This is a genomic window from Streptomyces sp. NPDC087859, assembly GCF_044742595.1.
Taxonomy (GTDB): domain Bacteria; phylum Actinomycetota; class Actinomycetes; order Streptomycetales; family Streptomycetaceae; genus Streptomyces; species Streptomyces canus_F.
Genome location: NZ_JBIUUU010000015.1, coordinates 227,097 through 284,767, shown reverse-complemented (window position 1 = coordinate 284,767; position 57,671 = coordinate 227,097). Strand labels below are relative to the sequence as shown.

Sequence of the window (57,671 nt, the reverse complement as noted above, 5' to 3'; positions counted from 1 at the left end):
GGGCCCCGTTCACGCCGCCGGCTCCGGCTCCCGGTGCGCCGTTCCAGCCGCCCGCGCCGTCGGGCGAGGGGCCGGGTGCGGTGCCCGGGCTTCCGGCGGGGAGCGGGTTCGAGCCGCAGCCTCCGCAGGCCGCGCAGCCACCGCAGCCCGCTCAGCCCGAGTCGCCGGCTCCGGACGCCGGGTCGCCGACGGCCGTGCCGAACATTCCGGGGTTCCAGTCCCAGTGGGGTGCTCCGGCGGCACCGCCCGCGTCGTCCCCGTCGAGCTTCGCCCTGCCCACGCCGGTGACGCCGCCGGCCGCCGCGGACTCCGACTCCGCCCCGGCAGCGCCGCCCGCCGCGCCTCCGACGAGCTTCACCCTCCCCGCGCCCACGGCTCCGCCTGCCCCCGCGGCGGCGGACGAGGAGCTGGAGTCCGGCAACGGTGACCTGGAGAGCGGCGCCACGATGCGGTTCTCCGCGGCCTCGCTGAAGCGCGAGATCGCGGAGCGCGGCGCGGTGGCCGAAGAAGCCGACGGTGCCGATTCCTCTGTTGCCGACGAACCCGTTGCCGACGAGGCCGTTGCCGACGAGGCCGTCGCCGACGACTCCGCCGAGGATGCCGTCGTGGAGCCGTCGGTGGATGCCGAGGCGGACACCCCGGGTGCCGATGCGGTGGACGAGGCCGACGACGGCATCGCGGAAGCGGTCGAACCGGTCGCCGAGGACATCACGGAGCCGGACGGGACGGCCGAGGAGGACGACGCCGACGTCCTGGCGTTCCCGGGCGCCTCTGAGGAGTCCCCCGCCGAGGACACGGAGCCTGCCGCGGACGACACCTCGCCGTCCCAGGACACCGACGTCGACGTGGAGGACCCGGAGCCCGCGGTGACGGAGCCGGAGGACGCGGGTCCCGACGAGGAGACCGAGGCGGAGGAGACCGCGCCTCAGGAGACCGCGCCTCAGGAGACCGACGCCGAGCCGGAGGACGCGGAGCTCTCGGACGCGGCGCCCGCCGACGCCGAGCCGGAGGACGCCGTACCCGCGACCGCGGAGCCCGTCGACGCCGTACCCGCGAGCCCCGAGCCCGCCGACGCCGTACCGGCTGACGCCGAGCCCGAGGACAGCGCACCCCAGGACAGCGCCCCGCAGGACGCACCCCCCGCCTGGACTCCCCCGCCGGCGCCGCAGGCCGGAATGCCGCCGCTGCCGCCGTCGTACCAGCCCGCCGCTCCCGCCCCGGCGGCCCAGTGGCCGGCACAGGCCCAGCCCCAGCAACCGGCCCCGGCGGCACCCGCCCCGCAGCCGACGGCCGCGCAGGCCCACCCGCCCGTACCGCAGCAGCAGCCGCCCTTCCAGCCGCAGGCCCCACAGCCCGCGCCCGCCGCCTGGAACCAGCCGCCCGCGGCACCCGCTCCAGCCGCACCGCATCCCGGCACCCCGACGGCCCAGCAGCCGCCCACCACCCCCGCCCCGCAGGACGGTCCCGGCTTCCCGCAGCCCGGCGCTGCCCAACCGACCCCTCTCCAACCTTCGGCCCCCAACGCCCAAGGCGGCTACGGCTTCCCACAGCAGGGTCAGCCCCCGGCCGGCGCCCCTTCAGCTCCGCACGCCCAACCGGCGCCCGCCCCCGCCACCCCGCACACCACCGCGCCTCCCGCAGCGGCCGGTTACGGCTTCCCACAGCCCGGTGGAGCCCCCGCACCCAACTCGCAGTCGGGCTACGGCTTCCCCCAACAGGGACAGCCCCCGGCCGGCGCCCCCTCAGTCCCGCACGCCCAACCGGCGCCCGCCCCCGGCACCCCGCAAACCACCGCGCCCCCCGCAGCGGCCGGTTACGGCTTCCCACAGCCCGGCGGAGCCCCCGCACCCAACTCGCAGTCGGGCTACGGCTTCCCCCAACAGGGACAGCCCCCGGCCCCCACCCCCTCAGCCCCGCACGCCCAACCGGCGCCCGGTACCCCGCAACCCGCCGCCGCCCCCGGTCCGCAGGCCGGTTACGGCTTCCCTCAATCCGGCGGAGCCCCCGCACCCGACCCGCAGGCGGGCTACGGCTTCCCGCACCCCGGTGCCCCGAACGCCCCGCAGGCGCCCGCCCCCGGCGGCTACGGCTTCCCGCAGCCGCCCGCGCAGCAGCAGGATGGCCAGCCTCAGCCGGGCGTACCGCAGGGACAGCCGCAGCCCGACGGTCAGCAGCCCCCGGCAGCCGCTCCGCAGGGATACGCCGGGCAGGCTCCGCAGCCCCCCGTCGACCCCCGCACCGGTACCGCCTGGCCGCAGCCCATGCAGCACGACCAGCGGCAGATGACCAACCCCGGTGCGGCGCCGCTCGGTTACACCGCTGCCGTGGAGCTGTCCTCGGACCGGCTGCTGAACAACAAGAAGCAGAAGGCGAAGAGCGGCCGTCCCGCCGCCCAGCCCTCCCGGTTCAAGATCGGCGGGAAGAAGGAAGAAGCCGAGCGGCAGCGGAAGTTGGAGCTGATCCGCACGCCCGTGCTGTCCTGCTACCGCATCGCGGTCATCAGCCTCAAGGGCGGCGTCGGCAAGACCACGACCACCACCGCCCTCGGCTCGACCCTCGCCACCGAGCGGCAGGACAAGATCCTCGCCATCGACGCCAACCCGGACGCCGGTACCCTCGGCCGCCGGGTGCGGCGGGAGACCGGGGCCACCATCCGTGACCTCGTCCAGGCGATCCCGTACCTCAACTCCTACATGGACATCCGCCGGTTCACCTCCCAGGCGCCGTCCGGGCTCGAGATCATCGCCAACGACGTCGACCCGGCCGTGTCCACGGCCTTCAACGACGAGGACTACCGGCGGGCCCTCGATGTGCTGGGCAAGCAGTACCCGGTGATCCTGACGGACTCCGGTACCGGTCTGCTCTACTCCGCCATGCGCGGTGTGCTCGACCTCGCCGACCAGCTCATCATCATCTCGACGCCGTCCGTCGACGGTGCGAGCAGCGCGAGTACGACGCTGGACTGGCTGTCGGCGCACGGGTACGCGGATCTCGTGTCGAGGTCCCTCACCGTCATCTCGGGGGTGCGCGAGACCGGCAAGATGATCAAGGTGGACGACATCGTCAGCCACTTCGAGACGCGCTGCCGCGGTGTCATCGTGGTGCCCTTCGACGAACACCTCGCGGCCGGTGCCGAGGTCGACCTCGACATGATGCGGCCGAAGGTGCGGGAGTCGTACTTCAACCTCGCGGCGATGGTCGCCGAGGACTTCGTACGCCACCAGCAGATGCACGGCCTGTGGACCAGCGACGGCAACCCGCCCCCGGTGGCGGCCCCGCCGATGCCGGGCCAGCCGATGCCCGGGCAGCCGTACCCGCAGCAGCCTCAGCAGCCGGGTCACCCGTACGCCGCCCAGCCGGGCCAGCCCTATCCGCAGCAGGGCCAGCCCTACCCTCAGCAGGGGCAGCCGTACCCGCAGCAGGCCCAGCAGCCCGGCCAGCCCTACCCGCAGCCGGGACAGCCCGGGCAGCCCTACCCGCCCGCGCCCCCGCAGCAGTAGCCGACACGACTGAAGGGCGGCCGGTGCTCACCAGCACCGGCCGCCCTTCGGCGTCGTAGGACCGCGACGAACGACTACTCGGCCGCCGAAATCAGCTCCCGGCACTTCTTGACGTCCTCGGCCATCTGCTCCAGCAGGGCCTCCAGGGAGTCGAACTTCAGCTGGCCGCGTACGTACGCGAGGAAGTCGACGGCGACATGCAGGCCGTAGAGGTCGAGGCCGACGCGGTCGATGGCGTAGGCCTCGACCGTGCGCTCGGTGCCGTCGAACTGCGGGTTGGTGCCGACGGAGATCGCGGCCGGCATCGCCTCGCCCTGGGCGTGCAGCCAGCCGGCGTAGACACCGTCGGCGGGGATGGCGGTGTGCGGGAGGGTCTCGACGTTGGCCGTGGGGAAGCCCAGCTCACGGCCGCGCTGCGCGCCCCGGACGACCACGCCCTCGACCCGGTGCGGGCGGCCCAGGATCTCGTGGGCGCCCTCGACGTCGCCGGCGGCGACCAGGCGGCGGGTGAGGGTGGAGGAGAACGGCTCGCCGCCGCCCGCCTCGCCGCACACGAACAGGTCGATGACCTCGACCTCGAAGTCGTAGGTCTTGCCCTGCTCGGCGAGGAACTCCACGTTCCCCGCGGCCTTGTGGCCGAAGCGGAAGTTGGGGCCCTCGACGACCGCCTTGGCGTGCAGCTTGTCGACGAGGACCTTGACGACGAACTCGGCCGGCGAGAGCTTCGAGAACTCCGTCGTGAAGGGCAGGATGAGGATCGCGTCCACGCCCAGCTCCGCCATCAGCTCGGCGCGGCGGTGGTGCGGGGCCAGCAGAGGCGGGTGGCTGCCGGGGCGGACGACCTCGCTGGGGTGCGGGTCGAACGTGACGACGACGGCGGGAACGCCCAGCTCACGGGCGCGTTCCACGGCATGCCGGATGATCAGCTGGTGTCCGCGGTGGACTCCGTCGTAGGAGCCGATGGTGACGACGCTGCGTCCCCAGTCCTCGGGGATGTCCTCCAAGCCACGCCAGCGCTGCACTGTGACCGCTCCTCGTCGAACCTGTGTCCGTATGTACGGCTTATCTCTTACGCAGGTCTAAGGGTGCCATGCCGCGTCGCTCCGGCCCGCATCGGCATGGGCGCTGTGACTCGACGCACTTAGGACGGGCGGGTCAGGCGGGGACGCGAACACCTGCCAGGTTCTCGATCATCCGGCGGGTACTGGGGCCGACCACCGCCGCCCACTGCTGCGGAGCGTCGGTCAGCCAGCCCGCCACCCGCGCCGCGAAGCCCGGCACCTGACGGCCGAGATCGACGAGGCCGCGGTCGAAACGGGCCGCGCCCTGCGGGGTGCGGACGAGGAGGAGGCCGGTGCGGTGGACGAGTTCGCGCAGCCCGTCGTCGGGGTGGCGGGCGGCGGCGCGCAGGAGGGCGTCCAGGACGGCGGGCGCGTGCTCGTGGCTCAGCAGGAATTCGAGCAGTTCGCGACGGAGGGGGCGGGAGGCGGGGGCGCCGGGAGTGGCCAGTACGGCGGCGAGGGCGGCTCGCACCTCCTCCGAGCCGCCGTCCAGCAGGCCGGTGACCAGCGGGAGGAGTACCGCCCGCGCCCCCGGCCCCTGGTCGAGGCGCCGGTCGACGTACGCGGCCATGTCCCCTGCGGTCTCCGGCCGCTGCTCCACCGCCTCCCGCACGAGCCCGGCGATCCGGCGGGCCTGCGTGGGTGTGGTGACGTCGGCGAGGGTGCGCAGGGCCGCTCCGGCGCCGGGGCGTCGCAGCCGGGCGCGGAAGGCGTCGAGGACCGGCTCAGGGTGTGTGGTCATCGCAGCGACGAGTGCACTCGGCGGGAACTGCGGGTCGCCGGCCATGAAGTGGCCGAGGGCCTGCGGGAGATGACGGGCACGCGTGCGCGGGTCACGGACGAGGAGGGCGAGCGCGCCGCCGTGCAGGGTGCAGTCCGCGGGGCGGGCGAGCAGGGTGAGGGCGGCGTAGCGCAGCAGCTCGCGATCGGCCTCCGTCCGCACGTGCGGGGCGGCGCGCAGGCCGTACGCCACCGCCGCGACCCGCCGGTCAGGGCGCTCGTCGTGCGCCCACCGGTCCACGGCCCGGCACACCGCGGACGGTTCGTCCTCCGCGAGCACGGTGAGCAGTTCGTCGGCCCGCCGGTGCGCGCAGTCGACGAGCACCTCGGTGAGGTCGTCGAGGGCCAGCTGCCGGTGGGTGTGCAGCAGCGCCTGCGCGGCCTTCGCGACGGTCGCGTGCGGGGTGGCGGGCAGCGGGCGCTCGTCGTCGAACCAACGCGTCAGGTGCGGTGATACGGCGGTGGGGTCGGCCGCGAGCAACCCGGAGGCCGCGTCCAGGAAACGGGGGGCGGTGTCGTGTGCGGGGCCGTCGGCGAGGACGAGACGGCGGAGCAGATCGAACAGGGTGATCGGGGGGAGCGGCAGGGCGAGCCAGAAGTCGGGGGCGAACTCGGTGGCCCGGACGGGGAGTTGGTCGAGCTCCTCGTCGCGTCCCTGGCGTCGCCAGTCCACCACGCGGTCCGCGAGCAGCCGCAGCACGCCCGTGTACGGCGTCGCGTCGGGTACGCGGAGCAGGGACTCGGTGAGGAGACGGGCCGCCCACCAGGAGTCGGGGTCGGCGTCCAGTGCCTGGATCAACTCCTCCAGGCGGAGGGCGAGTCGGGGCGTGCCGTGCTGGCGGGACTGGAGGAGCAGGGCCTGGACGACCGGGCCGATGCGGTGGTGCGGCACCGGGAAGGGGTGCGGGCTGCGGCGGTGGACCAGGGCGCGCAGGGCCTCGTCCAGGTCGAGGTGCATGCCCTGGATCCAGTCGGCGAGTTCCTCGTGGGCGAAGCGGTAACCGTTGCCCGCGGGGACCAGGAGGCCCTCGGTGAGGACGGCGGACGCCCAGCCGGTGCCGCCGCCGAGCCGTGCGGAGGCCTGGCCCCAGGGGAACACCGCCTCGAACGACTCGCGGTCCAGTTCGCCCTGGCCCGGGCCGAGGCTGCGGCGGGCGGCCTCGTGCACCTGGCCGGAGACCTTGGCGGCGAGGCGGCGTACGGCGGTGCCGCGCAGGCCGTTCTCGGCGGCGAGGCGGACGGCGACGCGGAGGCACATCAGGTCCAGGTGGGCGGCGAAGACGTCGTGGCGGTCCGCTCGGGTGCCGGGCGTGTCGGTGTCGGGGAGGGCGGCTCGGACCTCGGAGAGGAGGCGCAGGGTGAGGGGGTGGCGGGCGTCGGTGTCCGTGAGGGCGTCCTCGGGGATGCCGTAGCGGACCCGGGCTTGGCGGGCTTCGTCCTCGTGCAGGTCGGCGAGGCGCACGCAGGGCGGCTTCTCGCCCTCGAACGCCGGACGGGCTGGAAGTGGCTCGGCATCCGGGCTGTGCAGCATTCCTCCCGGGAACCCCTCCCCCGCCCGCTCCCAGTACTCCTCCCGGCACGCCACCACCAGCCGTGCCCTCGTCTGACCCAGCCATGTCGCCGTGCCGTCGGTCCACTCCGTGAGGCGGTGGGCCAGGACGGGTGGCATCTCCTCGGGGCCGTCGAGGAGGAGGAGCAGGGGGCGGCCGTCGGTGTGGGCGAGCCGGGCCAGCCGCTCAGGGGTCACCTCGCCCAGGTCGGCGACGTGCGCCGAGCGCGACGCGGCGACGATCCGTGCCGCCCGGGTCAGCGCCCTGCGTGCCGCGTCCGCGACCGAGGTGTCGTCGTCCCTCAGGTCGGCGCCGCGCAGCCACAGGGCCGGGGCGGGCCGGGCACCCCGGTTGCGGTGGGCGGCGAGGGACGCGAGTTCTGTCGTACGACCGCTGCCGGGCGGGCCGACGAGGGCGAGGACGGCGGCCGGGCCGTCGGTGAAGGCCGCGAACTCCGCTGCCGTGGCCGCCCGTTGGACCGGTGTCACCGATCCGGGGGTGCCGGTGCCCGCCCGGCCGACGTAGCCCGCGAGCGCGCCCGGCGGGCCGTCCTGGCCCACCGAGGTCGCCGTCAGCTCGAGTACGCCCGCGAGGTTGAGGTCCACGCCGTACGCGGGCACGGTCGCCGCGTTCTCGGCGAGGAGCTCGGCGAGCGGGCCGGGCGGTGCCGGGAGCAGGGGTACCGCGAACCCGGCGTCACGGCCGCCGCCCTGGAGCGCGGTGCCGAGGACGCCGACCACCGCGCCGGTCGCGGCGTCGAGCACCGGTCCGCCGGCCGCCCCGCCGCCCAGCCGCAGCGCGTCCCGCCCGGCCGTGCCGATCGCCAACTCCAGTGCGCCGTCGAGGAGATGGAAGCGATCCGTCGCGGTGTACGTCACCGGGGCCGCGCCGAGCACCCTCGCCTCACGCCAGCACCCGGCGGGGATCCGCACATAGGCACCGGTCTCGATCCGGTCCCGCACGGTGACGGGGAGCGGTTCGACGCCGAGTCCCTCGGTCCGTACGAGGGCCAGGTTCAGCTCGGGCAGGGCGGTCACCGCGTCGGCGGTCACCACGCAGTGGCGGTCCTCGGCGGCGTAGAGCAGCAGCCTCGGCAGTCCGTCGACGGCCTCGTGGCTGGTGATCACGGTGCCGTGGTGGTCGGCCACGAAGCCGGTGCCCCGGGGACGGCCGGCCAGGTCGTGGATCCGGACAAGGGATGCGTCGCGTGCGTGTCCCGGCCCGGATGTCGCGCCGGAGGACGCGCAGTGCCCGCTGTCACCCGCGCGTCGGCGGCCGCCCGCGGTCCGCGGGCCTCGTCCCGCCATGGTCGAACCTCCCCGCCGTGCCCTGCCCTGTCTTCGACGGTAGGCATCAGGTGATCGGCGGGACAGATCGCGCGGTGAACGCGCCCCCGTCCGCTCCCCCGCTTCACTCCGAGCGCCTGCCCGCACGGGTGAATGAGAGGGAGTCGGTGGATACACCCTAGGGGTGGGGGAACCGAGGGGGGACCGTGGAGCGGCGGACAACTCCGTGACCGCCGCTCCACGGGCGGAGCCTCTCAGCCGAAGACGGCGAGGCTCTTCGCCTTGCCCTTCTGTTCCTCCACGAGGCCCAGCAGTCGGCCCTCGGGGCCGAAGACGGCGACGGTGCCGCGGCCCGCGTACTCGTCGGGCATCTCCAGGCGTACACCGTTGGCGAGCAGCCGGGCCCGCCTCTCGTCCACGTCCCAGCGCGGGAACGCGGCCGCGGCCGCCTCGGCGATCGGCATCACGGTCAGCTCCTGCTGGTGCTGCTCCAGCGTCTTGGCCGCGTCCAGCTTGTACGGGCCGACCCGCGTGCGCCGCAGAGCGGTGAGGTGGCCGCCCACGCCGAGGTCCGCGCCCAGGTCCCGGGCCAGCGCCCGGATGTAGGTACCGGACGAGCAGACCACCGAGACGACGAGGTCCATCACGGGCGTCCCGTCCTCGGCGACGGCGTCCCGGACGTCGTACACCGCGAAGGACGAGATCTTCACGGGCCGGGCGGGGATCTCGAACTCCTCGCCCTCACGCGCCCGCTTGTAGGAGCGCACACCGTCGATCTTGATGGCGCTGACCTTGGACGGCACCTGCATGATGTCGCCGCTCAGCTTGGCGATCCCCGCGTCAATGGCGTCCCGGGTGACCTTCGAGGCGTCTGTCGAGCCCGTGATCTCGCCCTCGGCGTCATCGGTCAGGGTCGTCTGACCCAGGCGGATCGTGCCCAGGTACTCCTTCTCGGTGAGCGCGAGGTGTCCGAGGAGTTTGGTCGCCTTCTCTACGCCGAGGACGAGCACACCGGTCGCCATCGGGTCGAGGGTGCCGGCGTGTCCGACGCGGCGGGTCTTCGCGATCCCGCGCATCTTGGCGACGACGTCGTGCGAAGTGAAGCCCGACGGCTTGTCGACGATGACAAGCCCGTCGGGCGTCTGGTTCTTCTGTGTCATTCGGCGGTGTCGTCCTCGTCTTCACCCGGCTTCTTGTACGGGTCCGCCTCACCGGCGTAGGCGGCTCCGGCCGAGACCTCGCGCACCTTCTCGTCGGACTGGCGCGCCTTGTCGAGGAGGTCCTCGATGGTCTTGGCGGTGTCCGGAAGCGCGTCCGCCACGAAGGTCAGCGTCGGCGTGAACTTCACGCCGGCCGCCGCACCCACCGCGGAACGCAGCACGCCCTTGGCGCTCTCCAGACCGGCGGCCGCGGCCGCGCGCTCCTCGTCGTCCCCGTACACCGTGTAGAAGACGGTCGCCTCCCGGAGGTCACCCGTGACCCGGGTGTCCGTGATGGTGACGTGCGAGCCGAGCCGCGGGTCCTTGATCCCGCGCTGCAGCTTCTGGGCCACCACCTCTCGGATGAGGTCCGCCAGCCTCTTCGCCCGCGCGTTGTCGGCCACTGGTCCGTCTCCTTAAGTGTCTTGCTTGTTGCTGAGTCTTCGTCGCTTCAGTCTTCGTCGCCATGGAGTCTGCGTCGAACCGAGAGCAGTTCCACCTCGGGCCGCCCGGCGACCAGCCGCTCACAGCGGTCCAGTACGTCGGTGAGGTGTCCGGTGTCCCCGGAGACCATCGCCAGCCCGATCTCGGCCCTGCGATGGAGGTCCTGATGGCCCGTCTCCGCCGCACTCACCGCGTACTTGCGCTGGAGCTCGGCCACGATCGGACGGACGAGAGAGCGTTTCTCCTTGAGCGAGTGAACGTCGCCGAGGAGCAGGTCGAAGGACAGAGTCCCCACATACATGTGTGTGTCCGGATGTCCCGCCGGTTCGGGGTATGGGCGCCGCGTCGACGCCGATACAGGAACCGTACACGCAACGGCCGGGGCCGATCGACGGATATTACGTCCGCCGATCGGCCCCGATCGCGTGCTACGACAATCAGCCGCGCGGCTTCTCGCGCATCTCGTACGTCGCGATGACGTCGTCGACCTTGATGTCGTTGAAGTTGCCGAGGTTGATACCGCCCTCGAACCCTTCGCGGATCTCGGTGACGTCGTCCTTGAAGCGACGCAGACCGGAGATGTTGAGGTTCTCCGCGATGACCTTGCCGTCGCGGACGAGTCGAGCCTTCGTGTTGCGCTTGACCTCGCCCGAGCGGACCAGGACACCGGCGATGTTGCCCAGCTTGGACGACTTGAAGACCTCGCGGATCTCCGCCGTGCCGAGCTCGACCTCCTCGTACTCCGGCTTGAGCATGCCCTTGAGGGCCGCCTCGATCTCCTCGATGGCCTGGTAGATCACCGAGTAGTACCGGACGTCGACGCCCTCGCGCTCCGCCATCTGCGCCGCGCGGCCCGCAGCGCGGACGTTGAAGCCGATGACGATGGCGTCGGAGCCGGTCGCCAGGTTGATGTCGGACTCGGTCACCGCACCCACACCGCGGTGCAGGACACGGATGTCGACCTCGTCGCCGACGTCGAGCTGGAGCAGCGAGGACTCGAGAGCCTCCACCGAACCGGACGCGTCGCCCTTGATGATGAGGTTGAGTTCCTGCACCAGACCGGCCTTGAGGGCCTCGTCCAGGTTCTCCAGGGAGAACCGGACTCCACGCCGGGCGAAGTTGGCGTTGCGCTCGCGCGCCGCGCGCTTCTCGGCGATCTGACGTGCCGTGCGGTCCTCGTCGACGACCAGGAAGTTGTCGCCGGCGCCGGGGACGTTGGTGAGACCCAGGACCAGGACGGGGGTCGACGGACCCGCTTCCTCGACGTTGTTGCCGTTGTCGTCGAGCATCGCCCGGACACGGCCGTACGCGTCGCCGACCACCATCGTGTCGCCGATGCGCAGCGTGCCGCGCTGGACCAGGACCGTCGAGACGGCACCGCGGCCGCGGTCGAGGTGGGACTCGATCGCAATACCCTGCGCGTCCTGCTCCGGGTTGGCCCGCAGGTCGAGCGAGGCGTCCGCGGTGAGGACCACGGCCTCCAGCAGGCTCTCGATGTTGAGGCCCTGCTTGGCGGAGATGTCGACGAACATGGTGTCGCCGCCGTACTCCTCGGCCACCAGACCGAACTCGGTGAGCTGACCGCGCACCTTGGTCGGGTCCGCGCCCTCGACGTCGATCTTGTTGACCGCGACCACGATCGGCACGTCGGCCGCCTTGGCGTGGTTCAGCGCCTCGATCGTCTGGGGCATCACACCGTCGTTGGCCGCCACCACGAGGATCGCGATGTCGGTCGACTTGGCACCACGGGCACGCATGGCGGTGAACGCCTCGTGACCCGGGGTGTCGATGAAGGTGATCTTGCGCTCTTCGCCGTTGACCTCGGTCGCGACCTGGTACGCACCGATGTGCTGCGTGATACCGCCGGCCTCGCCCGCGACGACGTTCGTCTTGCGGATGGTGTCGAGCAGTCGGGTCTTACCGTGGTCGACGTGACCCATGACGGTCACGACCGGCGGACGCGCGACGAGGAACTCCTCGCCACCCTCGTCCTCGCCGAACTCGATGTCGAAGGACTCGAGCAGCTCGCGGTCCTCCTCCTCCGGGCTGACGATCTCGAGGATGAAGTTCATCTCGTCCGCGAGGAGCTTCAGCGTCTCGTCGGAGACGGACTGCGTGGCAGTGACCATCTCGCCGAGGTTCATCATCACGCCGACGAGCGACGCCGGGTTGGCGTTGATCTTCTCGGCGAAGTCGGTGAGGGACGCACCGCGCGACAGGCGGACGGACTGTCCGTTGCCGCGAGGCAGCATCACGCCGCCGACCGACGGGGCCTGCATGGCCTCGTACTCCTGGCGCCTCTGCCGCTTCGACTTGCGACCACGACGCGCGGGACCGCCGGGACGACCGAAGGCGCCCTGCGTGCCACCACGGCCACCGGGACCACCCGGACGACCGCCGAAGCCGGGACGGCCACCGCCGCCGGGACCACCGGGACCACCCGGACGACCGGCGAAACCGCCGCCACCGCCACCGGGACCACCCGGACGGCCGGCGAAACCGCCGCCACCGCCACCGGGACCGCCGGGACGACCGGCGAAGCCGCCGCCGCCACCCGGACGACCGCCGCCGCCACCACCGGGACGACCGGCGCCACCGGGACCGCGGCCGCCGGGGCCACCGCCACCGGGACGCGGGCCGGCAGCCGGACGCTGCGGCATCATGCCGGGGTTCGGACGCGGGCCGCCGCCGGGACGCGGAGCGCCGCCCTGCGGACGGGGCATGCCGCCCGGGGAGGGACGAGCGCCGCCCGGAGCCGCCGGACGGGCACCGCCGGCCGCGCCCTGGGGACGGGGACCACGGTCCTGGCCCTGCGGACGCGGGGCGCCGCCGGGACGGTCACCGGGGCCACCCTGGCCACCGGGACGCGGGGCGCCGCCCGGACGGGGCGCCTGCGGGCGCGCCATGCCGGTGGAGCCACCAGAGGTGAAGGGGTTGTTGCCCGGACGGGGACCGGCCGGACGGGCACCGGGGCGCGAGGCCTGGCCACCCGGACGCGGGGCGCCCGGACGGTCGCCGCGGTCGCCGCGGTCACGACCCTGGCCGCCCTGGCCGGGGCCACCGGCGGGACGGGGAGCACCCGGACGCGGCGCCTGCTGGCCGGCCGGACGCGGGGCGCCCGGACGCGGGGCGGAGCCCTGCGAGGCCGGCGGCGCGGCGGGGGCCGACGGGGGTGCCGTGAACTCGGGCGTGGTCGGAGCCGGGGACGCCGGCGCGGGGCGCGGCGCGGGCTTCGGGCCCGGAGTGGGACGGGGGCCGGGAGCGGCCGGCGCGGCGGGAGCCGCGGGCGTCTCGGCAACGGCCGGCTTGGGGGCCGGCGGGCGCGGGGCGGCCGGACGGGCAGCCTGCGCCGGAGAGGGGGCGCCCGGCTTTGCCGGGGCAGCCTTGCGGGCGGGGGCGGGCTTGCCGCCTCCGTTGCCCTGCTGAAGGGCGTCCGTCAACTTACGGACGACGGGCGCTTCGATGGTCGAAGACGCCGAACGGACAAATTCACCGAGTTCTTGGAGCTTGGCCATGACGACCTTGCTCTCCACCCCGAACTCCTTGGCGAGTTCGTATACCCGGACCTTAGCCACTTCGCTCCTTTTAGGTCCGGGTTGCGTCCGGACCGTCGCTACTTCATGGGCGTACTCATCGCGTGCTCATCGAGTGCTCATCGCAATCTCGACCTACTTCCAACTCGCGGGGTACCAGGGCCGCACGGGGTTCCGTGCGACGCTCCTTGCGGTGTTGCCTGCTCAGCAACTGTCTGTCTGCTCGACGTACTGGCGCAACGCCTTTACGTCGAGCGCTCCCGGGGCGCGAAGCGCCCGCGTGAACGCCCGGCGGCGTACCGCCTGGTCGAGACAGACCAGGGCGGGGTGCACATAGGCGCCCCGGCCGGGCAGCGTACCGCGAGGATCGGGGACGCATGCGTCCTTGATCGCCACGGTGCGCAGCAGATCGGTCTTGGCCGCTCGCTGCCTGCACCCCACACAGGTGCGTTCAGGGCATGCGCGGGCGTGCGTCCGGCCAGACACTGCTAAGTCTACCTCCCCGTAGCGACCTCACCCCTTCGGGGCTGGGATCGAACGGTTGTTGTCGTGATCTCAGCCCTCGTGGGCCGAGATCTATTCCCGATCGTGATCCGGGACCTATTCGCTCGGCTGCTCGATGTCCGGGCGGATGTCGATCCGCCAGCCGGTCAGACGAGCCGCGAGCCGGGCATTCTGCCCTTCCTTGCCGATCGCCAGCGACAGCTGGTAGTCCGGCACCGTCACGCGGGCGGAGCGGGCCGCCAGGTCGACGACCTCCACCTTGGAGACGCGGGCCGGGGAGAGCGCGTTCGCCACCATCTCGGCCGGGTCGTCCGACCAGTCGACGATGTCGATCTTCTCGCCGTTCAGCTCACCCATGACGTTGCGCACCCGCCCGCCCATGGGGCCGATGCAGGCGCCCTTGGCGTTCAGTCCGGAACGGGTGGACCGTACGGCGATCTTCGTCCGGTGACCGGCCTCACGCGCGATGGCGGAGATCTCCACCGAACCGTCGGCGATCTCCGGCACCTCCAGGGCGAAGAGCTTCTTCACCAGATTGGGATGTGTGCGCGACAGCGTGACGGACGGACCGCGCACCCCCCTCGCCACGCGCACGACGTACGACCGAAGCCGCATGCCGTGCGGATACGTCTCACCGGGGACCTGCTCCTGCACCGGCAGGATGGCCTCCAGCTTGCCGATGTCGACGAGCACGTTCTTCGGGTCACGGCCCTGCTGGACCACGCCCATGACGATGTCGCCCTCACGGCCGGCGTACTCGCCGAGCGTCGCGTCGTCCTCGGCGTCGCGCAGCCGCTGCAGGATGACCTGCTTGGCGGTGGTGGCGGCGATACGGCCGAAGCCGGACGGGGTGTCGTCGAACTCGCGGGCCTCCTGGCCCTCCTCGAGGTCCTCGGGGTCCTCCTTCGCCCACACCGTCACGTGGCCGGTTTCCCGGTTGAGCTCCACGCGCGCGTGGCGGCGGCTTCCCTCGGTGCGGTGGTAGGCGATGAGGAGGGCCGACTCGATCGCCTCGACCAGCAGGGGGAAGGAGATCTCCTTCTCCCGTACCAAGCCCCGCAGGGCACTCATGTCGATGTCCACGGCTACGCCTCCTCTTCCTTCTTGTCCTTGCGGTTGAACTCGACCTGCACGCGCGCCTTGTCGATGTCGGAGAAGGCGAGTCTGCGGCTGGTGGCCTTACGTCCCTTGACCCCGGGCACCTCGACGTCCAGACCCTCGTCGTCGACCTCGAGGATCCTTGCGACCACTTCGCCGCCCTCGGTCAGCTGGAACTTCACCAGCCGGTCCACGGCGCGCACATAGTGCCGATGCTCCTTGAGGGGGCGCTCCGCGCCCGGGGTGCCGACCTCGAGGGTGTACTCGCCCTCGCCCATTGCGTTCGTCTCGTCGAGCTTCGCCGAGAGCGCGCGGCTCACATCGGCGATCTGGTCCAGGTCCGCCCCGGTGTCGGAGTCGACGACGACGCTGAGCACGCGCTTCCGTCCTACGGAGTCCACTGAGATCTCTTCCAGATCCAGTCCCTGGGAGCTGACGAGCGGTTCCAGGAGCTCTCGCAGCCTCTCGCTCTGGGTGGTGCTCATCCGGGTGACTCCTCGGCCGCGTGTGCTGTTGTGGGTTGGTCGCGTGTCTGGTCAAAGGGTATCCGCTCCAAAGGTGTGTTGCCGTCCACCCTGCGGCGACCGGGGGTCCGCCACGGTGCCGATGAGGGGTTGCGGAGCGGGGCGCGGGTACCGTGATCACCGGCGGGCCGCCTTCCCGCCCATGTGTTCGTACGAGCCCCCGAGGACGACTGCCGTGCCGTACCCCCCGCCGCCGCGTACCCCCTCGGGGCCGCGCCGAAGAACACTGCTCGCCTCGGCCGCCGGTGCCGCCCTGCTGGTGGGCTGCTCCTCCGGGTCCGAGGAGACCGAGGGGAGCACCGGAGGCAGTCCGTCGGTCGCCGAGCGGGCACGCACGCGTGCGGCGCGGGACAGCCGGGGGATCGTCGAGCGGTACGACGCGGTGATCGCCGCGTATCCGGGGCTCGCGGAGCGGCTGGGGGTGCTGCGGGCGGAGGCCGTGCGGCATGTGGAGGCGTTCGGCGGTACGCCGGCGGCGACCGGTTCGGCATCGCCCACCGCCGGCCCCCCCGCCCCCTCCGCCGTACCCGGCACCGAGAAGGACGCCCTCGCCGGGCTCGCCACCGCCGAGCGGTCGCTCGCGGACGCACGGGCGAAGTCGCTCCTCGAGGTCCCGGGCGAGCTGGCCCGGCTGCTGGCCTCCGTGGCGGCGGCCGGGGCGGCGCACGCGTATCTGCTGACGGAGGCGGCGAAGTGAGCGACGAGCAGGACAAGCGTGAGGTGGCCGCGCTCCAGGCGGCGCTGGCGGCCGAACATGCCGCCGTGTACGGGTACGGGGTCGTCGGCGGGCGGATCCGTGAGGGCCGGCGTACCGAGGCGAGGTCGGCGTACGACGCCCATCGCGCCCGGCGCGACGCGCTCGCCCGTGAGGTGCGGGATCTGGGCGGCACCCCGGCGGCAGCCGCGGCGGGTTACGCGCTGCCGTTCCCGGTGCCGGACTCGGACGCGGCCGTACGGCTGGCCGCCGAGCTGGAGGACCGGGTCGCCGGGGTGTACTCCGACCTGGTGCGGGCAACCGTGGACGGGCGGCGCTCCATGGCCGCCGAGGCGCTGCGGGAGGCGGCGGTGCGGGCGGTGCGCTGGCGCGGGGAGAGCGTAGCCTTCCCTGGTCTCGCCGAACGGGCGGCGACCGCGTCGGCCTCGCCGACTTCGGCGACACCCACGGCGTAACGGGTACGGGAAGGGAACTGCTCGCGTATGGCTTTCGAACCGCCACCGCGTCTGGTGAGGGCGCTCGGTGAGACGGCACCCGGAGACGGCTGGCTGGAGAAGCTGCCGGAGGCGGCTCGCCAGGCCGTCGCGCTACGCGAGTCGACCGTGGAGCGGGTACAGGTGCCGGGCGGCCGCAGCAGCCTCGTCGTCCTGGTCCGGCGGTCCGACGGCACCCCCGCCGTGCTCAAGCTGGCCCCGCCGCGGTCCCGGCCGGAGGCCGAGCGGGCGGCGCTGGCGCACTGGGGCGGGCTGGGTGCGGTGCAGTTGCTCGACGAGCCGGTGACCGAGGGGGTGCTGCTGCTGGAGCGGCTGCATCCCGATGTGTCGGTGCGGTCGTTGCCGGAGGCGAAGGCGCTGCTGGAGGCGGCGGGGACGTTGCGTCGGCTGTGGGTGGAGCCGCCGGGTGACCGGGTCTTCGAGACGGTGGCCGAGCGGACCGGGCGGCAGGCCGAGGCGATGCGTGCGGGCGCGGGCGCGGATGTCGCCGATCTCGTGAGTGCGGCTCTCACTGCCCGCGAGGAGTTGCTGGTGGCTCCGCCGGAGTCGCGGTTGCTGCACGGGACGTTTCGGCAGAGCAAGGTGCTGGCGGCGGAGCGGACGCCGTGGCTTGCCGTGGGGCCGGATCCGGTGGTCGGGGAGTGTGCGTTCGATCTGGCTCGGCTGGTGCGGGACCGGGTCGAGGACTTGATTGCTCAGCCGTCGGGGGCGGCCATCACCCGGCGGCGGATCAAGCGGCTCGCCGAGTCGCTGGACGTGGATCAGGAGCGGCTTCGGGGGTGGACGCTGTTCCGGGCGGTGGAGTCGGGGATGCGGGCGCGCCGGGTCGGCCGGAACCAGGACGCCGAGCTGCTGCTGGAGTTCGCGGCCTGGCTGCACGGGTGACCGCGCCCCTCTGCCCGAGGGTTGTCGCAGAGGGGCGCGGTGGGTCCGGCCGACGTGCCTCCCGAGCCTGCCGACCGGGGTCTGTGGTGCGGGGCCGTGCGGCCCGCCGTCAGTGACCGGCGGGCCGGGCCGCAGGCCGCCGTTCGCCGGGGGTGGTGAGGAAGGCTCCCTCGAGCGCCAGCAGCCTGGTGTGGCGGCGGATGTGGGCGGCCTGGTCGGCGGCCCCGTGGCCGTCCCGCGGCGGGCACACCGGGGTGGGCTCCGCGTACGGGACATGGGTGAACAGCGGCAGCTCGGTGGGCTGCAGCCACCAGCACAGCTGCCGTTCCCCGGCCGTGAGCCGCAACAGGTGCGTGCCGTCCGGTCCGGCGCCGGTGGTCGGGGTGACGACGGCGCTCGACGGGTGCAGCGCCGCCAGCCAGGCCAGCAGGTGCGCCCGTTCGAGGGCGACGCGGGACAGTTCCCGTGCGTAGGAGTCGGCGTGCCGCTGCCAGCGGGCGAGTTCCTGCCGACAGCCGTCCGGGGCCACGTCGGCGCGGTGCCCCGGGACGGACCGCGGCGGACCGGGACGGTGCCGAGGTCCGAGCAGCCGGAGCAGGGCGGTGGCCGCACGGCCTCGCGGCCGGGAACCGCCGGCACCGGGTTCCTCGGGCGGCGTTGATGTCGGGGGTAGGGACATGGGTACTCCGGTGGCGATGGGCGGGGGGGGGCGGGTCCGGAACGGGCGGCGGGTTTTCCTGGGCGGCCCCGCCCAGGACGCGAGCATGGGGCGCCGTTGACCGCGGGCGGGGTCCGGGCCCGGCGGTCCGAAGACGGGAGAGGTGGGCGTTCTCGGGCGGCGAGTCCGTGGCGCACCGAGCACTCGGCCCCGGTCGCACGCCGGTGGGGCGCGGCGCTCGGTCAGGTCCGGAACGGAGCTTCGGACGCCGCGGCGGGCCGTATGCCGTCGGCTCGGCCCCGGGTGGAGCCGGTACGGCGGTAGCGGCCGACGTCGCGCGCGTTGGCGTCGCGGCACGCCTCGTCGACGGGTTCGCCCCGGCGCAGGTGACGCTGATAGGCCGCCCGGGTGCCACAAGGGGCGGGTCGCCTGCGCGGCGCGGCGTCCGGCTGAGGCCGCGGCGGGGGCTTTGTCCGCGCGCGGCGGTCCTCCAGGCGCTCCAGGTCGTGGCGCTGCGGGCCCGTCAGTCCGGCGATGACGCCGTCGCGGCGGCCCCTGGGGAGCCCCTTCTCGCGGCGCAGCACCGCGGCCCGGCAGTCGTCGAGCACCGGGCACGCCGCGCATATCTCCCGGGCCCTGGTCCAGGATCTGCGGGAGAACCAGATGTCCGCGTCCTGGTGCAGACAGGCGGCGCCGGCCTCCCAGGCACGCGAGCCCTCCGGTGCGGCACCCCGGTCCTCCCGGGCTCCGGTCCCACGGACGGGCAGGGCCCGGTTCACCGGGTCGGCCCGTCCGGCCCGGACACCGCGGCCGGTGACTGCCGCAGCGGCCGAACCCGTACCGCGGAGCCGTCACCGCCCGTTTCTCCCCGGGCGTGCGCTGCCGTGTGCGGCAGCGTCGCGGGTCCCGTGGGTCTCGGCTCCACGATCCGTACGGTCCCCGCCGCGCCGGCCGTCGGCCGCACCGCCCGGGCCGGGCGCCCGGTTCGCTCCCCCGCCGGGTTCCGGGCCCGGGACCCGGCGTGTGCCGACCGCCGGGCCCGGGCGCGGGCCAGGTCCACGGTCGGGGCGACGGAGGCACGGGGCGGTTCCGCCGTCGAGGCGACGCCCGGCATCACGGGCGGGACGGGTGTCAACGGCCCCAGGTAGGCCGCCACGTTGGCGAGGGTGCATCGTTCGGGCCGGCCGTCGAGGGACATCAGCGGCATGCCGTCCCGGGTGCGGGAGCCCTGGAAGTACCAGACGTCCCCCTGTGCGTCCCGTTGCGGCAGGGTCAGGTCGTACGTGGTGCCGTCGAGGTGGAACAGGCACCTCTCCCGGCCGGTCCGCGGGCTCGGCGGCGCCGTGCCCCTGCCGTGCGCCACCACGGTCACGCGCACGCCGTCGCGTTCCCCCTCGCCGGTCACCGTGCGGGGCTCGGGCCGCTCGCCGACGGCTGTGATGCCGAAGTGGACCCGCCAGCGGACCCAGTGGGCCGGATTGTCGACCCGGAGCAGCACCCGCACCCGGTCACCGTCCACCCGGACGTCGTACGGACCGGGGTGCCCGGCCAGTTCGCGTTCGACGGCGCGCGCCACCTCCCGGGCCCGCGCGCAGGAGTCGTCCCAGGCCAGAGCCTGCCGCTCCAGTTCCGTGGCGGGGTGTCGGGCGCCGGCCCAGTGCCCGTCCGGCGTCCGGTGCAGCACCACGCCGAAGGACCGTTCGGGGTCGACGAGGAGCCGGGCCGAGTCCAGCGCGTACGCGACGGCCGCCGCCTGTTCCGCCCGGACGGACACCAGCACCGTGCGGACGACCCCGGCCGCGTGCAGAAGGTTGCTGTTCACGCCGGCACCGTCCCGATGGTCCAGCGCAGCTTCCGCACCGCCCGGTAGGTGAGCGTCTTGACGGCGCCGACGCTCCTGCCCATCGCCAGAGCCGTCTCCTGCGCCGTCAGTTCGTCGAGGAAACGGAGCTCCACACAGTGCCGCTGATGGGGATTGAGGGTGTGCAGGGCGGTGCGGACGGTCTCGTGGGCCTCGACGGCCTCCAGTTCGCGCAAGGCCAGCGACTCGGCGCCCCGTCCGGAGCCCCCGAGGTCCTTGAGTTCGGCGACCGGCGTCTCCAGGCGGGTGCGGCCGCGGCCGAGTTCGTCGAGGAAGAGGTTGCGCGCGATGGTGGTGAGCCAGGCGGCGAAGGCCCTGCCCTGCCAGGTGTACGCGTCGATATGGCGCAACGCCCGGGTGAACACCTCCTGTGTGAGGTCCTCGGCCAGGTGTCTGTTGCGGGTGCGGACGAGCAGGTAGCCGTACACGAGGCCGAAGTGCTCGTGGTACAGCGCGGCGAACGCCTCCCTGTCGCCGGCGCGGGCGCGGGCGACCAGGTCGGGCTCCAGGCCGTCCGGGGCGATCGAGGGATGGAGCGGTACGGACACAGAAGCCTCCACATATGCAATCTTCATGTAGATGTAGATTCTTTGACCAGACGTCAGGGGCTGGACATCCGGGGGTATCTACAGTCTTCAGGTAGATGCATAGTGTGTCAAGTTACTCACGGAACGTGAGTGGCCCGAGAGGTAAAGGCGCACGCCAGAGGGCGCACCGCATCCGCGTCTGCACGCCGGCGCTCCGGCACGCTCCCCGCGTCCGAATTGCCGGTCTGCGATCTACTTGCGCTTGTAGATACCGATGGCCGATCCTCTGTTGCGTGACGAACGAGCAGAGCCGCCCGGAAGACCCCGCCCCCGGCCACGATCCGGCGCGCCGGGACGAGGACCTCGCGGCGCTGCTCGAAAAGCTCCTGGCGCGGGCCCCGGGAAAGACGCAGAAGGACCTGGCGTCGGAGGCCGGCATCTCGTACCCGACGCTGAACGCCTGGATGAACCGGACGCGCGGCACCTCGCGCATCGACCCGGAGAAGCTGCGGGCCATGGTGGAGGTGTTCCGGCGCTGGGGCGTGCGAACAACGCCGAAGGAGTTCTTCGAGGCCGTCGGCCGCCCTGTGCCCGGCCCCAGTGGGGACGAGCGTGAGGCGCGGCTCCTGAACCTGTACCGGCAATTGCCGGAGTCACGTCAACGCGCACTGCTCAAGGACGCCGAGGCGATGCTCCAGGTCACCCGCATCACGTGAGGTCAGCCGGGTCCGCGCGGGTTCGTGGATCCCGCCCCGACCGTCCGGGGAACAGGAAAGCCTTCCCCGCGCTGCAGGCGAATATGCCAAAAGCTTTCACGATCCCGACGGCCGTCGGTACCATCAGTCCGCCGCTGGCCTCCCGGAGCGGATCACTTCGTACCGTCGTGCATCCCTGGGGAGACAGTTGTGTGCATCCACATTTTATTGACGGACGATCTGCCGCGGATCGCGGTGTGGGATCCGGACGAGGTCAGCATCCGCGTGGCCAGAGGACTCCCGGCACCCGACGTACTCCGTGAAGTACGCGACATCCTCATGACCGACCTGGGCGCCCCTGCCTCACGCGGGGTCCTGCTCCACTGCTTCTGCGGTATGCGCGTGGAACTCCCCGTCCAGTTGATCCCCTGCTTCATGGCGGCCGAAGCGGGCTGAACCGGCGGTGCGGTGGCCGTTCCCCTCCGCGGTGACGTCCAGTCACGCCCCGCGGAAGGGAACGGCCCGAGAGAGCTCCCGTACGGCCTACGGCCCCTGACGACCGATCAGGCGCTGAGCCGGGCGATCGCCTCGTCCACCGTCAGTTCCTCGCGCTCCCCCGTCCTGCGGTCCTTCAGCTCCAGGACGCCCTCGGCGGAGCGGCGGCCCGCGACGAGGATCTTCGGTACGCCGATCAGCTCGGCGTCCGTGAACTTCACGCCCGGGGAGACACCGGCCCGGTCGTCGACCAGGACCCGCAGGCCGGCCGCGCGCAGCTTCTCGGAGACGTCGAGGGCCAGTTCGGTCTGGAGGGCCTTGCCGGCGGCGACGACGTGGACGTCGGCCGGGGCGACCTCGGCGGGCCAGCACAGGCCCTGCTCGTCGGCGCTCTGCTCGGCGATGGCCGCGACCGCGCGGGTGACACCGATGCCGTAGGAGCCCATGGTCACGCGGACCGGCTTGCCCTGCTGGCCGAGGACGTCGAGCTTGAGGGCGTCGGCGTACTTGCGGCCCAGCTGGAAGATGTGGCCGATCTCGATGGCCCGGTCCAGCTTGAGGCCGGTGCCGCACTTCGGGCAGGGGTCGCCGTCCTGGACGACCACGACGTCGACGTACTCGCCGACCTCGAAGTCACGGCCCACGACGACGTTCTTGGTGTGCGTGTTCGCCTTGTTGGCGCCCGTGATCCACGCGGTGCCGGGGGCGACGCGCGGGTCGGCGATGTACTTGACCTTCTCGCCCAGCCCCTGCGGGCCGACGTAGCCACGGACCAGGTCCGGGCGGCCCGTGAAGTCCGCCTCGGTGACCATCTCGACGACCGCGGGGGCGAAGTGCGCCTCGACCTTGCCCATGTCGACCTCACGGTCGCCGGGGACACCGACGGCGACGATCTCGCCGTCGACCTTCACGAGGAGGTTCTTGAGGGTGGCGGAGGCCGGGACACCGAGGGAGGCGGCGAGGGTCTCGATGGTGGGGGTGTCGGGGGTCGGGATGTCCTCGGCGGCGGGTACGTCGGTGGCGTCCACGGGCTTGAGCTCGTACGAGATCGCCTCGGTGTTCGCCGCGAAGTCGCAGTTGGGGCAGTCGGCGAAGGTGTCCTCGCCCGCGCCGGCGGGGGCGAGGAACTCCTCGGACTTGGAGCCGCCCATCGCGCCCGCGGTGGCGGCGCAGATGCGGTAGTCGAGACCGAGGCGCGTGAAGATCTTCTGGTAGGCCTGGCGGTGCAGCGCGTAGGACTGGGCCAGGCCCTCGTCCTCGGTGTCGAAGGAGTACGAGTCCTTCATGAGGAACTCGCGGCCGCGCAGGACGCCGGCCCGCGGGCGGGCCTCGTCCCGGTACTTGTTCTGGATCTGGTAGAGGATGACCGGCAGGTCCTTGTAGGAGGACGCCTGGTCCTTCACCAGCAGGGTGAAGATCTCCTCGTGGGTCGGGCCGAGGAGGTAGTCGCCGCCCTTGCGGTCCTGGAGGCGGAACAGCTCGGGGCCGTACTCCTCCCAGCGGCCGGTCGCCTCGTAGGGCTCGCGCGGCAGGATGGCGGGGAGCAGCACCTCCTGGGCGCCGATCGCGTCCATTTCCTCACGGACGACCCGTTCCACATTGCGCAGGACCCGCATGCCGAGGGGCAGCCAGCTCCAGATGCCGGCCGCGGTGCGGCGGACGTAGCCGGCGCGGACGAGGAGCTTGTGGCTGAGGACCTCGGCGTCCGCCGGGTCGTCGCGCAGCGTCTTCGCCATCAACTGGGACATGCGCTGGACCGGTGCGTTGGCCATGGTTCTCGTACTCCTGCCGGATAAGGGTGATGGCTAGGAGGTTAGCCGGGGGTCCGGTTGTGGCGGAAATCGGTTAACGGCGGCGCAGCGGCAGGGGGGCGCCCATCACGGCGTACGGCTTCGGGGCGCTGGGGAACAGGACCTGGCGGGCCAGGTCCTGGTAGCCGAGGGAGTGGTAGAGGCCGCGGGCGGGGCTGTCGGTGTCGATCGCGGAGAGGATCGAGCGGGGTTCGCCGGCGCCGTCGGTGATGGTGGTGATCAGGGAGCGGCCCACGCCGCGGTTCTGGTAGCGCGGATGGACGTGGAGTTCCGTGATCACGAAGGAGTCGTCCAGCCAGATGTCGTGGCCCTGGGCCCGGAGATAGGGCTCCACGACCGTGGACCACCAGTGGGTGCGGTCGTTGGGCATGCCGTAGACGAAGCCCACGAGACGCTCCGCTGAGGTGGCGCCGAGGGCACGGGCGCCGGGGTAGGTCATGTGACGGAGGACGATCTGGCGGCGGACCGCCACCTCGTCGGCTCCGAGACCGAACGCCACCGCTTGGACGGCCAGGGCTTCGTCGACGTGGGTGGAGAGGTCGAGGGGGCCGATCACGATGTCGTCGGGTTGGCGGCGGTGTCCGTGACCGGGGAAGCGCATGTGGGGATCGTATAGGGGGGCGCGCGTTGTTGGCTGAGTGCGGGTTCGTTGTGGCTGGTCGTGCAGTTCCCCGCGCTCCTACGGCCGTTGCCCCCAAGGGCGCCTGCCGGAAAAGGCTTGTCAGAACAGGATGCTCATGAAGGCGCCGACCTCCTGGAAGCCAACCCTCCGGTACGTCCTTCGCGCCGACGTGTTGAAGTCGTTGACGTAGAGACTGACCACCGGGGCCACGTCCGCCAGCGCGTAGCGCAGGACCGCCGCCATGCCCGGAGCCGCCAGGCCCCTCCCCCGGTACTCGGGGGCCACCCACACGCCCTGGATCTGGCAGGCCCGGGTCGTGGCCGCGCCGATCTCGGCCTTGAAGACGACCTTGCCGTCGGCGTCCATACGGGCGAACGAGCGGCCGGAGCCGACGAGTTCGGCGACCCTCGCCTGGTAGAGGAGGCCGCCGTCGCCTGCCAGCGGGGAGACACCGACCTCCTCGGTGAACATCGCCACGCACGCCGGCATGATCGTTTCCATCTCGTCCTTGCGGACGCGGCGGACGTAGGGATCCGGGGCGACGTCGGTGGGCATACGGTCGGTGACCATGAGGGGCTGGCGCGGACGGACGTCGCGGGCCGGGCCCCAGCTGGGTTCGAGGAGGCGCCAGAGTTCGGCGGTGGGCTCGGCCGGGCCGACGATCGAGGAGCAGCGGCGGCCGGCCCTGCGAGCGCGGTCGGCGAAGGCGCGGACGGCTCGGGGAGTGGCGCAGATGGGGACCAGGTTGGCGCCGGCGTAGCAGAGGGACGTCAGCATGCCGTCCTCGTACCAGCCCCACATCTCGCCGCCGAGCCGCCAGGGGTCGAGGCCGGCGACCTGTACGCGGGAGGTCACGAAGGCGTTCGCGACCGGGTCGCGGTCGAGGACGGCGAGCGCGGCGTCCAGGTCGCTCGGTTCGAGGACCCGGGAGGTCGTCTGGGTCAACACGGGCGGGGCCTCACACTGGGGACTGCTGATCTCCGCACTGTACCCGCGGAAGCTGAGCCATGCCGCCCAGTGGAGAGTGCCGTTGTTTTCGGGTGCCGGGGGTCGAGGGTGCCGGGCGCCTGTGAGCTCGGGAGCTGCGGGGTGTGGGCGGCTGCGGTGCGTGTGGGGCTGGTCGCGCAGTTCCCCGCGCCCCTGGAGGGCTGGGGCCTGCGGCCGCTCAGCCCTCCGGATTCAGGACGCGTAGGGGCGGCGGGGCGAGAACCCCTCAGCCCGCGACCGCCACCGACGGCTCGCCCGAGGCCACGCCGTCCGCCTCCATCTGTTCGGCCAGCTTCATGGCCTCCTCGATGAGCGTCTCGACGATCTTGGACTCGGGGACGGTCTTGATGACCTCGCCCTTGACGAAGATCTGGCCCTTGCCGTTGCCGGAGGCGACGCCGAGGTCGGCCTCCCGGGCCTCGCCGGGGCCGTTCACCACACAGCCCATGACGGCGACGCGCAGCGGGACCTCCATGCCGGTGAGGCCCGCCGTGACCTCTTCGGCCAGCTTGTAGACATCGACCTGGGCGCGACCGCAGGACGGGCAGGAGACGATCTCCAGGCCGCGCTGCTTGAGGTTCAGGGACTCCAGGATCTGGTTGCCGACCTTGACCTCCTCGACCGGAGGAGCGCTCAACGACACGCGGATCGTGTCGCCGATGCCCTGCGAGAGCAGCGCGCCGAACGCCACCGCCGACTTGATCGTGCCCTGGAACGCCGGGCCCGCCTCGGTGACGCCGAGGTGGAGGGGGTAGTCGCACTGGGCGGCGAGCTGCTTGTACGCCTCGATCATCACGACCGGGTCGTTGTGCTTCACCGAGATCTTGATGTCCCGGAAGTCGTGCTCCTCGAAGAGGGACGCCTCCCACAGGGCCGACTCGACCAGGGCCTCGGGGGTCGCCTTGCCGTACTTCTGGAGCAGGCGACGGTCCAGGGAGCCGGCGTTCACGCCGATGCGGATCGGGGTGCCGTGGTCCTTGGCGGCCCGCGCGATCTCCTTGACCTTGTCGTCGAACTGCTTGATGTTGCCGGGGTTCACCCGGACCGCGGCGCAGCCGGCCTCGATGGCCGAGAAGACGTACTTGGGCTGGAAGTGGATGTCCGCGATGACCGGGAGCTGGGACTTGCGGGCGATGGTCGCGAGCGCGTCGGCGTCGTCCTGCGTGGGGCAGGCCACACGGACGATCTGGCAGCCGGAGGCCGTCAGCTCGGCGATCTGCTGGAGGGTCGCGCCGATGTCCGACGTACGGGTCGTGGTCATCGACTGCACCGAGACCGGGGCGTCTCCGCCCACCGCCACGGTGCCGACCTGGATCTGCCGGCTCTTACGGCGCTCGGCAACCCTGGTCGGAACGGACGGCATGCCGAGAGAAATCGCAGTCATCTGCTGTGCAACCCCAAGTCGTGGATCAAGGTCCGGCGCCAACGGAACAGTGGGCTCCAGGCTTCGAGATTACGGCACGAGCGCGGGCCCGAGCACATCCCACCGGTCAACCCACACGAACGAGGACGGCCCGGCACACACGGTGCCGGGCCGCCGCGAACGCCGTATGGCTAAGAGATTCGCACGGGGTTGACCACGTCGGCGATGAGAACGAGGACCGTGAAGCAGATGAAGATCCCCGCCACCACATAGGCGACCGGCATCAGCTTCGCCACGTCGAACGGGCCCGGGTCCGGGCGGCGCAGCACCTTCGCGACGTTCCGCCTCAGCGACTCCCACAGGGCGCCCGCGATATGGCCGCCGTCGAGCGGCAGCAGCGGGAGCATGTTGAAGAGGAACAGGGAGAGGTTGAAGCCGGCGAGCAGCATCACGAACATCGCCAGCTGCTGCGAGGCCGGGATGTCCAGCGTCGCGATCTCGCCGCCCACCCGGGCCGCGCCGACCACACCCATCGGGGAGTCCGGCTCGCGCTGGCCGTCGCCGAAGGCGGCGTCCCACAGGGCCGGGATCTTGGAGGGCAGGGCGGCGAGGGAGTCCACCGCGTCGCCCACGCGGTCCGTCATCCAGACCACCGAGTCGCCGAAGTCCTGCTTGACGACGCCGGTGGCGGCGCTGAAGCCGAGGAAGCCCGCCTTGACGTACTCGCCCTCGACGTAGGCGCCGTTGGAGTCCTTCTTCGCGACGAGGTTGGTGGCGATCTTCGCCTGGAGGGGGACCTCCTTGCCGTCCCGGTCTACGACGATCGCCACGGTCTTGCCGGCGCTGTCGCGGATGAGGTCGGAGAGGGTGTTCCAGTCGTCGGTCCTCACGCCGGCGAAGGAGACGATCTTGTCGCCCTTCTTCATGCCCGCAGCCGCGGCCGGGGAGGCCGCGTCGGTCTTCTTGCACGTGTCGCGGTTCTCGCTCTGGGAGATCACGCACGGGGAGACCGAGGCGACGTCGGTCGTCTGCTGCTGGATGCCGAAGCCCATCAGGACCGTCAGGAAGAGGGCGATCGCGAGGATGAGGTTCATGAAGGGGCCCGCGAACATCACGATGACCCGTTTCCAGGGCTTGCGGGTGTAGAACATCCGGTTCTCGTCACCCGGCTTGAGCTCCTCGTACGCGGCCGAGCGGGCGTCCTCGATCATGCCGCGCCAGGGCGAGGTGGAGCGGGCCTCCAGCTTGCCGTCGGCGCCCGGCGGGAACATGCCGATCATGCGGATGTAGCCGCCGAACGGGATGGCCTTGACGCCGTACTCCGTCTCGCCCTTGTTCCTCGACCAGATGGTCGGGCCGAAGCCGACCATGTACTGCGGCACCCGGATGCCGAAGAGCTTGGCCGTGGACAGGTGCCCCAGCTCGTGCCACGCGATCGAGACCAGCAGGCCGAGCGCGAAGACCGCTATGCCGAGGATGAACATCAGGGTCGTCATGCACGGGCCTCCGCCGTCTGTGCTGCCAGTTCCCGGGCCCGGGTGCGCGCCCAGGTCTCCGCTTCGAGGACGTCCGACACGGTGAGTGAGGTTCCCGTGACCGGCGTGCCGTGTTCGTCCACCACGCGCGTCACGGTCTCCATGATCCCGTTGAACGGCAGCGCGCCGGCCCGGAAGGCCTCCACGCACTCCTCGTTGGCGGCATTGAACACTGCCGGGGCCGTGCCCGCGAGCTCCCCCACGTGCCTCGCAAGGTTGACCGAAGGAAACGCGTCGTTGTCGAGCGGGAAGAACTCCCACGTCGACGCCTTGCTCCAGTCGAACGCGGGGGCCGCGTCGGGGACCCGTTCCGGCCAGCCGAGGCCGATGGCGATGGGCCCGCGCATGTCGGGGGGCGTCGCCTGGGCGATTGTCGATCCGTCCGTGAACTCAACCATCGAGTGGACATACGACTGGGGATGCACGACCACCTCAATGCGGTCGAAGGGAATGTCATAGAGGAGGTGCGCCTCGATGACTTCCAGACCCTTGTTGACGAGGGTCGCGGAGTTGATCGTGATCACCGGGCCCATGGCCCAGGTGGGGTGGGCGAGGGCGTCCTCGACGCTCACCCGGGCGAGGTCGGCTTTGGTACGGCCGCGGAAGGGACCGCCGGAAGCGGTCACGACCAGCTTCCGTACGTCGGCCCTCGTCCCGGACGCCAGCGCCTGGAACAGCGCCGCGTGCTCGGAGTCGACCGGGATGATCTGCCCGGGCTTGGCGAGGGCCTTGACCAGCGGGCCGCCGACGATGAGCGACTCCTTGTTGGCGAGCGCGAGGGTGCGGCCCGCCTCCAGGGCGGCGAGGGTCGGGGCGAGGCCGATGGAGCCCGTGATGCCGTTCAGCACGGTGTGGCTGTCGGAGGCGGCGACCTGGGTGGCCGCGTCCGGTCCCGCGAGGATCTCGGGGAGCGGCTCGCCCGTGCCGTAGCGGCTCGTCAGCGCCTCGCGCAGCTGCGGTACGACGTCCTCGCGGGCGACCGCGACGGTCCGCACCCCGAGCCGGTGCGCCTGCTCGGCGAGGAGGGCGACCCGGCCTCCGTTGGCGGAGAGCGCGGTGACGCGGAAGCGGTCCGGGTTGCGCAGGACGAGGTCGATGGCCTGGGTCCCGATCGACCCGGTGGAGCCGAGGATCACCACGTCCTTGGGGCCGTCGCCCGCCACGGGGTCGTAGACGAGGTGCGGGTCGGCGAGAGGGGCTGGACTGTCGCTCATCCCCCCATTGTTGCCGTAAGGACGGTGTGTGAGGACAGCGCGTCCCTCGAAGGAGGTTCTCCGGGGGACGCGCTGTCATGGGCCGGTCAGCGGATCGGGCGGTGGACGTTCTCCTTCTCCGAGGCGCCCGGCGTGGCGTCGGCGATCCACGGGCCCTCGCCCGACGGGTCGACGATGCCCTCCTCCAGCCATGCGTAGGTGCCGGACATGACGCCCTTGACGACCTTGCGGTCCAGGTCGTCGGTGTTGGTCCACAGGCGGCCGAAGAGCTCCTCGACGCGGATGCGGGACTGCCGGCAGAAGGCGTCGGCGAGTTGGTAGGCCTCGCGGCCGTGGTCCTCGGTGGTGCGCAGGAGCTCGGCGCGTACGCAGACCGCGCTCATCGCGAAGAGTTCCGCGCCGATGTCGACGATCCGGCCGAGGAAGCCCTGCTTGGTCTCCATGCGGCCCTGCCAGCGGGACATGGCGTAGAAGGTGGAGCGGGCGAGCTTGCGGGCGGTGCGTTCGACGTAGCGGAGATGGACCGAGAGGTCGACCTCGCGTTTGAATTCGTTGTACGAGTACGGGAGTTGGCCCTGGCCCGCCACCAGTTTCGGCAGCCACTTGGCGTAGAAGGCACCTGCCTGCGCGCCTGCTTTCGCCTTGTCCGACAGGGACTTCTCCGGGTCGATCAGGTCGCCGGCGACGGAGAGGTGGGCGTCGACCGCCTCGCGGGCGATCAGGAGGTGCATGATCTCCGTCGAGCCCTCGAAGATGCGGTTGATACGGAGGTCGCGCAGGACCTGCTCGGCCGGGACCGCGCGTTCGCCGCGGGCCGCCAGGGAGGCCGCCGTCTCGAAGCCGCGGCCGCCGCGGATCTGGACCAGTTCGTCGGCCATGAGCCAGGCCATCTCGGAGGAGAAGAGCTTGGCCAGGGCGCCCTCGATGCGGATGTCGTTCCTGTCCTCGTCGGCCATCTGGCTGGAGAGGTCCAGTACGGCCTCCAGGGCGAAGGTCGTCGCCGCGATGAAGCTGATCTTCGCGCCGACGGCCTCGTGGTCGGCGATCGGCTTGCCCCACTGCTCGCGGGCGGCCGACCATTCGCGGGCGATCTTCAGGCACCATTTGCCGGCGGCGACACAGGACGCGGGAAGGGAGAGGCGACCCGTGTTGAGGGTGGTCAGCGCGATCTTGAGGCCGGCGCCCTCCGGGCCGATGCGGTTCGCCGCCGGGACGCGGACCTGGTGGAAGCGGGTGACGCCGTTCTCGATGCCGCGCAGGCCCATGAAGGCGTTGCGGTTCTCGACGGTGATGCCGGGCGAGTTGCTCTCGACGACGAAGGCGGTGATGCCGCCCTTGTGGCCCTCGCTCCTGGGGACCCGGGCCATCACGACCAGCAGGTCGGCGACCACACCGTTGGTGGTCCACAGCTTCACCCCGTCGAGGACGTACTCGTCGCCGTCCGGCACCGCGCTCGTGGCGAGCCGGGCCGGGTCGGAGCCGACGTCCGGCTCGGTGAGGAGGAAGGCACTGATGTCGGTGCGGGCACACCGGGGCAGGAAGGTCTCCTTCTGCTCCTGGGTGCCGAACAGCTTCAGCGGCTGGGGGACGCCGATCGACTGGTGGGCGGACAGGAGTACGCCGATCGCGGGACAGGCGGAGCCCGCGAGAGCCAGGGCCTTGTTGTAGTACACCTGGGTGAGGCCGAGGCCGCCGTACTTGGTGTCGATCTTCATGCCGAGGGCGCCGAGCTCCTTGAGGCCGGCGATGACCTCGTCGGGGATCCGGGCCTCGCGCTCGACGAGGGCGCCGTCCACCTTGCTCTCGCAGAAGTCGCGGAGCCTGGCGAGGAACTCCTCGCCGCGCCGGGCGTCCTCGTCGGGCGGCATGGGGTGGGGGTGGATGAGGTCGAGCCGGAAGCGGCCGAGGAACAGTTCCTTGGCGAAGCTGGGCTTGCGCCAGTCCTGCTCCCGGGCCGCTTCGGCCACCTGACGGGCCTCACGCTCGGTGACGACGGGCTTCTGTTGTGGTGCGGACATGAGGGCCACCTCACCGCGAATCGGGATCATGGTTACCGACCGGTGCTACTCGATCGTATGTACCCGATACCGAGCGTGCCCACCACCCCTGGGACGCCGTCGTTCAGCCGATATTGACGGAGTACACCTTCGTGTCAAGGCGTCCGGTGCCCTTGAAGACCTCGGTGCCGGACTCGATGCCGGAGACGTACTTGTCGTTGCTGATCAGCTTGCGCCGAACGAGGGCCTGGGTGAAGTCGTCCAGGTTGAGCGTGGCCTTGGTGGTGTTGGCGCGGCGGACGAAGGAGTACACCTTCCAGCCGATGTCGCCCTGGTAGATGTCCCACATGGCGCCGCCGAGGCTGACGGATCCGTACTTGCTGCCGAGGGGTCCGGCGCCGCCCTGCCGGTTGAGCCAGATCATGATCTCGTCGGTGGGCTGGTCCTGCCAGTCCGCGGTGCTCTTGTCGTGCAGCCACAGGTCGTAGGCGACGTTCATGACGCCGGGGTTCGAGCTGACGGTGAACTCCCAGCTGGTCTTCACCGGCTTGCGGTCGCCGACGCGGATGGGCAGACCGGTGGCGGACCTGTCGACCTTCCAGCCCCAGTGCCAGCCGAGGACGCTGGACGCGTAGGACTTCACGTCGTAGTCCTTGCCGGTGCCGCTGTTGGCCAGGCTGTAGTTCGTGCCCCACGAGATGGTCGATCCCGACCGGGAGTTGTCCCAGACGCACTGGGTGCCGGTGGCCTTCTCCCGGTTCCAGACGTTGTTGTTCACGTAGTACTTGCCGAGCGTGATCGTGTCGAAGTCCGTGCACTTCTTGCCGGACTCGTCCGCCTGCGCGACGGTCACGCCGACGGCCGCGGCCAGCGCGACCGTGCCGGAGACGAGAGTCTTCGCCTTCTTGGAGAGGCGGGGTCGGCGGTGCTGCATGGGGCGGGTCCTCACGAAGGGGGTGATCGATGACGTCCCTTCAGTGGGCGCCGGGGCGCCAAAGGTTGCCGTGGAGGGTGACGTGGGCCGAGCCCCAGGCCGATCCACCGGCCGGGCTCCGCCGATTCCGTTCCGTGGCCCCCCGCGATCGGCCATGGTAGGGAGGAACCCCACACCCCGGAAGAGCCGCCGGGAGGCCCGAAGGGGAGCCCGCACCAACTCGATGTCGAAGCGCTTCGACAGCCTATGGACACCCACCTCCGGTGGAGCTACTGTCGAACCACCCTCACCCGCCCTTGTTCGTACTGCGCACTGTCGAAGCGCTTCACAAAGCTTGGAGAGCTGGATGGTCACCCTCGCCGAGGTCGCCCAGCACGCCGGAGTCTCGGCGAGCACGGTGAGCTATGTCCTCAGCGGCAAGCGGTCCATCTCCGGGGCCACCCGGCACCGGGTGGAGCAGAGCATCCGCGAGCTGGGCTACCACCCCAACGCGGGCGCCCGCGCCCTGGCCAGCAGCAGGTCCAACATCATCGCGCTGATGGTCCCCCTGCGCACCGACATGTACGTGCCGGTGATGATGGAGATCGCCATCGCGGTGGCCACCACGGCCCGTCTGCACGGCTACGACGTCCTGCTGCTCACCGGCGAGGAGGGCCCCGACGCCGTGCGCCGCGTCACCGGCAGCGGGCTCGCCGACGCGATGATCCTGATGGACGTCGAACTCGACGACGAACGGCTGCCGTTGCTGCGCGGCACCGACCAGCCCTCCGTCCTCATCGGCCTGCCCGCCGACACCTCGGGACTGACCTGCGTCGACCTCGACTTCCGGGCCACCGGCGCCCTGTGCGTCGAGCACCTCGCGATGCTCGGCCACCGCGACATCGCTGTCATCGGCGAGGCCCCCGCGGTCTACGAACGCCACACCGGCTTTGCCGAACGCACCCTGGACGGACTCCGCACGCGGGCCCAGGAGCTGGGCGTACGCCTGCTGCACCGGCCCTGCGAGGGCGGCTACGACGCGATGGCCGTGACCCTCGCCCGCATCCTCGACGAGCGTCCGAGCACCACGGGCTTCGTCGTGCAGAACGAGTCGGCCGTCGAGCCGCTGCTCGCCCTGCTGCGCCAGCAGGGCCGCGCCGTGCCCGAGGACGTGTCCGTCGTCGCGGTCTGCCCCGACCAGGTCGCCACCCAGGCCTCGGTACGGCTCACCTCCGTCGCCATCCCCGCACAGGACATGGGCCGGCACGCCGTGGAACGCCTGGTGGCCAAGCTGGAAGGCCGCGGAAAGGACGAAGTCGTGCTCATCGCACCCGAGTTGACCGTCCGGACGAGTACGGGACCCGCGCCGTCGGCGCTCTGACGAACCTCTCTGTTCCTCCGCACCGAGCAGCCCGAGCAGCCCCGCTGGGGCACCACCTGTCTCCACTCGCCTCCAGGAGCACCCCTCGTGACTCAGCCTGCCGAAAATCAGCCCCAGCAGGGCGCTGTCAGCCTCGCGCAGTCGTCTCCCACCATCGGCACGTTCCGTGAGCGGGACGGCGGCCTGGAGTGGAGCGGCCGCCAGGAGACGCTCCGCGTCGAGCCGTGGGGCCCGGACGCGGTCCGGGTCCGGGCGAGGCTCGGTGGCCCGATCCTCGAGGGGCTGCCGGGCGCGTTGCTGGAGAGCCCGCCCGCCACCTCGTCCACGATCAAGATCGAGGACGGCCGGGCCCAGTTGACCGTGGGCACGCTCACCGTCGAGATGGACGCCGAGGGCCTGGTCCGCTTCCTTCGCACCGAGGACTCCGCCGAGCTCCTCGCCGAGGCCCGGGCCCACTTCTGGTGGCCCGGCTCCCGCCTCTACACCGCCGTCGGCAACGGCCACCACCGTCTGGAGCAGCGCTTCGCCGCGTACGACGACGAGAAGCTGTACGGCCTCGGCCAGCACCAGCACGGCCGGCTCGACCAGAAGGGCCTGGTCCTCGACCTGGTGCAACGCAACGCCGAGGTCGGCATCCCGGTGCTGAGCTCCAGCCGCGGCTACACCCTGCTGTGGAACAACCCGGCGATCGGCCGGGTCGAGCTCGCGCACAACGGCACCCGCTGGGTCGCCGACTCGGCCCGCCAGATCGACTACTGGATCACCGCGGGCGCCCCGGCCGACGGTCAGCGCCGCTACTCCGCGGTGACGGGCCGCACCCCGATGATGCCGGAGTGGGCGGCGGGCTTCTGGCAGTGCAAGCTGCGCTACCGCACCCAGGACGAACTCCTCGCCGTGGCACGGGAGTACAAGCGCCGCGGCCTGCCCATCTCCGCGATCGTCTGCGACTTCTTCCACTGGACGCACCTGGGCGACTGGAAGTTCGACCTGAACGAGTGGCCCGACCCGGGCGCCATGGTGCGGGAGCTGGAGGAGCTCGGCATCAAACTCGTCGTCTCCGTCTGGCCGTCGGTGTCACCGCTGAGCGAGAACCACCAGCTCATGGAGCAGCGCGGCTACTTCATCGGCACCCAGTACGGCCCGATGGCGCACGCCGACTGGCCGGACAAGGAGGTCGCCTCCACGGTCCAGGTCGCGTTCTACGACGCGACGAACCCCGAGGCCCGCGCGTTCATGTGGTCGCGCGTCCGCGACAACTACCTGATCCCGTACGGCATCACGGCCTTCTGGCTGGACGCCTGCGAGCCGGAGCTGAAGCCGGGCTTCTCGGAGAACCTGCGCTACTGGGCGGGCCCGGGCCTTGAGGTCGGCAACAGCTACCCGGCGGAGAACGCCCGCACCTTCCACGAGGGCCTGACGGCCGAGGGCGAGGAGGTCATCACCCTCAACCGCTCGGCGTGGGCGGGCAGTCAGCGCTACGGCGCCGCCCTGTGGTCCGGCGACATCGGCACCGACTTCCCGACCCTGCGCCGCCAGATCGCGGCCGGGCTCAACACCGCGCTCTCCGGCATCCCTTGGTGGAACACCGACATCGGCGGATTCCACGGCGGCGACCCGGACGACGAGGCGTACCGCGAGGTCATGGTCCGCTGGTTCCAGTTCGGCGCCCTGTCGCCGCTGATGCGCCTGCACGGCTTCCGCGACCCGGGCATGCCGCTGGGCCCGGAGATGACCGGCGGTCCGAACGAGGTGTGGTCGTACGGTGAGGAGGCCGGCGCCATCCTGGAGCGGTATCTGCGGCTGCGCGAGCGCCTGAAGCCGTATGTCCTCCAGGTCATGCGGGAGGCCCACGAGGAAGGCCTGCCGCCCATGCGGCCGCTGTTCCTGGAGTTCCCCGAGGACCACGCGGCCTGGTCCGTCGACGACGCCTATCTCTTCGGCGGCGACCTGCTGGTGGCCCCGGTGCTGACGGCGGGCGCGACGGCCCGCACGACCTATCTCCCGGCGGGCGCGACCTGGACGGACGCGTGGACCGGTGAGACGTACGAGGGCGGCACGACCGTGACGGTCGACGCCCCGCTGGACCGCATCCCGCTGTTCCTGCGGGACGGGGCGCGCCTGCCCGTGGCGGAGTAGACGCGCCGGTGCGGCCGGTCCCCATAGGGGAGGGACCGGCCGCACACGCGTGTCAGCGGGTGGGTGGCGATGAGGGGGTGGGGTATTGCACGGGTCCCGTGCAATACCCCACCCCGCCCGCTCAACTGCTGCTGACCGTCAGGTTGTTGGTCGTGAAGTTCAGCCCGCCCGACGACGAGGTGACCTCGTAGCCGAACTGCACGTCACCGATGGTCTCGTTGCCGAACCAGCCCTTGGTGTCCTTGATCCACTTCAGGATCGGCAGGACGTTGACCGTGCCGGAGGTGGAGTCGGAGGTGCGCAGGAACGAGAAGACCTCGTTGGCGCCGTTGCTGCCCTTGTAGACGGTCCAGGTGTGACCGCCGAGGGTGACGTTGCCCTGCGAGGTGCCCAGCGGGCCGACGGCTCCGTTGTAGTTGACCCAGAGCATGATCTCGTAGTCGTAGTCCGTGTCCCAGATGTCGTACGACGTGTTGTACGCGCCGGACGACGGGACCGTGACGTTGTAGCTGCTGGAGAGCGAGCCGAGGGAGGTGATCGTCTTGTTGATCACCTTCTTGGAGTTGGGGTAGGACTTGATGCCGCCGGTGTTGGGGTGGTCGGCCCAGACACCCCAGTTGGTGCCGGAGTTGGCCCAGATGCACTGGCTGCCGGCGCCGGAGCCCCAGATGTTGTTGTAGAGCGTGTAGCCGTTCAGGCTGGTGTTGCCCCACTGGTCGCAGGAGTTCCAGACGGCGGCCGAGGCGGGGGCGGAGGCGAGACCGACGGTGGCGCCGAGGGCCATCGCCGGGGCCAGAATCGCCATGGTGATCTTGCGCGGTGTGCTCTTTGCCATGGTGTCCCTTTCCATGGGTGGGGGGAAATGCGGGGGTGGTTACCACGCCCCAAGCGGGAGGACGTGGTCTTCTCCGGCGACGAGGTCGAGCGGCCGCGCGCCGGTGGAAGTCCGGATCTCGATGCGGTGCGTACGGGTGGGGCGTAGCACCGCGGTCGCTTCTTGCGGGGTCCAGCTGAGGTCGAGCTCCGCCCCGAACCGGGTGCGGACGCCCTTGAGTTCGCCTGACGGGTACGCCGCCGGGAGGGCCGGCAGCAGGACCAGCCGGTCCGGCGTGGACTGCACGAGCATCTCGACGAGCACGGCCGGGAGGGTGTGGGCGGCGTCCGCGTTGTAGACGTCGCGGTTCGGGTAGTGCGCGCTCATCAGGGAGGCGTGGAAGAAGTCGCCCTTGAGGACCTGGCCGAGTGCGTGCGCGACCCGTTCGCCGTCGCGCAGCCGGGCGGCGACGAGCGCGTGGTGGAGGTGGCCGTGGGCCGAGTCGTTCTCGGCGCCCCGGAGTTCGAGCGCGCGGTGCGCGGCCGCGGCGAGGTCCGGGGTGTCGTACGGGGTGATCTCGTCGAGCGGCCAGACGCCGTAGAGGTGGCTGAGGTGGCGGTGGTCGTAGGTGTCGTCGAGGCCGGGCCAGGCCCATTCGGCGAGGGCGCCGTCGTCGTTGATCCGGTGGGGCGGGAGCCGGTCGGCGAGGGCTCGCCAGCGTGCTGCCGACTCGGGGTGGTAGTCGGCAGCCGTGTGCAGGGCGTGCCGGGCGGCCGAGAGGTCCATGGCCGCGTTGATCGCGCCCCAACTCGCGTTGGCGGGCCGGTTCTCGGGTGAGTAGGAGGGGACGACGACGAGATGCCCGTCGCTGTCGGTGCGGGTGAGGAAGTCCTCGTAGAACAGGGCGACTTCGGCGAGCACGGCGGCGGTGCGCGGGTCGCGTTCGCCGCGGGTCTCGTCGTGGTCGACGAGCGGCTTGAGCAGCCAGTCGGCGCCGGCCGTCCACAGGTGCAGCGGGTATTCGCGGCTGAAGTGGTACGTCAGTCCGGACTCGCCGTCGCTGTGCGGCGGGGCGACGACCCCGCGGACGCCGAAGACGGCGCGGGCGTTGTCCCGCCAGTCGTCGAGCTGTCCATGGATCAGGCAGGCGAGGGCTTCGGTGACTTCGGGCAGGGCGGCGGCCGCCGCGGACGCGGTCTGGAGGTTGACGTTGGCGTCGTTGGTGAACGCTCCCGACCAGGCGGTGTCCCAGTCGCCGGTCCACAGGCCGGTCAGGCGGGGTGGGAAGAGGCCACTGGCGGAGAGCAGGTGGTAGCGGCCGGCGGCGAAGAGGCGTTCCAGGAGGGCGGGGCTCTCGGTGCGGTCGAGCAGCTCCGAGCCGGGGAGGGCGCGTTCGTCGGGGTCCGCGTCGAGGTCGAGGGTTACGCGTGCGTAGGCGGTGCGGTGGAGGGCGGTGTGGCGGTCGAGGAGGAGCGCGTACGAGTCCCCGTCGTGCGCGGCGAGTTCACGGAGTGCGCGTGCCTGCTCCAGTACGTCGAGCTCGCCGGTGTGCCGCAGTACGCGGGTCAGCAGCAGCACGGACCCGGCTCCGGCGATCCGCAGGCCGGGGGGCGTGAGTGTGGTGGTGCCGCCCGTGACCAGGACCAGGGTCACGCCGGTGTAGGCACGGTCGCCGCCGGGGTAGCGGGCCCGCAGGCTGAGCAGGGCGCCGTCGGGGGTGAGGACGGCCCCGTGGCCGACTCCGAGGTCCTTCGGGGCGCCGGGGAGCCGGTGGTCCAGGGAGATGTCGAGCTCGGCCGCCATGACCCGCTGGACGATGACGTCGTCGGCGCGGGAGACGAAGACCCGGCTGTCCCAGCCCTCGTACGCGCTGTGGACGACACCGGTGGTGAAGTCGACGGAACGTCGGTGTCCGCGCGCGTCGCCGTTCGCTCGGCGCAGCCGTACCCCGAAGGCGGGGTGGAAGGGCTGCACCCACTGGAGGTCCCGTCCGTCCGTGAAGCTCTCCGCGGCGTCCGGCTCTCCGGCGAGCAACCGGTCCTGGAGTGCGGGCAGCTCGGCGGCGAGCTCGGGCGGGCGGGCCTGTTCGGCGCCGTTGGGACGGACGAGGGTGTGATGGGTGACGATGACCTGCTCGTCGTTCGGTTCGCCGAACACGAGAGCGCCGTGATGGCCGTTGCCGCTCAGGAAGCCGTCCTCCCAGCGGGTGGCGGGACGGGGCTCCCAGGTGCCGTGCACGATGCCGGTGCCGGCGTCCGCATGCGCGTTCACGTTCATGGGCGCAACACCACCACGCCGTACCGGTCCAAGGTCAACTCGTCCGTGACGGTCGTCCCCGTGAGCAGGTCGTGGTGGGTGCCGGGGACCTCGACGGTCACGGATTCGCGGGAGTGGTTGAGGACGAACAGCAGGTCACCGCGTCGTACGGCCTCGACGCCTGCGGGGAGCCGGTCGAGCACCGGGCGGACGTCCGCCTCGGACGCGAACTGTGCGAGGAGCGCGCGCAGTCGGTCCGCTTCGGGAAGCGTCGCGAGATACCGCGCCCGCCCCTTGCGGAGCGCGGCCGGCAGCCCGTCGAGTTCGCCGCCCTTGAACACGGCCTCGGCGGTCGCGTCCTCGTCCTTCTCGATCTCCTCCGACCACAGCGTCCCGCGGAACCCGTCGCACTCGACCTCCTCCCCCGCGTCGAGCGGCCACCACTCGTGCAGGGTGCGGATGCCGAACAGCTCACGCAGCCGTCCGTCCATGCCGCCGGCCCGCACCCGGTCGTCCTCGTCGGCGATGCCGGTGAGGAAGCCGGCGACGAGGGTGCCGCCCTGCCGTGTGTACGCGAGGAGGTTGTCGATCGCCGCGTCACTCAGGGAGTACAGCTGAGGGACGACGACGAGCTTGTACGCGCTCAGGTCGTGCTCGGGGTGGGCGAAGTCGGTGGCGAGGTGGGCCTCCCACAGGGCTCGGTGCCAGGCGGTGAGGACCTGGGCGTAGTCGACCTGGGTGGAGAGACGGCCCTCGTGGGCGCCGGCCCACCAGGAGTGCCAGTCGTGCAGGACGGCGATGTCATTGGCGGTGTGACTGCCCGTCACCTCGGCGGAGATCCGGGCGAGTTCCGCGCCGAGCCGCTTGACCTCCTGATACGTCCGTCCCCGCTCCCCCGCGTGACTGACCATCCCGGAGTGGAACTTCTCCGCGCCCTGCCGCGACTGCCGCCACTGGAAGTAGCAGACGGCGTCCGCGCCACGGGCGACGGCCTGGAGGGACCAGAGGCGGTTGAGGCCACGCGGCTTGGGGTGGTTGACGCCCCGCCAGTTGACCGGTCCGGCGGCCTGCTCCATCAGCATCCAGGGTCCGCGGGCCTGCGAACGGGTCATGTCCTGCACGAGGGCACCGGCCTGGGCGCCGAAGGGGTCGCGCGGATCCGGGTAGAGGTCGACGGAGACGACGTCCTCCTCCTCGGCCCACCGCCAGGCGTCCTGCCCGGACCAGAGCGGCATGAAGTTGGAGGTGACCGGGAGGCGCGGGGTGTGCCGGCGCACGATGTCCCGCTCGGCGACGTAGCACTCCAGGAGCATGTCGGAGGTGAACCGCTTGAAGTCCAGCACCTGCGCGGGGTTCTTGAGGTAGTGGGCGTGCCGGGGCGTGTGCACCTCGGCCCAGTCGCCGTAGCCCTGGCTCCAGAAGGCGGTGCCCCAGGCGTCGTTGAGTTCCGCGAGCGTGCCGTATCTGTCCTGGAGCCAGCGGCGGAAGCGGGCGGCGGCCTCGGGGCCCCAGTCGTAGGTGCAGTACTCGTTGTTGATGTGCCACATGGTGAGGGCCGGGTGGTTGCCGTAGCGGGCGGCGAGGTCCTCGGTGATGGCGGCGGCGTACCGGCGGTAGACCGCGCTGGAGTGCGAGAAGTGCTGTCGGCCGCCCCACCACTCGGTGCGGCCGTCCTGGTCGACGGGCAGGGTGTCGGGGTGCAGATGTCCCAGCCAGGGCGGGGGCGAGGAGGTCGGGGTGGCGAGGACGACGCCGATGCCGTGGTCGTGCGTCAGGTCCATCAGCCGGTCGAGCCAGCCGAAGTCCCGTTCCCCCGGCCGGGGTTCGAGCCTGGCCCAGGAGAAGACGCCGAGGGTGACGGAGTTGACGCCGGCGTCCTTCATGAGCCGGACGTCCTCGTGCCAGGTCTCCTCGGGCCACTGCTCGGGGTTGTAGTCGCCGCCGAAGAGGATGCGACCGCGCGTGACATCGCCGAGGCCGGGCCTCTTCTCCATGGCCATCAGACGGGCTCCCCGTACTGGATGCCGCGCCCGTTGGTGGCGAGGTAGACGCGCCCGTACACCCGCGGGTCCCCGGTGATGACCTCGCCGGTCCACCCCCACTGGTGCTGGTCGTCGTTGATCCGCACCCAGGTCTTCGCCTCGTCGTCGGACCGGTACACGGCGGTGATGCTCTCGGTGGAGCCCACCAGGTAGATCGCCGGGTAGTCGGCCCCGGCGGCGGCCTTGCCGAAGCCGAGGGTGTACGAGGCCCGGCAACCGGTGACCTTGTCGAAGCTCAGGCCCCCGTCGGTGGACCGGTAGAGCCCGTTCCCCTTCACGCTCAGCCAGAGGTCCCCGGACCGCCCGGGCGCGGCGACCAGCTCGAACTGGCTGTCCCCGGAGGGAAGGCCGGTCGCGCCCTGAGTGAAGGAGAGGCCGCTGTCAGTGCTGACGTACAGCGTTCCGGTGTCGGTGTCGTACGCGTGGAAGTGCGTCGGGTCGGCCGGGTCGGCCACCGGCGTGGCGCCCTTCGGGAAGGAGGAGATCTCGGTCCAGGTGGCCCCGTTGTCGGCTGAGCGGTAGGCCGGGTACTTCGTGCCGTCCCAGTGCACGAAGACCCACAGCAGCACGCTGCCGTCGGCGTTGACGGCGATCGGCCCCGGTGCGTCCTTGGCGAGGGAGGGCTGGGCCTCGAAGGGCGCCCAGGTCTGTCCCCCGTCGTTCGAGTAGGCGCCGTTGCCGTGGTCGCCCCACCCGCTGCGCACGACGTACGCCGGCTTCCGCGCGGCCTGTGCGAGTCCCGTCGCCGATCCGAACACGGGGTTGGTGGCCATGCCGCGCGAGGGCGAGGCGGTGAGCCGCTCGTGGTACATCACGCCGATGTCCCCGGACCCGCTGAGCAGGTGCGCCTCCCCGGCCGGGGGCGAGATCAGCTGGCGCACGGACGTCTCCTCCATGCCCCGGATCTGCGGCGCCCAGTGCTTCAGGTCCCGGGTGCCGTAGAGGGTGGCGCCGGTGCCGTAGACGACGTGCCGGGAGTCGTACGGGTCGAGGGCGAGCGCCTGGATCCACCAGCCGAACTTGGGGGCGTCCGCACCCCACTTGAGATAGGGGGTCTGCGACACGTCGAGGACGGCGGAGTCCTTGAGGGACGTCCAGTGGCGGCCACCGTCGGTGGACCGGAACACGGTGTCGACGGCGGCCCACCGGTTGTTGGTGGAGACGACGAGGGTGCCGGGCCGTCGCGCGTCCACGGCCACCCCGCCGTAGCCGAAGGTGTCGGCCGACCCGTCGCTCGTGGTCCCGCCGGGCTTCACCGGGCTCACATCGGCCCACTTCCCGTTGGCGGTGCACAGCTTGTGCACGCTGCCGTCGGACTGGCCGTTGGGGCCGGGGGCGTTGGCGTACGTCACGTACAGCTCCCGGGTGAAGCGGTCGTACGCGGCCCGGATCGGCACCTTGGCTGCCGCGCCGGACGGCTGTCCGGGCACGGCCTGCCATTTCGTCCCGTCGGCGGTACGGAACAGGTTGGCGGCACTCCCGTCGGAGTCCCCCCAGCCGGCGTAGAGGGTGCGCCCGGCGGCGACGAGCAGGGTGACCCCCTGCCCGGAAGCGCTCGGGGTGCCGGGAAAACCGGTGGCGGCGGCCCAAGTGGCGCCCCGGTCGGTGGACTTGAGCAGCCCGTCGTGCCGGGTCCCCAGCCACAGGGTGTCACTGTCGCGCGGATCGACGAGCAGCCGCTCGCCGGCCCCCCGCCCGTCCTCGTTGCCCCCGAGCTTCACGGTGAGGTCGGTTCGCGCCCAGGTGGCCCCACGGTCGTCGGACCGCAGGACGGCACCATTACCGGCCCACGACTGGGCGTAGGTGCCGAGCGCGAGATAGACCCGGTTCGGGTGGGCGGGGTCGACGGCCATGGCCTCCACCCCGAGGAGGTTCCAGTCGTCCCACCCGAGGTGGTCGGTGAGCGGGACCCAGGCGGCGGCCCGGTCGTCCCATCTGTAGGCCCCGCCGATGTCCGTACGGGCGTAGGCGAGCCCGCGAACGGAGGGATGGAAGAGGACCCCGGTGACGAAACCGGTGCCACCGATGACGACGTTGCGCCACCGATAGGAGGAGCCTGCGGCCTCAGCAGCGTGTGCCCCCGCCTGCCCGACGGGAAGAGCGGTGAGCGCGGCCGCGGCAGCGGTCCCGGCAAGAACGGCACGACGGCTCAGGTTGAACGTACGCATGACAAGCCTCGCTCTTGAGGAAGAGGGGAGTTGGACCTACCTGGGGGCTCGGGGACCTGCGCGGCCGGCCACGACGGACCCGCAGCCGCCGACGCGCAGAACCACCCCTCCGAGAGGGCGACCGGTCAGCCCTTCACCGCACCGGTCAACATGCCCTTCTTGAAATGCCGCTGGACGAACGGCGACAGCACAGCCACCGGCAGCAACGCCATCACCATGACCGCCATCTGCACGGCCAGCCCCGACAGCTGCCCCGTCTTGATCGCCTGTCCCAGCCCGACCGGAGCCTCCTGCTTCTGCACGAGCTGGATCATGACGTTCTGCAGCGGCATCATGTCCTGGTCGTTGAGATACAGGGACGCGTTGAACCAGGCGCTCCAGTACCCGACGGCGTAGAACAACGTGATCACCGCGATGACGGCACGCGACAGCGGCATGATGATCTGCCACAGGATCCGGAAGTCCCCGGCCCCGTCGATCCGCGCGCTGTCGGTCAGCTCCGGCGAGATCCCCATGAAGAACCCGCGCAGGACCAGGATGTTGAAGACACTGATCGCGCTCGGCAGGATCAGCGCGAGGTAGCTGTCGGTCAGCCCGAGGGTCTGCACCAGGAGATAGGTGGGGATGAGCCCGGCGCTGAAGAACATCGTCGCCAGCAGCGTCATGAGGATCCACCGGTGCCCGACGGACTCCGTCCGCGACAGCCCGTACGCGCACAACACGGACACGGTCATGGAGAACGCCGTGCCGACGAGAGTGACCAGGACGCTGATGATCGCCGCCCGGGTCACCTGGCCGCCGCTGAGCAGCTCCTGGTAGGCGATGAAGGTGACACCCTTCGGCACCATCACCAGACCGCCGGCCTCGTCGATGGTCTTGCGCGAGGAGATGCTGGTGACGACGACGATCCACAGCGGGAAGAGGATCGCGAAGCAGGCGATGCCCAGCACCAGGCCCTTGCCCGCCAGCCCCACCTGCGAGGGCTGCTCCTCCCACACCGGCCGGGGCGGCGCGGTCCACCGGCCGGGCTTCTGTACAGGCTTGTCGATCACGGCGGTCACTTCTTGTACACCCCCTGCTCGCCCATCAGATGGGCCACCTTGTTCGCGGCCAGGACGAGACCGATGCTGATGACACCCTTGACGAGTCCGGCGGCGGCCGCGTAGCCGAAGTCCTGGTTGCGGACGCCGTTCCACCACACGAAGGTGTCGAGCACTTCCGAGGCGCCCGGTCCCACGGCATCTCGTTGCAGCAGGATCTGCTCGAAGCCGACGGTCAGGGCGTCACCGACGCGCAGGACCAGCAGCAGCGCGATCACCGGCCGGAGGGCCGGCAGGGTGACGTGCCACATCCGGCGCCAGCGGTTGGCGCCGTCCATCGCGGCCGCCTCGTACAGGTCGGGGCTGACGGCGGCCAGGGCGGCGAGGAAGACGATGATCCCCCAGCCGGCGTCCTTCCAGACCGCCTGCGCGGTGACCAGGAACTTGAAGGTGTTCGGGTCGGTCATGATGTCGAGGCCGTCGTACCCGTGGTCGCGCAGCAGTGTCGAGAGCAGTCCGGCGCCGCCGAGCAGCTGCTGGAAGACCGCGATGACCAGCACCCACGAGAAGAAGTGCGGCAGATACAGCACGGCCTGCGCGATCGCCCGCACCCGGGGCCTGACCACGCTGTTGATGAGCAGCGCGAGCAGGACCGGGATCGGGAAGAACAGCACGAGCTGGAGGAAGAACAGCACCAGCGTGTTCTGGACCGCCTGCCAGAACGAGGAGTCCTCGAAGATCCGCTGGAAGTTCTCCAGCCCCACCCAGGGGCTGTGCAGCATGGACACGACGCCGTTGTCGCTGATGTAGGGGTCGTAGTCCTGGAAGGCGACCACGTTGCCGAGGATCGGCACGTAGTTGAAGAGCAGGACCAGGGCGACGGCCGGCAGCGTCATCATGAGCAGGACGCGGTCGCGTCTGAGCCTGAGCCGCAGACTCAGCTTGCCGGGGGATCGTTTCCTCCCCGAGCGGGGACCGGTGGCGTCGCCGGACGCCACCGGGGTCTTGTCCGTCGTGTCGGCCTCGGCCCTGCTCCGAGGCACCGTGCTGTGGGACACGGCCGTTCTCCTTGCCTCGGTACCGGGTCAGCTGGCCGCGGAGCCGTTCTCGTCCAGGATCTGCTTGTACCAGTCGCGCAGCTTGTCTCCGCCCTTGCTCTTCCAGTCGGAGACGGCCTGCTGCATGTCGCTGATCTTCTTGCGGCCGCGGACGATGTCGTCCTCCAGCTGCTCGAAGTCGTTGGAGAGGTTGGTGTAGCGGTTGGGCTCGGTGATCTGCATGCCCCAGAAGGTGGACTTCTTGGTGAAGGCGCCCATCCGCTGCTCCCACTCGACCTGGCCCTTGGCGACCTCGGGGAAGTCGGGGTGCGCGAGGGTCGCGGCGGGGCTGGCGACCATGACGTAGGCGTTCATCACCTCGAGGTTGCCCTGGTCGGTCTTGGCGGGGACGCCGTCCTTGACGGTGTAGTGGGTCCCCTCCACGCCGTAGTTGGTCATCATGTACTCCTTGGTGCCGTACGGCGCCGCGGTGACGTTCGCGACGGCCAGTACGTCACGGATGACCGCCTCGGAGGCCTTCTTGTTGACGAAGGCGAAGATCCCGGCGGGCTGTTCGGCCCACATCGTGGGGTTGCCGCCGTCGTGGCCCCAGACGTCCATGCCCCAGATCTTGAACTTCGGGTTCTGGGTGGCCTGTTCGGCGGTGCGGCCCCACCACTGGGAGATGTTGTTGGCGTAGATCAGGAACTCGCCGGCCGCGAACTTGGGCCCGGGGTCCGGGGCGTTCTTGCCCATCTTGGAGTCCGGGTGGACGACCCCCGCCTCGAACAGCTTGCGCGACCACTCCAGCGCCTCGAGGTACTGCTCGGTCTCGACGCGGTAGACCAGCTTGCCGTCGACCATGTTCCAGCCGAGCGGCTTCTCGCTGCCGGAGAAGACACCGAAGGCCTGGAAAGCGGTCCACTTCATGTCCAGACACGCCCAGCGCTTGGCCTTGGCGTTGGTGATCTCCTTGGCCAGCGCCATGAACTCGTCGCAGGACTTGGGTATTTCGTACCCTTCCTTGTCGAAGATGTCCTTGCGGTACAGGGGCACGATGCTGGGCGCCCACGGCGCGGGCATCGGCAGGCCGCGCAGCTTGCCGCCGAAGATGGAGCGCTGCCAGGCGTCCGTCGGGATGGCCGCGAGGTTCGGGTAGTCCTTGACCGCGTCGCCGGACAGGTAGGGGCCGAGGTCGGCGAACTTGCTGATGATAGCGGTGGGTATCTTGCCGCTCATGTTCCAGCCGGGGACGACCACGACGTCCGGGATGTCGCTGGAGGCGAGGATGGCGCCGAGCTTCTGGTCGTAGGTGTTGCCGTCCTGGTTCTGCCAGGCGACGTCGACGCCGATCAGCTCGTTCATCGCCTTGTAGTAGGCGTTGCCGCTCTTCGGCGGGGAGCCCCAGAACGGCGACATGATGGTGACCTTGCCGCCCTTGCCGAGCTTCTTGGTCACCGACGTCTTCAGGGTGGCGAGGTCCAGCTTGCTGGTGAACCCGATCGCCGAGCCGTTCTTGGCGGGGATGTCCGGCGTCACCACGTTGCTGGCCACGTACGCCGGCAGGATCTTCTTCGCGTCCTTGCCCGACGTGGTGCCGTCACGCGAGCCACTGTCCGAACCGCCGCAGGCGGAGAGCAGCGGCACCCCGCCCGCCACCGCTGCGGTGGCCACCGCGGTGGAGGCGAGGAAGCTTCTCCGGCTGGGACCGGAAGGACCAGAGGAGGGGGCAGCGGCGTTCGGCGTCATTGCGTCAACCCTTCATGGCGCACCAGGACACCCGGCGGAGGAGCCGTCGGCTGCGGTGTCTTGAGTGGAACTGGCTGAGCTGAAGCGCTCTTTCGACTTGTACGGTCACCGTGTAGTCGAAGCGCTTCGATGTTGCTGTGAGGTTAAGTGAAGCCCTGTGGGTGCACAAGGGTCGCTCCCAATATTCCTCCGAGGTAGGGGAGGCGACCTTTTCTTATGCACCGCTTGAAGTGATGGCGCTGCTCCCTTGACACCCACCCCGGTGTCGAATGAGCATCGAAGCGCTTCGAAAGGGCTCGACCGCTCCACTCCAAGGGGAACCCCACGTGACCGCACAGCCGCCGCCCACGCCGCCTTTCCGCGATCCGCATCTGCCGTTCGCGAAGCGCATCGACGATCTGCTGTCGCGGCTCGCCCTCGACGAGAAGATCGGGTTCCTGCACCAGTTCGCCCCGGCCGTCGAGCGGCTCGGCGTCGACGCCTTCCGCACCGGCCAGGAGGCCCTGCACGGGGTCGCCTGGATGGGCCCGGCGACGGTGTTCCCGCAGGCGGTGGGCCTGGGCGCGACCTGGAACACCGATCTCGTACGACAGGTCGGCGAGGCCGTCTCCAAGGAGGTCCGCGCGATGCGGGCCCGCGACGAGCGCATCGGCCTCAACGTCTGGTCCCCGACGGTGAACCTCCTGCGCCACCCCCTGTGGGGCCGCAACGAGGAGGGTTACTCGGAGGACCCGAAGCTCACCTCGGCGATCGCCGTCGCGTACACCCGGGGTCTGCGCGGCGACCATCCGACGTACTGGCGCACCGCCCCCGTCCTGAAGCACTGGCTCGCCCACAACAACGAGACGGACCGGGCCACTTCGTCCAGCTCGGTCCGCCCGCGCGTGCTGCACGAGTACGACCTGCGCGCCTTCCGCGAGACCGTCGAGGCGGGCGCGGTGGCCGGGGTGATGCCCGCGTACAACCTGGTCAACGGCCGCCCGAACCACGTGAGTCCGTATCTGCGCGAGCACCTGCGCACCTGGACGGACGAGGACCTGCTGGTCTGCTCGGACGCGGGCGCGCCCTCCAACCTGGTCGACCACGAGCACTACTACGACACCCACGAGGAGGCCACCGCGGCCTCGCTGCTGGCCGGCGTCGACAGCTTCACCGACCACGGCACGGACAGCTCGCAGATCACCGGACGGGTCAAGAAGGCGTACGAACAGGGCCTGTTGACCGAGGCCGACATCGACACGGCGGTCCGCCGCCAGCTCTCGGTCCGCTTCCGCCTCGGCGAGTTCGACCCGCAGTACGACCCGCACGCACTGACCAGGGACTTCGACACCCCGACCCATCGCGCCCTCGCACAGGAGGCGGCCGAGCAGTCGGTCGTCCTGCTGCGCAACGACGGTGTGCTGCCGCTCGCCCCGGACACCCGGCTCGCCGTGGTCGGCCTGCTCGCCGACGAGTGCAAGCTCGACTGGTACAGCGGCACGCTGATCCATCGCTCCACCCCGCTGGAGGGCCTGTACGAGCGGTTCGGCGCCAACCGGATCGAGTTCGCGGAGGGCGTGGACCGGGTCCTGCTGAAGGCGTCGGACGGAACCTTTCTCCGGGTGCCCGAAGCGAACGCCGACGACGAGGTGCGCGGCGCCGAGGGTGCCCTCGACCCGGCACTGCTGGCGGGCCGTACGGACCTCCCGCCGCTCACCACCCACGCGGTCGGCACCGAGCTCGCCCTGATCGACTGGGGCGAGGGTGTGCTGACCCTGCGCGCTCCCGACGGCCGCTATCTCTCGGTCGCCGAGGACGGGTATGTGCGCGCCTCCGCCGACCAGCCCGGAGGCTGGGTCGTCCAGGAGACGTTCCGGCTGGAACCTCATGAGAACGGACACCTCCTCAGGCACGTCGGTACGGGTCGCCACGTCTCTGTCGGCACCGACGGAGTAAAGGTTGCCGATGAAAACGCGGAACTCGACGATCAGCCCGAAATCTTCACGCTGATCATCGCCGAGCACGGAAGGGACGCGGTCGCCAGGGCCGCCGCCGAGGCCGATGTCGTGCTGGTGGTGGCCGGCAACGACCCGCACATCGACGGCCGCGAGACCGAGGACCGCAGGACCCTCGCCCTCCCGGCCCACCAGGACCGCCTGCTGCGGGCGGCCCGCGCCGCCAACCCGAACACGGTGCTGGCCCTGGTCTCCGCCTACCCGTACACGTTCCAGCCGGGTCCGCTGCGGGCCGCGCTCTGGATGTCCCACGGCGGCCAGGCCGCCGGCACCGCGCTGGCCCGGGTCCTGGCCGGCGACGTCTCCCCCGCGGGCCGCCTCCCGCAGACCTGGTACGCCGACGACGCCGACCTGCCCGACCTGCTGGACTACGACGTGCTCGGCGGCCGCCAGACGTACCTGTACTACGAGGGCACCCCGCTGTTCCCCTTCGGGCACGGTCTGTCGTACGCGTCCTTCTCCTACGGCGATCTCACGTCCCGTACGGGGGAAGGGGCGTTGCACGTCTCCTTCACGGTCATGAACACGGGGGACGTGACGGCCGACGAGGTCGCCCAGCTCTACACCCGCGCCGTGGACCCCTCGGTCCCGCGCCCGCGCCGCGAGCTGGTGGCACACCGCAGGGTCACGCTCGCCCCCGGCGAGAAGGCGGAGCTGACCTTCGAAGTCCCGTTGTCGGCCTTCGAGTTCTGGGACGTGGCGCACGGCCGGTGGCGCCTGGAGCCGGGGCCGTACGACCTGATGGCGGCCGCCTCCAGCGAGGATGTGCGACTGCGTACGACGGTTCTCCTGGACGGCGAGCCGGGCCAACCGCGCCCTGTCGTCGAACGGGGCCTGGACGGGGCCGACTTCGACGAGCAGAGCGGTGTCGCGATCGTCGACCGGACGAAGGCGGCCGGCGACGCGGTGACGCCGGCGAACGGCGGGGCGGCCGAACTGGTCTACCGCGCCTGCGACTTCGGGGCGGGTGTCACGGAGGTGACGGTGGCCGTGGCGGGCGAGGGCGCGGTGGAGATCTCACTCGACGGCGGTCCGGCGCTGGCGACACTGTCACCGGAGACGCCCACGTCAGGGCCGTACGGCTATGTCACGCTCCGCACCGGGCTCACGGCCTCCGGTGTGCACGACGTCCACGTCAGGCTGCGCGGCCCGCTGCGGCTCGCGCGTGCCGGCTTCTCCGGCTGAGGGTCCGGAGGAGATCGGCACAAAGAAGGGGCCCGGCACCGGAAGGCATCGGTGCCGGGCCCCTTCGGGACGGTGAGCCACCGTCGCTGCGACGACCTTAGCTGAAAATGGTTCCCATTAGCTAGAGGCGTCGGGGCACGGATGTGCCCGCAGGGTCAGAGCGCGAGTCCGGTGAGGACGAGCACCCGCTCGTAGGTGTAGTCGTCCATCGCGAACTTCACGCCCTCGCGACCCACACCGGACTGCTTGGCGCCGCCGTACGGCATCTGGTCGGCGCGGTAGGAGGGCACGTCACCGATGACGACGCCGCCGACCTCGAGCGCGCGGTGGGCGCGGAAGGCGACCTGGAGGTCGTGGGTGAACACGCCCGCCTGGAGGCCGTACTTGGAGTCGTTGGCGGCCGCGAAGGCCTCGGCCTCGCCGTCCACCTTCTGCACGGTCAGGACGGGTCCGAAGACCTCCTCGCAGGAGATCGTCGTGTCGGCCGGTACGTCGGTGAGGACGGTCGGCGCGTAGGAGGCGCCGTCGCGCTTGCCGCCGGTGACGAGGGTGGCGCCGGCGGCGACGGCCTCGTCCACCCACGTCTCGACACGCTTGGCGGCGTCCTCGCTGACCAGCGGGCCGACGTCGGTCTTGTCGTCGGACGGGTCGCCGGTGACCTGGGCCTCGACGGCGCCGACGATCCGGGGAAGCAGCCGGTCGTACACCGACGCGTCGGCGATGACCCGCTGCACGGAGATGCAGGACTGGCCGCCCTGGTAGTTGGAGAAGGTGGCGATACGCGTCGCGGCCCAGTCGAGGTCGGCGTCGGAGGCGTAGTCGCCGAGCACGACCGCCGCGCCGTTGCCGCCCAGCTCCAGGGTGCAGTGCTTGCGCGGCACCGAGTCCATGATCGCGTAGCCGACCTTCTCGGAACCGGTGAAGGAGATGACGGGCAGCCGCTCGTCCTGCACCAGGGCGGGCATCCGGTCGTTCGGGACGGGAAGGATGCTCCAGGAACCGGCCGGCAGCTCGGTCTCGGCGAGGAGTTCGCCGATGACGAGCCCGGAGAGCGGGGTGGCCGGGGCGGGCTTCAGGATGATCGGCACACCGGCCGCGATCGCCGGGGCGATCTTGTGGGCGCACAGGTTGAGCGGGAAGTTGAAGGGCGCGATGCCGAGGACGACGCCCTTCGGGAAGCGGCGGGTGAGCGCGAGCCGGCCCTGGCCGCCGAGGTCGGTGTCGAGACGCTGGGCCTCGCCGCCGTTGAACCGGCGGGCCTCTTCGGCGGCGAACCGGAACACGGAGACGGCACGGCCGACCTCGCCCCGGGCCCACTTGACCGGCTTGCCGTTCTCGGCGGAGATCAGCTGGGCGATCTCCTCGGTGCGCTCGACGAGGCGGCGGCTCACGTGGTCGAGGGCGGCGGCACGGACGTGGGCGGGCGTGGCGGCGAACTCGTCCCGTACGGCGTACGCGGCGGCGACGGCCTCCTCGGTCTGGGCGTCGCTCGGCACGCTGACCTTGCCGACGACCCGCCCGTCCCACGGCGAGCTGACATCGAAGCTGACCTCGCCGGCGACCTGGCGCCCGGCGAGCCAGAAGGCGTGGGTGGAAGTCATGTCCCGGCCCTTCCGCGTTGGGGGTGTGCGTTGGCTTTCGGGTCCACGGTAGGGGCGGGGGCGCGGAGGGGTGTTTGTCCGGCGCGGAGTGGTGGGGGGTGGGGGTGCGCCGGTTTGGCGGGGTGAGGGGGGGCCGGTTTGGCGAGGTGGGGTGGGCACCGAGCCGTTCCCGCCCCGCGGTCACTGCTCCGTCGACGTCGTCTTCAGCGCCAGCCAGAGCTCCATCCGTACGTCCGGGTCGTCCAGCGACCGTCCGAGGATCTCCTCCACGCGCCGCATCCGGTACCGCAACGTGTGCCGGTGCACACCCAGGTCCGCGGCCGCCGCGTCCCACTGTCCGTGCCGCGACAGCCACGCCCGCAGCGAGGCCACCAGATCCCCCCGCCCCGTCGCGTCATGCTCGGACAGCGGCCGCAGCAACCCGTCCGCGAAAGCCCGCACCGCATCGTCGGCCAGCAACGGCACCACCGACCCCGCCGCCAGCTGCTCATGCTCCACGCACACCCGCCCGCGCCGCCGCGCGACGGACAGCGCCTGCTCGGCCTGCTTGTAGGCGGCCGCCGCCGCGACCGGCCCGACCGGCGCCGACACCCCCACGACCAGCTCGTCCTCGCCCGCCGCGCCGCCCTGCTCCCCCACCGCCCGCCCGGCCTCCAGCCCGGCGGTGTACTCCCCGCACGCCCCGACCGCCGCACCCCCGTCCACGGCCAGCACCACCAGCCGCTCCCCCTCCGCGACGACCAGCACGGCCTCCCCGGCCCGCGCGGCGGCGGACTCCACGACCTCGGCGAGGGCACCCAGAAGGTCACCCTCGCTCGGAGCGCGCCCCTCCGCGGCCATCCGCCCGGCGGGCACCGCCTCGGCGACGACCACCCGGAACGGCGCGTCCAGCAGCGACCCGTACAGATCCCCGGCGACCGCCCGCGCGTGGTCCGGTTCCCCGGCCAGCAGCATCCGCAGCACCGCCGCCCCGAGCCGCTGCTCGGCGGCGCGCAGGGACCGGGACCGCTCGGTGGTCAGGGTCAGCAGGGCGATCGCCGAGTGGACGGCGTACCGTTCCGCCGTCCCCGGCGCCGCCGCCGTCCCCACCGCGAGCGCGGCGCGCGGTCGCCGCCCGGTGCCCAGGGAGTGCAGCTCGACGCGGTCCTCGTTGTCGGGGCCGCCGACCACGGAGGAGGCCGGCGCGGGCCGCTCCCGCAGTCGCTCCACGTCCGCCGTGAGCCGTGCGGCCCGCCGCCCCGCCCACTCCGGCGCGGTGGCGACGACGGCACCGGACGCGTCGTACAGCGCTGCCCACCCGTCCACCTGCGAGGCGAGCGCGGACAGCAGCCCCTCGGGACCGTCCGTCAACGCCTGCCTGGTCAGCTCCCGCTGCGCGGCGAACCCGGCCGTCACCGCCCGGTACTGATCGGCGGCGATGGCCGCGGAGACGGCCTTGCTGATGGCGAGGAAGGGCGTGCGCCGGGGCACTTCGAGCAGCGGGAGCCCCTCGCCCGCGGCGGCGTCGACGAGCGCCTCGGGAATGTCCTCGTAGTTGACCCCGACCGCGAAGCCGAGCCCCACGACCCCCGCCCCGACCAGCCGCTTCACATACCGCCGCATCGCCTGCGGATCCTCCGCGTCCAGTTTCAGCGCGGTGATGAGCAGCAGTTCCCCGCCCTCCATGTACGGCACGGGATCGGCGAGCTCGCTGACATGCGCCCAACGCACGGGGACGTCGAGCCGGTCCTCGCCCGCCCGCACGGTCAGTTTGAGCGCGGAGTGGTGGACGAGCGAGGCGAGCGTGGGTGGCATGGGGCCTTCAGGTCTACGGGGATCGGGCGTGCCCTGTGATCACTTGGCCGTCCTGTATGAACGGCCTGTGCCGATTCTGCCTCACCGTACGGTCACCCGGTCACCGCAAGCCCCCGCAGCGGAAGCCCCGGCCTAGCCCTGTAGATCCACCAGCAGGGGCGGGGCGTGCTCCCCCTTCGCCGCGGTCAGCGACAGCACCGCGTGCCCCGGCGGCACGGCGTGCGCCAGCTCGGAGGCGGACCACCGCTCCCTCTCGACCTGGCGGACGGTGACGGCCTCGGTCGTCACCGCCTTGCCGGTCACCAGCTTGCGCAGGGCGTGCATGGCCCGGGTCATCGGCTGGTCGGCGAAGACCGTGTGCTGGGCGACGTCCTTGGTCTCCACCCACTGGGTGCCCCAGGCTTCGGCGAAGCGGCTGCCGTCCCAGGTCGTCACCCCGGACAGCGCCATCCGGCAGCCGACCGCCCCGAACAGCGGTCCGTGCAGCGCCTCCGGAACGTCGGAGACCGTGCGGAGGGCGAGCACGACCCCCGCGTTCTGCGAGCGCAGCCGCTGGATCCGCCGTACGGACTCGGGGGTCACGGTGCCGGTGGCGTCGTCGACGACCAGTCCGGCGAAGTGATCGCGGCCCCCTTCCCGTACTACGGCGGTGAACTGGGCCAGCACCAGCCGGGCGATCAGCCGGGACGCCTCCGCGTGGCCACGCTCGGGCAGGTCGATCCGGACGCGCAAGGGGTGGTGGACGAGGGCGCGCAGCGAGAACGGACGGATCGTGTCCCCGCCCGAGCCGTGCGAGCCGGCCGAGCCGAAGAAGCCGGCGAACGCGGGCCGGTCCAGCAGTGCCAGCCGGTCGGCGAGGACGGGACCGGGGTCGCCGGGGTGGGTGCTCTGCCGTGCGCGGGCGTCGAGCTCGCGGCGCATCACGGCGAACCGCTCGTCCGCCAGCCCCTCGCGCAGCCCGGCGAGGACCGCGGGGTCCCCTTCCAGCAGTTCGCGCAGGACGGGCAGGGGCGGGAAGTGCCCGTACGCGGTCCGGTAGGGACCGAGGAGCTGGGCGAGGGCCCGCGCCGCGCGCTCGGGGCTCACCGTGTCGAGATCCCCGGCCAGCGCCTCGGCGAGAAGCGCGGCCGCCTCGTCGGGGTCGTCGGTCTCGGCGTACGGGTCGAGGTCGTGCACGGAGCCGGGGTCGCCGACGCGCACGACGACGTCGTACGACGAGTCCGCCCCGATCGGCGTACCCGCACCGCACACCGCGACGACGGCGCAACCGCCGGTGAGTGCCTGCAGAGCGAGGGACTCGGCCACCGGAGCGGTCACATGCCGGGTCTTGCCCGCGCCCGAGGGCCCGACGACCAGCAGTGAGGTGGCGAGGGTCTCCGGCCCGAGAGCCGCGCCCACGCCGCCGTACGCCCGCGGGGTGCGCTCGGCGGTGGCCCACCGTCCGATGCGGACCTGTCCGGTGAGCAGGTCGTGCCGGGCGGTGCGGCCCGCCAGGTCGCGGGCACCGGAGGGGTGGGTGAGCGCGGCGGCGCCCTGGCGCAGCACGGTGTCCGTGAAGGCGGCGAGCCGGCCCTGGCCGCGGGCCCGCTTCCAGCCGCGCTCGATCCGGGCGCAGTCCACGTCGTTCATCCGCCCGGCCAGCACTTCGGCGGTGAGCAGGTCGGCCGCCTGGTGCTGCCCGGCCTCCCGCAGCTCGGGCCAGCGGGCGCGGGGCTGTTCGGCGAGGGGTGCGGGGTGCTGTCCCTGCCGGGCCCGGCGCCGGGCGGCGAGCCGGGTGAGGGCCAGGGACCACCAGCCGCCGATCCGGGCGAACGGCCACAGGACAAGGGCCGTGACCAGGGCGTACAGCGTGTCCGTGGCCCAGGGCGAGGTGTAGACGCCGTATCCGCCGCTAAGGAGGGCGATGAGGGAGAACAGCGGGTTCACTACGGGCAGAGCGTCCCAGCCGACGACGGGGAAGGCGTCCGGGAAAACAAAGCTGAGGGTGATCAGGGCGCCCAGGGCGGCCAGCAGGGCGCGGGCGGGCTGGGGCTTGCGGGTCACCAGGTGCCGCACGACGGCCGGCCAGCTGCCCAGCCGGCCCACCGTGTAGACGAGCACGGCGAAGAAGAGACCGCTGTAGACCTCCAGGGCCTCGATGCCCGGGTACTCCAGCGACTGGCCCTCCAGCCGCTTCGGCGAGGCCATCGTGCCGCCCCACCACCAGTCGTCCGGGGTGAAGAGCCGCAGCAGCGTGAACTGGTACGGGAGCCCGCCGCGCCGCCAGAAGGACCACACCACCAGCGCCACGACGAACGGGATGAGCATGCCGGCCACGGTCAGCGGATTGAGCCGCTCCGCCTTCGAGGCGGCCTTCGGCATCCGGTAGCCGAAGCGCCAGATCCCTGGCTCGGTCGCGGGCCGGGCCTCATTCAGCCAGTCGGCCACGGACGCGCCCGGAGTGTGCGCCGGCCGCGGCGGCGCGTGCGGCACGTCCGGCGGCCCCGCCGGACGCGGCACGGGATTCGCATGCGTACCCCGCGCGTCCTGCGTCCCGTCCCTGTCCATCGCCCTCGTTCCCTGACCAGCCGTTCCGTCCACCATCAGCCGTCAATCTAACGCCCCCGCAAGGGGAGTTCACCGCTTACGCGGCCGACTTCCACGGAGCGGACGATCACCGTCCGCATCGTCCGCGGTGCCGCCGGTACCGAGCCGATCCGCGTCGCTATGTCCACGACGGACAAACCCGCACCCCCGACAACGCCCACATGGAGCATGCCCACCCCCCTTCCTCCGCCCTAGCCTGCGAGAAAAGAAGAGAAGCGTCCGCAAAGACCCCGTTCGCAACACCCCCAGGAGCCCCTCATGAGCGCACTTCCGCAGGAGCGCCGGATCGTCACCGCCATCCCCGGCCCGAAGTCGCAGGAGCTGCAGGCCCGCCGCGTCGCCGCGGTCGCGCAGGGCGTGGGCTCGGTGCTGCCCGTGTTCACCGCGCGGGCGGGCGGCGGCATCATCGAGGACGTCGACGGCAACCGCCTGATCGACTTCGGTTCCGGCATCGCCGTGACGAGCGTCGGCGCCTCCGCCGAGGCCGTCGTACGCCGGGCCTCCGCCCAGCTCGCCGACTTCACCCACACCTGTTTCATGGTCACGCCGTACGAGGGCTACGTCGAGGTCGCCGAGGCCCTCGCCGAGCTCACGCCGGGTGACCACGCCAAGAAGTCCGCGCTGTTCAACAGCGGTGCCGAGGCCGTCGAGAACGCCGTCAAGATCGCCCGCGCCTACACCAAGCGCCAGGCCGTCGTCGTCTTCGACCACGGCTACCACGGCCGTACGAACCTCACGATGGCGCTGACCGCGAAGAACATGCCGTACAAGCACGGCTTCGGCCCCTTCGCGCCCGAGGTCTACCGCGTCCCGGTCGCCTACGGCTACCGCTGGCCGACCGGTCCGGAGAACGCCGGCCCCGAGGCCGCCGCGCAGGCCATCGACCAGATCACCAAGCAGGTCGGCCCGGACAACGTCGCCGCGATCATCATCGAGCCGGTACTCGGCGAGGGCGGCTTCATCGAGCCGGCCAAGGGCTTCCTGCCGGCGCTCAGCAAGTTCGCGAAGGACAACGGCATCGTCTTCGTCGCGGACGAGATCCAGTCCGGCTTCTGCCGTACCGGCCAGTGGTTCGCGTGCGAGGACGAGGGCATCGTCCCGGACCTGATCACCACCGCCAAGGGCATCGCGGGCGGTCTGCCGCTCGCCGCCGTCACCGGCCGCGCCGAGATCATGGACGCCGCGCACGCCGGTGGCCTGGGCGGTACCTACGGCGGCAATCCGGTGGCGTGTGCCGGTGCGCTCGGCTCGATCGAGACGATGAAGGAGCTCGACCTCAACGCCCGGGCGAAGAGCATCGAGGCCACCATGAAGGCCCGCCTCACCGCGATGGCCGAGAAGTTCGACATCATCGGCGACGTCCGCGGCCGTGGCGCGATGATCGCCATCGAGCTCGTCAAGGACCGCGCCACCAAGGAGCCCAACGCGGAGGCGACCGCCGCCCTCGCCAAGGCCTGCCACCAGGAGGGCCTGCTGGTCCTGACCTGTGGCACCTACGGCAATGTGCTGCGTTTCCTGCCGCCGCTGGTCATCGGCGAGGACCTCCTCAACGAGGGCCTCGACATCATCGAGCAGGCCTTCGCGCGCGTCTGACGCCCCAGGAGGAACGCGGGGCGCGCCCCGGCCCAGGTCACACC

The 57,671-nt window shown here is 71.6% G+C and carries 41 protein-coding genes; 10 read left to right on the top strand and 31 right to left on the bottom strand.

Features of this window, described 5'->3' with window-relative positions:
* Positions 1-80 precede the first annotated feature (80 nt).
* A complete protein-coding gene (locus ACIOHP_RS34445) occupies positions 81-3,500 on the top strand; it encodes an AAA family ATPase (RefSeq protein ID WP_401893576.1) in 3,420 nt (1,139 codons plus the stop codon).
* A 74-nt stretch (positions 3,501-3,574) separates the two neighbouring features.
* Here the strand turns inward: ACIOHP_RS34445 and ACIOHP_RS34440 are convergent, their stop codons facing one another.
* The 9 genes from ACIOHP_RS34440 to rimP form a co-directional block, all read right to left on the bottom strand.
* On the bottom strand, positions 3,575-4,522 hold the full coding sequence (locus ACIOHP_RS34440) for a bifunctional riboflavin kinase/FAD synthetase (RefSeq protein ID WP_401893561.1): 948 nt from the start codon (positions 4,520-4,522) through the stop codon (positions 3,575-3,577).
* A gap of 133 nt (positions 4,523-4,655) precedes the next feature.
* A complete protein-coding gene (locus ACIOHP_RS34435) occupies positions 4,656-8,198 on the bottom strand; it encodes a trypsin-like peptidase domain-containing protein (protein WP_401893560.1) in 3,543 nt (1,180 codons plus the stop codon).
* 233 nt (positions 8,199-8,431) lie between these two features.
* Complete coding sequence (truB, locus tag ACIOHP_RS34430) at positions 8,432-9,337, bottom strand: tRNA pseudouridine(55) synthase TruB (protein ID WP_401893559.1); 906 nt, start codon at positions 9,335-9,337, stop codon at positions 8,432-8,434.
* Positions 9,334-9,780 carry a 30S ribosome-binding factor RbfA gene (gene rbfA, locus ACIOHP_RS34425; protein ID WP_361545982.1) on the bottom strand — a complete coding sequence of 149 codons (447 nt, stop codon included), beginning with the start codon at positions 9,778-9,780 and terminating at the stop codon, positions 9,334-9,336. Before rbfA ends, truB begins: the two co-directional genes overlap by 4 nt.
* 47 nt (positions 9,781-9,827) lie before the next feature.
* Positions 9,828-10,121, bottom strand: coding sequence for a DUF503 domain-containing protein (locus tag ACIOHP_RS34420; protein ID WP_327719704.1), 294 nt, complete (start codon positions 10,119-10,121; stop codon positions 9,828-9,830).
* Positions 10,122-10,257: 136 nt separating this feature from the next.
* A complete protein-coding gene (gene infB / locus ACIOHP_RS34415) occupies positions 10,258-13,395 on the bottom strand; it encodes a translation initiation factor IF-2 (protein ID WP_401893558.1) in 3,138 nt (1,045 codons plus the stop codon).
* A gap of 162 nt (positions 13,396-13,557) precedes the next feature.
* Positions 13,558-13,839 (bottom strand): YlxR family protein, encoded by a 282-nt coding sequence (locus ACIOHP_RS34410; RefSeq protein WP_095046730.1) that lies wholly within the window; start codon positions 13,837-13,839, stop codon positions 13,558-13,560.
* Positions 13,840-13,953: 114 nt separating this feature from the next.
* Positions 13,954-14,940, bottom strand: a complete 987-nt coding sequence (nusA, locus tag ACIOHP_RS34405; RefSeq protein ID WP_266887330.1) for a transcription termination factor NusA — start codon at positions 14,938-14,940, stop codon at positions 13,954-13,956.
* A gap of 2 nt (positions 14,941-14,942) precedes the next feature.
* Positions 14,943-15,440, bottom strand: coding sequence for a ribosome maturation factor RimP (rimP, locus tag ACIOHP_RS34400; protein WP_266887332.1), 498 nt, complete (start codon positions 15,438-15,440; stop codon positions 14,943-14,945).
* A gap of 214 nt (positions 15,441-15,654) precedes the next feature.
* Between rimP and ACIOHP_RS34395 the strand changes: the two genes are divergently transcribed.
* From ACIOHP_RS34395 to ACIOHP_RS34385, 3 genes are read left to right on the top strand one after another with little or no spacing between them, the layout of a single operon-like run.
* The gene (locus ACIOHP_RS34395) at positions 15,655-16,176 is read left to right on the top strand and encodes a hypothetical protein (RefSeq protein WP_401893555.1); all 522 of its coding nucleotides are present in this window, start codon (positions 15,655-15,657) and stop codon (positions 16,174-16,176) included.
* Positions 16,173-16,649, top strand: coding sequence for a ferritin-like domain-containing protein (locus ACIOHP_RS34390; RefSeq protein WP_361545971.1), 477 nt, complete (start codon positions 16,173-16,175; stop codon positions 16,647-16,649). The genes ACIOHP_RS34395 and ACIOHP_RS34390 overlap by 4 nt, the downstream gene beginning before the upstream one ends.
* 27 nt (positions 16,650-16,676) lie before the next feature.
* Positions 16,677-17,573, top strand: a complete 897-nt coding sequence (locus ACIOHP_RS34385; protein WP_401893553.1) for an aminoglycoside phosphotransferase family protein — start codon at positions 16,677-16,679, stop codon at positions 17,571-17,573.
* 109 nt (positions 17,574-17,682) lie between these two features.
* Here ACIOHP_RS34385 and ACIOHP_RS34380 read toward each other — a convergent pair whose 3' ends face one another.
* From ACIOHP_RS34380 to ACIOHP_RS34365, 4 genes are all read right to left on the bottom strand, one after another.
* Positions 17,683-18,252 carry a hypothetical protein gene (locus ACIOHP_RS34380; RefSeq protein WP_401893551.1) on the bottom strand — a complete coding sequence of 190 codons (570 nt, stop codon included), beginning with the start codon at positions 18,250-18,252 and terminating at the stop codon, positions 17,683-17,685.
* A 221-nt stretch (positions 18,253-18,473) separates the two neighbouring features.
* A complete protein-coding gene (locus ACIOHP_RS34375) occupies positions 18,474-19,010 on the bottom strand; it encodes a WhiB family transcriptional regulator (protein ID WP_401893550.1) in 537 nt (178 codons plus the stop codon).
* On the bottom strand, positions 19,007-20,053 hold the full coding sequence (locus ACIOHP_RS34370; RefSeq protein ID WP_401893548.1) for a BN159_2729 family protein: 1,047 nt from the start codon (positions 20,051-20,053) through the stop codon (positions 19,007-19,009). Before ACIOHP_RS34370 ends, ACIOHP_RS34375 begins: the two co-directional genes overlap by 4 nt.
* Positions 20,050-20,667 (bottom strand): sigma-70 family RNA polymerase sigma factor, encoded by a 618-nt coding sequence (locus ACIOHP_RS34365; RefSeq protein ID WP_401893546.1) that lies wholly within the window; start codon positions 20,665-20,667, stop codon positions 20,050-20,052. Before ACIOHP_RS34365 ends, ACIOHP_RS34370 begins: the two co-directional genes overlap by 4 nt.
* A gap of 245 nt (positions 20,668-20,912) precedes the next feature.
* Here ACIOHP_RS34365 and ACIOHP_RS34360 point away from each other — a divergent pair, with 245 nt between their 5' ends.
* Positions 20,913-21,335 (top strand): helix-turn-helix domain-containing protein, encoded by a 423-nt coding sequence (locus tag ACIOHP_RS34360; RefSeq protein WP_401893544.1) that lies wholly within the window; start codon positions 20,913-20,915, stop codon positions 21,333-21,335.
* A 207-nt stretch (positions 21,336-21,542) separates the two neighbouring features.
* Positions 21,543-21,770 (top strand): hypothetical protein, encoded by a 228-nt coding sequence (locus ACIOHP_RS34355; protein ID WP_361490213.1) that lies wholly within the window; start codon positions 21,543-21,545, stop codon positions 21,768-21,770.
* A gap of 107 nt (positions 21,771-21,877) precedes the next feature.
* Here ACIOHP_RS34355 and ACIOHP_RS34350 read toward each other — a convergent pair whose 3' ends face one another.
* From ACIOHP_RS34350 to ACIOHP_RS34315, 8 genes are all read right to left on the bottom strand, one after another.
* Complete coding sequence (locus ACIOHP_RS34350; protein WP_401893542.1) at positions 21,878-23,581, bottom strand: proline--tRNA ligase; 1,704 nt, start codon at positions 23,579-23,581, stop codon at positions 21,878-21,880.
* A gap of 73 nt (positions 23,582-23,654) precedes the next feature.
* Complete coding sequence (locus ACIOHP_RS34345) at positions 23,655-24,221, bottom strand: GNAT family N-acetyltransferase (RefSeq protein WP_361545945.1); 567 nt, start codon at positions 24,219-24,221, stop codon at positions 23,655-23,657.
* A gap of 120 nt (positions 24,222-24,341) precedes the next feature.
* Entirely contained in the window at positions 24,342-25,190 is an 849-nt protein-coding gene (locus tag ACIOHP_RS34340; protein ID WP_401893540.1) for a GNAT family N-acetyltransferase, read from the bottom strand.
* A 265-nt stretch (positions 25,191-25,455) separates the two neighbouring features.
* Positions 25,456-26,613 carry a flavodoxin-dependent (E)-4-hydroxy-3-methylbut-2-enyl-diphosphate synthase gene (gene ispG / locus ACIOHP_RS34335; RefSeq protein WP_361545942.1) on the bottom strand — a complete coding sequence of 386 codons (1,158 nt, stop codon included), beginning with the start codon at positions 26,611-26,613 and terminating at the stop codon, positions 25,456-25,458.
* A gap of 170 nt (positions 26,614-26,783) precedes the next feature.
* Positions 26,784-28,076 (bottom strand): site-2 protease family protein, encoded by a 1,293-nt coding sequence (locus ACIOHP_RS34330; RefSeq protein WP_361546029.1) that lies wholly within the window; start codon positions 28,074-28,076, stop codon positions 26,784-26,786.
* Positions 28,077-28,084: 8 nt separating this feature from the next.
* Positions 28,085-29,341, bottom strand: coding sequence for a 1-deoxy-D-xylulose-5-phosphate reductoisomerase (gene dxr / locus ACIOHP_RS34325; protein WP_401893539.1), 1,257 nt, complete (start codon positions 29,339-29,341; stop codon positions 28,085-28,087).
* Between the two features lie 86 nt (positions 29,342-29,427).
* Complete coding sequence (locus tag ACIOHP_RS34320) at positions 29,428-31,359, bottom strand: acyl-CoA dehydrogenase family protein (protein ID WP_401893537.1); 1,932 nt, start codon at positions 31,357-31,359, stop codon at positions 29,428-29,430.
* Between the two features lie 103 nt (positions 31,360-31,462).
* Positions 31,463-32,272 carry an endo-1,4-beta-glucanase gene (locus tag ACIOHP_RS34315; protein ID WP_401893536.1) on the bottom strand — a complete coding sequence of 270 codons (810 nt, stop codon included), beginning with the start codon at positions 32,270-32,272 and terminating at the stop codon, positions 31,463-31,465.
* A gap of 346 nt (positions 32,273-32,618) precedes the next feature.
* Here ACIOHP_RS34315 and ACIOHP_RS34310 point away from each other — a divergent pair, with 346 nt between their 5' ends.
* Both ACIOHP_RS34310 and ACIOHP_RS34305 read left to right on the top strand, forming a co-directional pair.
* On the top strand, positions 32,619-33,632 hold the full coding sequence (locus ACIOHP_RS34310; RefSeq protein WP_361490232.1) for a LacI family DNA-binding transcriptional regulator: 1,014 nt from the start codon (positions 32,619-32,621) through the stop codon (positions 33,630-33,632).
* Positions 33,633-33,719: 87 nt separating this feature from the next.
* Complete coding sequence (locus ACIOHP_RS34305) at positions 33,720-35,768, top strand: TIM-barrel domain-containing protein (RefSeq protein ID WP_401893535.1); 2,049 nt, start codon at positions 33,720-33,722, stop codon at positions 35,766-35,768.
* A gap of 121 nt (positions 35,769-35,889) precedes the next feature.
* On the opposite strand, the gene ACIOHP_RS34300 is transcribed toward ACIOHP_RS34305, so the two are convergent.
* The 7 genes from ACIOHP_RS34300 to ACIOHP_RS34270 form a co-directional block, all read right to left on the bottom strand.
* Entirely contained in the window at positions 35,890-36,603 is a 714-nt protein-coding gene (locus ACIOHP_RS34300) for a GH12 family glycosyl hydrolase domain-containing protein (protein ID WP_361545925.1), read from the bottom strand.
* A gap of 39 nt (positions 36,604-36,642) precedes the next feature.
* Complete coding sequence (locus tag ACIOHP_RS34295; RefSeq protein ID WP_401893533.1) at positions 36,643-38,859, bottom strand: glycosyl hydrolase family 95 catalytic domain-containing protein; 2,217 nt, start codon at positions 38,857-38,859, stop codon at positions 36,643-36,645.
* Positions 38,856-40,838: a beta-galactosidase gene (locus tag ACIOHP_RS34290; protein WP_401893531.1), complete on the bottom strand. Its 1,983-nt coding sequence runs from the start codon at positions 40,836-40,838 to the stop codon at positions 38,856-38,858. The genes ACIOHP_RS34295 and ACIOHP_RS34290 overlap by 4 nt, the downstream gene beginning before the upstream one ends.
* Positions 40,838-43,048 (bottom strand): 1,4-beta-glucanase, encoded by a 2,211-nt coding sequence (locus ACIOHP_RS34285; RefSeq protein ID WP_401893529.1) that lies wholly within the window; start codon positions 43,046-43,048, stop codon positions 40,838-40,840. The genes ACIOHP_RS34290 and ACIOHP_RS34285 overlap by 1 nt, the downstream gene beginning before the upstream one ends.
* Positions 43,049-43,173: 125 nt before the next feature.
* Positions 43,174-44,109, bottom strand: a complete 936-nt coding sequence (locus tag ACIOHP_RS34280; protein ID WP_361545913.1) for a carbohydrate ABC transporter permease — start codon at positions 44,107-44,109, stop codon at positions 43,174-43,176.
* Positions 44,106-45,146, bottom strand: coding sequence for an ABC transporter permease subunit (locus tag ACIOHP_RS34275; protein ID WP_361490252.1), 1,041 nt, complete (start codon positions 45,144-45,146; stop codon positions 44,106-44,108). The genes ACIOHP_RS34280 and ACIOHP_RS34275 overlap by 4 nt, the downstream gene beginning before the upstream one ends.
* A gap of 27 nt (positions 45,147-45,173) precedes the next feature.
* A complete protein-coding gene (locus ACIOHP_RS34270; protein WP_401893527.1) occupies positions 45,174-46,874 on the bottom strand; it encodes an extracellular solute-binding protein in 1,701 nt (566 codons plus the stop codon).
* A gap of 326 nt (positions 46,875-47,200) precedes the next feature.
* Between ACIOHP_RS34270 and ACIOHP_RS34265 the strand changes: the two genes are divergently transcribed.
* Complete coding sequence (locus tag ACIOHP_RS34265) at positions 47,201-50,053, top strand: glycoside hydrolase family 3 C-terminal domain-containing protein (protein ID WP_401893525.1); 2,853 nt, start codon at positions 47,201-47,203, stop codon at positions 50,051-50,053.
* A gap of 155 nt (positions 50,054-50,208) precedes the next feature.
* Here the strand turns inward: ACIOHP_RS34265 and ACIOHP_RS34260 are convergent, their stop codons facing one another.
* The 3 genes from ACIOHP_RS34260 to ACIOHP_RS34250 all read right to left on the bottom strand — a co-directional run bounded on the left by ACIOHP_RS34260 (position 50,209) and on the right by ACIOHP_RS34250 (position 55,995).
* Positions 50,209-51,654: an aldehyde dehydrogenase family protein gene (locus ACIOHP_RS34260; protein ID WP_401893523.1), complete on the bottom strand. Its 1,446-nt coding sequence runs from the start codon at positions 51,652-51,654 to the stop codon at positions 50,209-50,211.
* Positions 51,655-51,834: 180 nt separating this feature from the next.
* On the bottom strand, positions 51,835-53,448 hold the full coding sequence (locus tag ACIOHP_RS34255; RefSeq protein ID WP_401893521.1) for a PucR family transcriptional regulator: 1,614 nt from the start codon (positions 53,446-53,448) through the stop codon (positions 51,835-51,837).
* A gap of 132 nt (positions 53,449-53,580) precedes the next feature.
* Positions 53,581-55,995 (bottom strand): ATP/GTP-binding protein, encoded by a 2,415-nt coding sequence (locus ACIOHP_RS34250; protein ID WP_401893520.1) that lies wholly within the window; start codon positions 55,993-55,995, stop codon positions 53,581-53,583.
* A 297-nt stretch (positions 55,996-56,292) separates the two neighbouring features.
* Here ACIOHP_RS34250 and gabT point away from each other — a divergent pair, with 297 nt between their 5' ends.
* Complete coding sequence (gabT, locus tag ACIOHP_RS34245) at positions 56,293-57,627, top strand: 4-aminobutyrate--2-oxoglutarate transaminase (RefSeq protein ID WP_401893518.1); 1,335 nt, start codon at positions 56,293-56,295, stop codon at positions 57,625-57,627.
* Positions 57,628-57,671: the final 44 nt, after the last annotated feature.

What these genes read in the sequence shown, in the direction of transcription:
- ACIOHP_RS34350 (WP_401893542.1), bottom strand. Translation starts at nt 23,581, where the DNA reads ATGGCCAACGCACCGGTCCAGCGCATGTCCCAGTTGATGGCGAAGACG.
- dxr (WP_401893539.1), bottom strand. Translation starts at nt 29,341, where the DNA reads ATGAGCGACAGTCCAGCCCCTCTCGCCGACCCGCACCTCGTCTACGAC.
- ACIOHP_RS34285 (WP_401893529.1), bottom strand. Translation starts at nt 43,048, where the DNA reads ATGCGTACGTTCAACCTGAGCCGTCGTGCCGTTCTTGCCGGGACCGCT.
- ACIOHP_RS34365 (WP_401893546.1), bottom strand. Translation starts at nt 20,667, where the DNA reads ATGAAGATTGCATATGTGGAGGCTTCTGTGTCCGTACCGCTCCATCCC.
- ACIOHP_RS34320 (WP_401893537.1), bottom strand. Translation starts at nt 31,359, where the DNA reads ATGTCCGCACCACAACAGAAGCCCGTCGTCACCGAGCGTGAGGCCCGT.
- ACIOHP_RS34295 (WP_401893533.1), bottom strand. Translation starts at nt 38,859, where the DNA reads ATGAACGTGAACGCGCATGCGGACGCCGGCACCGGCATCGTGCACGGC.
- ACIOHP_RS34250 (WP_401893520.1), bottom strand. Translation starts at nt 55,995, where the DNA reads ATGGACAGGGACGGGACGCAGGACGCGCGGGGTACGCATGCGAATCCC.
- ACIOHP_RS34310 (WP_361490232.1), top strand. Translation starts at nt 32,619, where the DNA reads ATGGTCACCCTCGCCGAGGTCGCCCAGCACGCCGGAGTCTCGGCGAGC.
- ACIOHP_RS34300 (WP_361545925.1), bottom strand. Translation starts at nt 36,603, where the DNA reads ATGGCAAAGAGCACACCGCGCAAGATCACCATGGCGATTCTGGCCCCG.
- ACIOHP_RS34260 (WP_401893523.1), bottom strand. Translation starts at nt 51,654, where the DNA reads ATGACTTCCACCCACGCCTTCTGGCTCGCCGGGCGCCAGGTCGCCGGC.
- rimP (WP_266887332.1), bottom strand. Translation starts at nt 15,440, where the DNA reads ATGAGCACCACCCAGAGCGAGAGGCTGCGAGAGCTCCTGGAACCGCTC.
- ACIOHP_RS34330 (WP_361546029.1), bottom strand. Translation starts at nt 28,076, where the DNA reads ATGTTCATCCTCGGCATAGCGGTCTTCGCGCTCGGCCTGCTGGTCTCG.
- ACIOHP_RS34435 (WP_401893560.1), bottom strand. Translation starts at nt 8,198, where the DNA reads ATGGCGGGACGAGGCCCGCGGACCGCGGGCGGCCGCCGACGCGCGGGT.
- ACIOHP_RS34345 (WP_361545945.1), bottom strand. Translation starts at nt 24,221, where the DNA reads ATGCGCTTCCCCGGTCACGGACACCGCCGCCAACCCGACGACATCGTG.
- ACIOHP_RS34420 (WP_327719704.1), bottom strand. Translation starts at nt 10,121, where the DNA reads ATGTATGTGGGGACTCTGTCCTTCGACCTGCTCCTCGGCGACGTTCAC.
- ACIOHP_RS34255 (WP_401893521.1), bottom strand. Translation starts at nt 53,448, where the DNA reads ATGCCACCCACGCTCGCCTCGCTCGTCCACCACTCCGCGCTCAAACTG.
- ispG (WP_361545942.1), bottom strand. Translation starts at nt 26,613, where the DNA reads ATGACTGCGATTTCTCTCGGCATGCCGTCCGTTCCGACCAGGGTTGCC.
- ACIOHP_RS34385 (WP_401893553.1), top strand. Translation starts at nt 16,677, where the DNA reads ATGGCTTTCGAACCGCCACCGCGTCTGGTGAGGGCGCTCGGTGAGACG.
- gabT (WP_401893518.1), top strand. Translation starts at nt 56,293, where the DNA reads ATGAGCGCACTTCCGCAGGAGCGCCGGATCGTCACCGCCATCCCCGGC.
- ACIOHP_RS34270 (WP_401893527.1), bottom strand. Translation starts at nt 46,874, where the DNA reads ATGACGCCGAACGCCGCTGCCCCCTCCTCTGGTCCTTCCGGTCCCAGC.
- ACIOHP_RS34290 (WP_401893531.1), bottom strand. Translation starts at nt 40,838, where the DNA reads ATGGCCATGGAGAAGAGGCCCGGCCTCGGCGATGTCACGCGCGGTCGC.
- ACIOHP_RS34315 (WP_401893536.1), bottom strand. Translation starts at nt 32,272, where the DNA reads ATGCAGCACCGCCGACCCCGCCTCTCCAAGAAGGCGAAGACTCTCGTC.
- truB (WP_401893559.1), bottom strand. Translation starts at nt 9,337, where the DNA reads ATGACACAGAAGAACCAGACGCCCGACGGGCTTGTCATCGTCGACAAG.
- ACIOHP_RS34380 (WP_401893551.1), bottom strand. Translation starts at nt 18,252, where the DNA reads ATGTCCCTACCCCCGACATCAACGCCGCCCGAGGAACCCGGTGCCGGC.